Annotated in this window: 44 protein-coding genes; 31 read left to right on the top strand and 13 right to left on the bottom strand. The window is 42.0% G+C overall.

All coding sequences use genetic code 11. The annotated features are described in order from the left end of the window. Window positions 1–59: 59 nt before the first annotated feature. Window positions 60–629 carry a lipoprotein heptaprenylglyceryl N-acetyltransferase LhaT gene (lhaT, locus tag CS060_RS10925; RefSeq protein ID WP_035049591.1) on the top strand — a complete coding sequence of 190 codons (570 nt, stop codon included), beginning with the start codon at window positions 60–62 and terminating at the stop codon, window positions 627–629. Window positions 630–695: 66 nt separating this feature from the next. Next, window positions 696–1469: a sporulation protein YpjB gene (gene ypjB / locus CS060_RS10920; RefSeq protein ID WP_035049589.1), complete on the top strand. Its 774-nt coding sequence runs from the start codon at window positions 696–698 to the stop codon at window positions 1467–1469. Between the two features lie 22 nt (window positions 1470–1491). On the opposite strand, the gene CS060_RS10915 is transcribed toward ypjB, so the two are convergent. Next, entirely contained in the window at window positions 1492–2352 is an 861-nt protein-coding gene (locus CS060_RS10915) for a YitT family protein (RefSeq protein WP_257211134.1), read from the bottom strand. Window positions 2353–2470: 118 nt separating this feature from the next. On the opposite strand from CS060_RS10915, the gene CS060_RS10910 reads away from it, so the two are divergent. From CS060_RS10910 to CS060_RS10820, 19 genes are all read left to right on the top strand, one after another. Then, the gene (locus CS060_RS10910) at window positions 2471–2803 is read left to right on the top strand and encodes a nucleotide pyrophosphohydrolase (protein ID WP_035049587.1); all 333 of its coding nucleotides are present in this window, start codon (window positions 2471–2473) and stop codon (window positions 2801–2803) included. Beyond that, window positions 2800–3594 carry a 4-hydroxy-tetrahydrodipicolinate reductase gene (gene dapB / locus CS060_RS10905; protein WP_035049585.1) on the top strand — a complete coding sequence of 265 codons (795 nt, stop codon included), beginning with the start codon at window positions 2800–2802 and terminating at the stop codon, window positions 3592–3594. The genes CS060_RS10910 and dapB overlap by 4 nt, the downstream gene beginning before the upstream one ends. A 13-nt stretch (window positions 3595–3607) precedes the next feature. After that, a complete protein-coding gene (mgsA, locus tag CS060_RS10900; protein ID WP_032099864.1) occupies window positions 3608–4015 on the top strand; it encodes a methylglyoxal synthase in 408 nt (135 codons plus the stop codon). Continuing rightward, complete coding sequence (gene bshB1 / locus CS060_RS10895) at window positions 4015–4707, top strand: bacillithiol biosynthesis deacetylase BshB1 (protein ID WP_035049583.1); 693 nt, start codon at window positions 4015–4017, stop codon at window positions 4705–4707. The genes mgsA and bshB1 overlap by 1 nt, the downstream gene beginning before the upstream one ends. Continuing rightward, window positions 4704–5834, top strand: coding sequence for an N-acetyl-alpha-D-glucosaminyl L-malate synthase BshA (gene bshA, locus CS060_RS10890; protein WP_035049581.1), 1131 nt, complete (start codon window positions 4704–4706; stop codon window positions 5832–5834). The genes bshB1 and bshA overlap by 4 nt, the downstream gene beginning before the upstream one ends. Beyond that, on the top strand, window positions 5834–7027 hold the full coding sequence (locus tag CS060_RS10885; RefSeq protein ID WP_035049578.1) for a CCA tRNA nucleotidyltransferase: 1194 nt from the start codon (window positions 5834–5836) through the stop codon (window positions 7025–7027). Before bshA ends, CS060_RS10885 begins: the two co-directional genes overlap by 1 nt. Then, on the top strand, window positions 6997–7977 hold the full coding sequence (locus CS060_RS10880; RefSeq protein ID WP_503413717.1) for a biotin--[acetyl-CoA-carboxylase] ligase: 981 nt from the start codon (window positions 6997–6999) through the stop codon (window positions 7975–7977). The genes CS060_RS10885 and CS060_RS10880 overlap by 31 nt, the downstream gene beginning before the upstream one ends. A 224-nt stretch (window positions 7978–8201) precedes the next feature. Continuing rightward, window positions 8202–9032, top strand: a complete 831-nt coding sequence (gene panB, locus CS060_RS10875; RefSeq protein ID WP_035050469.1) for a 3-methyl-2-oxobutanoate hydroxymethyltransferase — start codon at window positions 8202–8204, stop codon at window positions 9030–9032. A gap of 2 nt (window positions 9033–9034) precedes the next feature. After that, window positions 9035–9883, top strand: coding sequence for a pantoate--beta-alanine ligase (gene panC / locus CS060_RS10870; RefSeq protein WP_035050470.1), 849 nt, complete (start codon window positions 9035–9037; stop codon window positions 9881–9883). A 12-nt stretch (window positions 9884–9895) separates the two neighbouring features. Further along, entirely contained in the window at window positions 9896–10279 is a 384-nt protein-coding gene (gene panD / locus CS060_RS10865; RefSeq protein WP_035050471.1) for an aspartate 1-decarboxylase, read from the top strand. Window positions 10280–10333: 54 nt separating this feature from the next. After that, the gene (gene dinG, locus CS060_RS10860; RefSeq protein WP_035050472.1) at window positions 10334–12976 is read left to right on the top strand and encodes an ATP-dependent DNA helicase DinG; all 2643 of its coding nucleotides are present in this window, start codon (window positions 10334–10336) and stop codon (window positions 12974–12976) included. Window positions 12977–13037: 61 nt separating this feature from the next. Then, window positions 13038–13769 (top strand): ComEC/Rec2 family competence protein, encoded by a 732-nt coding sequence (locus CS060_RS10855; RefSeq protein ID WP_257211135.1) that lies wholly within the window; start codon window positions 13038–13040, stop codon window positions 13767–13769. A gap of 183 nt (window positions 13770–13952) precedes the next feature. Next, window positions 13953–14123 carry a YpmA family protein gene (locus CS060_RS10850; protein ID WP_006319505.1) on the top strand — a complete coding sequence of 57 codons (171 nt, stop codon included), beginning with the start codon at window positions 13953–13955 and terminating at the stop codon, window positions 14121–14123. A gap of 6 nt (window positions 14124–14129) precedes the next feature. Then, on the top strand, window positions 14130–14618 hold the full coding sequence (locus CS060_RS10845) for a cell wall elongation regulator TseB-like domain-containing protein (protein WP_035050473.1): 489 nt from the start codon (window positions 14130–14132) through the stop codon (window positions 14616–14618). Beyond that, window positions 14615–15802, top strand: coding sequence for a pyridoxal phosphate-dependent aminotransferase (locus tag CS060_RS10840; protein WP_035050474.1), 1188 nt, complete (start codon window positions 14615–14617; stop codon window positions 15800–15802). The genes CS060_RS10845 and CS060_RS10840 overlap by 4 nt, the downstream gene beginning before the upstream one ends. A gap of 114 nt (window positions 15803–15916) precedes the next feature. Further along, complete coding sequence (asnS, locus tag CS060_RS10835) at window positions 15917–17209, top strand: asparagine--tRNA ligase (RefSeq protein ID WP_035050475.1); 1293 nt, start codon at window positions 15917–15919, stop codon at window positions 17207–17209. A gap of 67 nt (window positions 17210–17276) precedes the next feature. After that, complete coding sequence (locus CS060_RS10830) at window positions 17277–17948, top strand: DnaD domain-containing protein (RefSeq protein ID WP_035050476.1); 672 nt, start codon at window positions 17277–17279, stop codon at window positions 17946–17948. Window positions 17949–17961: 13 nt separating this feature from the next. After that, on the top strand, window positions 17962–18612 hold the full coding sequence (gene nth, locus CS060_RS10825) for an endonuclease III (RefSeq protein WP_035050477.1): 651 nt from the start codon (window positions 17962–17964) through the stop codon (window positions 18610–18612). Then, on the top strand, window positions 18613–19104 hold the full coding sequence (locus CS060_RS10820) for a YpoC family protein (RefSeq protein WP_035050478.1): 492 nt from the start codon (window positions 18613–18615) through the stop codon (window positions 19102–19104). Window positions 19105–19129: 25 nt separating this feature from the next. Here the strand turns inward: CS060_RS10820 and CS060_RS10815 are convergent, their stop codons facing one another. Both CS060_RS10815 and recU read right to left on the bottom strand, forming a co-directional pair. Continuing rightward, a complete protein-coding gene (locus tag CS060_RS10815; protein WP_035050479.1) occupies window positions 19130–21733 on the bottom strand; it encodes a transglycosylase domain-containing protein in 2604 nt (867 codons plus the stop codon). Between the two features lie 15 nt (window positions 21734–21748). Continuing rightward, window positions 21749–22348 (bottom strand): Holliday junction resolvase RecU, encoded by a 600-nt coding sequence (recU, locus tag CS060_RS10810; protein ID WP_099668955.1) that lies wholly within the window; start codon window positions 22346–22348, stop codon window positions 21749–21751. 385 nt (window positions 22349–22733) lie between these two features. On the opposite strand from recU, the gene CS060_RS10805 reads away from it, so the two are divergent. Next, window positions 22734–22937 (top strand): hypothetical protein, encoded by a 204-nt coding sequence (locus CS060_RS10805; RefSeq protein WP_099668954.1) that lies wholly within the window; start codon window positions 22734–22736, stop codon window positions 22935–22937. A 23-nt stretch (window positions 22938–22960) separates the two neighbouring features. Here CS060_RS10805 and CS060_RS14145 read toward each other — a convergent pair whose 3' ends face one another. Both CS060_RS14145 and CS060_RS10800 read right to left on the bottom strand, forming a co-directional pair. Further along, window positions 22961–23128: a hypothetical protein gene (locus tag CS060_RS14145; protein WP_012574772.1), complete on the bottom strand. Its 168-nt coding sequence runs from the start codon at window positions 23126–23128 to the stop codon at window positions 22961–22963. Between the two features lie 61 nt (window positions 23129–23189). Further along, window positions 23190–23402 carry a YppF family protein gene (locus tag CS060_RS10800; RefSeq protein WP_035050480.1) on the bottom strand — a complete coding sequence of 71 codons (213 nt, stop codon included), beginning with the start codon at window positions 23400–23402 and terminating at the stop codon, window positions 23190–23192. A gap of 153 nt (window positions 23403–23555) precedes the next feature. On the opposite strand from CS060_RS10800, the gene CS060_RS10795 reads away from it, so the two are divergent. Next, on the top strand, window positions 23556–23891 hold the full coding sequence (locus tag CS060_RS10795) for a YppG family protein (protein ID WP_035050481.1): 336 nt from the start codon (window positions 23556–23558) through the stop codon (window positions 23889–23891). A gap of 21 nt (window positions 23892–23912) precedes the next feature. On the opposite strand, the gene CS060_RS10790 is transcribed toward CS060_RS10795, so the two are convergent. Then, the gene (locus CS060_RS10790; protein WP_035050482.1) at window positions 23913–24335 is read right to left on the bottom strand and encodes an Hsp20/alpha crystallin family protein; all 423 of its coding nucleotides are present in this window, start codon (window positions 24333–24335) and stop codon (window positions 23913–23915) included. Window positions 24336–24729: 394 nt separating this feature from the next. Here CS060_RS10790 and CS060_RS10785 point away from each other — a divergent pair, with 394 nt between their 5' ends. Further along, the gene (locus CS060_RS10785) at window positions 24730–26373 is read left to right on the top strand and encodes a glycerol-3-phosphate dehydrogenase/oxidase (protein WP_035050483.1); all 1644 of its coding nucleotides are present in this window, start codon (window positions 24730–24732) and stop codon (window positions 26371–26373) included. A gap of 2 nt (window positions 26374–26375) precedes the next feature. On the opposite strand, the gene CS060_RS10780 is transcribed toward CS060_RS10785, so the two are convergent. The 6 genes from CS060_RS10780 to CS060_RS10755 all read right to left on the bottom strand — a co-directional run bounded on the left by CS060_RS10780 (window position 26376) and on the right by CS060_RS10755 (window position 30879). Continuing rightward, window positions 26376–26636, bottom strand: coding sequence for an EcsC family protein (locus tag CS060_RS10780; RefSeq protein ID WP_306559376.1), 261 nt, complete (start codon window positions 26634–26636; stop codon window positions 26376–26378). Window positions 26637–26699: 63 nt separating this feature from the next. Next, complete coding sequence (locus tag CS060_RS10775; RefSeq protein WP_035050484.1) at window positions 26700–27125, bottom strand: Hsp20/alpha crystallin family protein; 426 nt, start codon at window positions 27123–27125, stop codon at window positions 26700–26702. Window positions 27126–27198: 73 nt separating this feature from the next. Next, entirely contained in the window at window positions 27199–27459 is a 261-nt protein-coding gene (yoyC, locus tag CS060_RS10770; protein WP_035050485.1) for a protein YoyC, read from the bottom strand. 13 nt (window positions 27460–27472) lie between these two features. Then, window positions 27473–28438 carry a hypothetical protein gene (locus tag CS060_RS10765; RefSeq protein WP_035050487.1) on the bottom strand — a complete coding sequence of 322 codons (966 nt, stop codon included), beginning with the start codon at window positions 28436–28438 and terminating at the stop codon, window positions 27473–27475. A gap of 45 nt (window positions 28439–28483) precedes the next feature. Continuing rightward, window positions 28484–29575, bottom strand: a complete 1092-nt coding sequence (locus CS060_RS10760; protein WP_099668953.1) for a diguanylate cyclase — start codon at window positions 29573–29575, stop codon at window positions 28484–28486. 71 nt (window positions 29576–29646) lie between these two features. After that, window positions 29647–30879: an aminopeptidase gene (locus CS060_RS10755; protein ID WP_035047356.1), complete on the bottom strand. Its 1233-nt coding sequence runs from the start codon at window positions 30877–30879 to the stop codon at window positions 29647–29649. A gap of 121 nt (window positions 30880–31000) precedes the next feature. Here CS060_RS10755 and CS060_RS10750 point away from each other — a divergent pair, with 121 nt between their 5' ends. Both CS060_RS10750 and CS060_RS10745 read left to right on the top strand, forming a co-directional pair. Then, complete coding sequence (locus CS060_RS10750) at window positions 31001–31432, top strand: hypothetical protein (RefSeq protein ID WP_099668952.1); 432 nt, start codon at window positions 31001–31003, stop codon at window positions 31430–31432. After that, window positions 31429–32550 (top strand): glycerate kinase, encoded by a 1122-nt coding sequence (locus CS060_RS10745; RefSeq protein WP_035047359.1) that lies wholly within the window; start codon window positions 31429–31431, stop codon window positions 32548–32550. The genes CS060_RS10750 and CS060_RS10745 overlap by 4 nt, the downstream gene beginning before the upstream one ends. A gap of 78 nt (window positions 32551–32628) precedes the next feature. On the opposite strand, the gene CS060_RS10740 is transcribed toward CS060_RS10745, so the two are convergent. Then, on the bottom strand, window positions 32629–33915 hold the full coding sequence (locus CS060_RS10740) for a globin-coupled sensor protein (RefSeq protein WP_035047363.1): 1287 nt from the start codon (window positions 33913–33915) through the stop codon (window positions 32629–32631). 204 nt (window positions 33916–34119) lie between these two features. On the opposite strand from CS060_RS10740, the gene CS060_RS10735 reads away from it, so the two are divergent. From CS060_RS10735 to CS060_RS10715, 5 genes are all read left to right on the top strand, one after another. Continuing rightward, window positions 34120–36417, top strand: coding sequence for an EAL domain-containing protein (locus CS060_RS10735; protein ID WP_099668951.1), 2298 nt, complete (start codon window positions 34120–34122; stop codon window positions 36415–36417). A 119-nt stretch (window positions 36418–36536) separates the two neighbouring features. Then, window positions 36537–37397 carry an ABC transporter ATP-binding protein gene (locus tag CS060_RS10730; protein WP_099668950.1) on the top strand — a complete coding sequence of 287 codons (861 nt, stop codon included), beginning with the start codon at window positions 36537–36539 and terminating at the stop codon, window positions 37395–37397. Further along, window positions 37333–38265, top strand: coding sequence for an iron-hydroxamate ABC transporter substrate-binding protein (locus tag CS060_RS10725; protein ID WP_369795761.1), 933 nt, complete (start codon window positions 37333–37335; stop codon window positions 38263–38265). Before CS060_RS10730 ends, CS060_RS10725 begins: the two co-directional genes overlap by 65 nt. Before the next feature lie 60 nt (window positions 38266–38325). Next, window positions 38326–39300 (top strand): FecCD family ABC transporter permease, encoded by a 975-nt coding sequence (locus tag CS060_RS10720; protein ID WP_099668949.1) that lies wholly within the window; start codon window positions 38326–38328, stop codon window positions 39298–39300. After that, a complete protein-coding gene (locus tag CS060_RS10715; RefSeq protein WP_035050702.1) occupies window positions 39297–40307 on the top strand; it encodes a FecCD family ABC transporter permease in 1011 nt (336 codons plus the stop codon). The genes CS060_RS10720 and CS060_RS10715 overlap by 4 nt, the downstream gene beginning before the upstream one ends. Window positions 40308–40393 lie beyond the last annotated feature (86 nt).

Raw genomic sequence — 40393 nt, 5'->3', positions numbered from 1 at the left:
TGTGAGAGGACGGAGGTTAATCACCTCCTCCTACTCGATTACATATGGGAGGTTAATATATGCTACACATACGTACTTTGTTCATGCATCGGTCGTTCCTTATGCTTTTGTTAATCGTGAATGTCATTGGAACGATTTACGGTTACATATGGTACGGACCACAGTTGTCGGAAACGCCAACGATCTTTCTTCCGTTTGTTCCAGATAGTCCAACCGCAAGCTTATTTTTTGTTTTTGTTGTAATTGCCTGGCTTCGTCATACGCATTGGCCGCTTATGGAAGCATTGGCGGTTGTTACGCTCGTGAAGTACGGCATTTGGGCTGTTGTCATGAACATGCTCGTATTTTTTGTGACAGGAGAACTCGGTTGGGCGGGATGGATGCTTGTAATATCCCATGGGGCCATGGCGGTGCAAGCGTTGTTGTATGCTCCTTATTATCGTATGTCCTTCATTCATGTTGTTGTCGCAGCGATTTGGACGTTGCATAACGACGTCATCGATTATGTGTTTGGGATGATGCCACAATATCGGATGTTGGCGCAATATACGCTACAAATCGGCTATTTTACGTTTTGGCTAAGCATCGTTTCGATTGCGGTGGCGTACATTTTTTCACGCCGACGATAAATCGAGGTCTATGTCTCTTTTTGCGGTCATATATTCAATAGTAAGATCGTAAGGAGGGACAAGGAGATGCGCATTCGACTCGTCGTGATGTTTATCATGATTTCTTTATTTCCGTATACTGTATATGCAAACGGACATGAGTGGGACAAACTCGATCAAATTTCTGATGAAGCGCTTCAGCTAACAAAAAATGATCGCTTACAAGAAGCAAAACAGTTATTGGAATATTTTGAGAAACAATTCGCGTTATTTCGTGAAGATATTCATTCGATGGATGTCATATATGTATTAACGGCTACGCATGAAGAAGCATTAAAAGCGGTCACGACATCGAGTGTACCGATGGAACAACGAATTAATCAATTAACGCAATTTCGACTTGCTGTTGATGCTGTTCATACGAAACATCAACCGCTTTGGAAAGAAATGAAATATGCTGTCATGTCAGCGTTTGAAAAGATGAAACAAGCGATGGAACGTGAGGACGAACAGTTATTTCAACAAGCGTTTCATCAATTTTTACAACGGTATCAACTTATTGAGCCGAGCGTGAAAATTAATGCCGATCGTGAACAAGTGAAACGTGTATCTGCTCATATTTCTCTTTTAGAAGCACCTGCTTTTCGCCAATTGCATACAACGGAGCGAATGAAAGAGTTGCGGCAAATGGAAGAAGATTTACAAGCTTTGTTTGCGGATGGAAAAAAGCAAACGTCCCTCCCTTCACTTTGGTGGGTGATGACGTCGATCGGTGGCATGATTATTATGACGTTAACGTATGTAGGGTGGCGAAAATACCGTGGTGAAAAAGAGCGAAAAATGGTAAGGGATAAACAATAAAAGCGTCCGCTGTTGGACGCTTTTATTCATGTAGCGGTTGTTTATTTTCATCAAGCGTAAATCCCTCACCATGTACATCGTGCACATCGCTAATGGCAACAAATGCATATGGGTCAACGGACGTGATAATCGCTTTTAAACGCGATAATTCGTTTTTCGCTACAACGCAATATAAAACATCTCGTTCGCGTTTTGTATAAGAGCCCATTCCTTTTAAAATGGTAACCCCTCGCTCCATTTCTGTCATAATTTTCTCGGAAATTAAATCACTTTTTTCAGAAATAATGGTCGCTCCTTTTGCCGCATATGCTCCTTCTTGTAAAAAGTCAATGACGCGCGCCCCGACAAACACCGCAACGAGCGTATACATGCCTTCACGGTATGGTAAATATGTCAGCAACGAGAGAAAAATGACACATGAGTCAAACAGAAACATCGTTTTTCCCATACTAATGCCTTTATATTTATATACAAGCCGCGCAATAATATCGACACCGCCTGTTGTTCCGCCGTAGCGAAAAATAATACCAAGACCGACCCCGATAAAAACACCAGCAAACAATGCTGCTAACGTCAAGTCGTTATTGAGCGGAATGTGAAACCCGTATCGTTGGAAAATCCAGAGAAATACAGATAAACTAACCGTTCCGAGAATTGTATAAAAAAACGTTGTTCTCCCAAGCAATTTCCATCCGATAAAAAAGAGCGGAATGTTTAGTACTAAGTTTGAAATGGAAGGATCAATGCCAAACAAAAAGTATAAAAGAAGCGTAATCCCTGTAAACCCGCCTTCCGCTAATTTATTTTCCATATTGAAATGGACAAGTCCAAACGCAAAAATAGCCGAACCTAGTAAAATAAATGCTACATTTTTCAGCTTCATCAACTTCACCCCTTGAATATGACTGCGTTTTTTATTATAGAGGAATGTGATCATACCCGTCAAAAACATTTGTCAAACGTCCCACTTTTAGCTAACATGAATGTAAGAGGTGAAAGTCATGGAAAAAACGGTGCGACAACTGCAACAAGAAGTGGACGAATACATTGGGCAGTTTAAAGAAGGGTATTTTAGCCCGCTGGCGATGCTTGCTCGTTTAACGGAAGAATTAGGAGAGCTCGCTCGTGAAGTGAACCATTACTACGGTGAAAAACCAAAAAAGAAAACGGAACAAGAAAAAACGATTCAAGAAGAACTAGGCGATTTATTGTTTGTCCTTATATGTATGGCGAATTCGTTACATATCGATTTACAAGAGGCACATGATGCAGTCATGCATAAATTTCAAACGCGAGACCGCGATCGTTGGACAAGAAAGGAAGAGGAACGATGATTCGAATTGTCATTGCTGGACCACGCGGACGTATGGGACGGGAAGCTGTTTCCCTCGTTCATCATACAGAACATTTTGAACTTGTAGCGGTTGTAGACCGAATGAACGAAGGAAAAACGTTAGCGGAAATTGACGGTTTTCCTGCGATAGAGGCGCCAATTTTTACAGATTTAGAACGGTGCTTACAAACGGTACAAGCGGACGTATTGATCGATTTAACGACCCCAGAAGTCGGAAAACGTCATACAGAAATTGCATTGCATTACGGTGTTCGTCCGGTCGTTGGTACGACAGGATTTACAGAAGATGATTTAACACGTCTAACACAAGTAGCAGAAGAGAAAAAAATTGGTGCGATTATTGCACCTAATTTTGCCATTGGTGCAATTTTAATGATGAAATTTGCACAAATGGCTGCTAAATATTTTCCTCACGTAGAGATCATTGAACTTCATCACGATCAAAAGCTCGATGCTCCGTCTGGCACAGCGTTAAAAACAGCACAGCTCATTCAACAAGTGCGCCCTTCATTTATGCAAGGGCATGAAGCTGAAAAAGAAACGGTGGGGGGAGCACGCGGAGCGTTATATGACGGCATGCGCATTCATAGCATTCGTTTGCCGGGGCTTATAGCACATCAAGAAGTGATTTTTGGTGGTGATGGACAAACATTGACGATTCGTCACGATTCGTTTAACCGTGCATCGTTTATGTCAGGTGTTCGCTTTTCTGTTGAAACGGTGATGAACCTAGAAACACTCGTGTATGGATTAGAACATTTAATTGAATAAGGGGGCGAGAAATTTGAAAATTGCATTAATTGCACACGATAAGAAAAAAGAAGATATGGTACAATTTGTTACAGCTTATCAACATATTTTAGCTGAACACGAACTATATGCAACAGGTACGACAGGATTGCGCATTCAAGAGGCGACAGGTCTTTCCGTTCATCGTTTTCAATCTGGTCCACTTGGAGGCGATCAGCAAATTGGTGCGATGATCGCAAATAACGACATGGATATGGTCATTTTTTTCCGCGATCCGTTGACAGCCCAACCACATGAACCGGATGTTAGTGCTCTTATTCGTCTTTGTGACGTATATGCCATTCCGTTAGCGACGAACATGGGGACAGCTGAAGTACTTATACACGGTTTAGAGCGTGGCGATTTTGCGTGGCGAAATATTGTGAAACGAGGGAAGAAGTAATGCATATGTTAGCATTTGGTGCCCATCCTGATGATGTTGAAATCGGGATGGGCGGAACGATTGCGAAATACGCCCAACAAGGATATGACATCGGTATATGTGATTTGACGCTAGCGGAACTATCATCGAACGGAACGGTACATACTCGGCAACAAGAAGCGAAGCAGGCAGCCGCTATTCTCGGCGTTCATACACGTATACAGCTCAATCTTCCAGATCGCGGATTAACGATCCAAAAAGAGCATATTGATCCGATCGTGACTGTCATTCGTACATATCGACCAAAAATTGTGTTCGCACCATACTGGGAAGATCGCCATCCGGATCATGGGCAATGCGCGAGATTAGTAGAAGAAGCGGTGTTTTCAGCTGCTATTCGCCGATATGGAGAGCTCCCACCTCATCGCGTGCAAGCCGTGTATTTTTATATGATTAACGGATTTCATCGCCCTCATTTTGTTATTGATATTAGTGATACGATTGATAAAAAATTAGCGAGTTTACAAGCATACGAAAGCCAATTTGAGCGAACGAGCGGTTCAGTTGACACGCCGTTAACAAACGGCTATATTGAAACCGTTAAAAGCCGCGAGCGATTGTTCGGAAAAGAAGTCGGTGTTTCGTTTGCGGAAGGATTTATGTCAAAAAAACCAATTATACTTGCACATGATTTGTTAGGGGAAGAAAGATGAAACTGAAAATAGGAATTGTTTGCTATCCGTCAGTCGGCGGCTCTGGGGTCGTTGCGACGGAATTAGGAAAAATGCTTGCTGAACGCGGTCATGACATTCACTTTATTTCATCAAGCATTCCGTTTCGGCTAAACAAAGTATATCCAAATATCTACTACCATGAAGTAACAGTTAATCCGTATTCTGTGTTCCAATATCCACCATACGATTTGGCGTTGGCGAGTAAAATTGCAGAAGTGGCGAAGCGAGAACAGCTTGACATCATTCATGCCCATTATGCTGTTCCGCACGCCCTTTGCGCCTTTTTAGCGAAACAAATGGTTGGTGATCATTTAAAAATTGTGACAACGCTGCATGGTACAGACATTACTGTGCTCGGATACGACCCGTCATTAAGCGACTTAATTAAATTTGGTATCGAACAATCCGATGTCGTCACAGCTGTATCAAATGCGTTAGCGATTCAAACGTACGAACTGCTTGACGTGCAAAAACCGATTCAAACGGTGTACAACTTTGTTGATGAACGTGTATACAGCAAACGGCGAAACGATGAACTTCGTCGTCAATACGGCATTGCACCGTATGAAAAAGTAGTCATTCATGTATCGAACTTTAGAAAAGTGAAGCGGGTATGCGATGTCGTTCGTACGTTTGCGCTCGTTGTAAAACAAGTCCCTGCGAAATTGCTCCTTGTCGGTGATGGACCAGAAATGACCGTTGTTTGTCGCCTCGTCAAAGAATTAAAACTATGTGACCATGTTCGCTTTTTAGGAAAACAAGAAAATTTAGCGGAGTTATATTCCATTAGTGACGTAAAATTGTTATTGTCAGAAAAAGAAAGCTTCGGTCTTGTTTTACTAGAGGCGATGGCATGTCAAGTTCCTTGCGTTGGCACAGCGATCGGCGGCATTCCGGAAGTCATTGAAGATGGGAAAAACGGATTTTTATGTGCGCTCGGTGATGTCAACGATGCAGCCCGTCAAACGCTTCGTTTATTAACGGATGAATCCCTTCGTGAAACGATGGGACAAAAAGCATGTGAAACAGTATGTGAAAAATTTTATTCTGAGAAAATTGTGGCACAATATGAACATATTTATTTTCAACTTAAAGGGGATGAATGATGAACGAACAATTTCGACAGGCGCTTTCTGTCATTGAAACATTAAAACGTCACGGGCATGAAGCGTATTTTGTCGGTGGTGCGGTTCGCGACTATTTACTACAAAGACCGATTGGGGACATCGATATTGCGACATCTGCTCATCCACAAGAAGTAATGTCTATCTTTCCGAAAACTGTTCCTGTCGGTATTGCGCACGGAACGGTGATAGTTATCGAGCGTGGCATTTCATATGAAGTAACAACATTTCGAAAAGAAGGACGTTACGAAGATTATCGAAGACCGAAAGAGGTCACGTTTGTCCGCTCCCTTTATGAAGATTTGCAGCGACGTGATTTTACGATGAACGCCATTGCGATGAATGAGCACGGTGACATCATCGATCCATTTGGAGGAGTCGAAGCGTTAAAACAATGCATCATTGAAACGGTTGGCGATGCTGCTGAGCGCTTTAACGAAGATGCGTTGCGGATGATGCGGGCGCTTCGATTTGTTAGTCAGCTTGGCTTTTCTTTATCTCCAAACACAAAACAAGCAATCATGCAATACGGTCATTTGTTGCAACATATTGCCGTTGAGCGCATCGCTGTTGAATTCGAAAAATTGTTGCTCGGTCCGTTTATGTCTAAAGCGATCGAGCTTCTCATCGAAACGAATTTATTTTTGTACTTGCCTGAGCTTGCGACGAAAAAAGGAGAGCTCGCTCAACTAGGTGCTTCTTCACTTGTGCCAGCTCATCGCACGGAAGCATGGGCTCGATTTGCATTTGTCGTCCGTTTTCATCAAAAAGAACTAAAAAAATGGAAATTACCGAACCACTTAATTCGTGATGTGTTGATTTGTTTAAAAGCGCTCGAGCATATTCGTTCGTTTTCGGATTGGACAATTGATTCATTGTATGAGTACGGGTCATATATTCCACATATCGAGCGCATACGCGCTGCATTTGATCATGATGAACCACATGTACATCTGTTATTGGAACAGTGGGAGGCGTTGCCCATTCACAATCGCAAAGAGCTTGCGATTAATGGAAACGATTTGCTTACTTTATTTGAACGGAAAGCTGGTCCATGGTTAGCTGAAATGATTGAAAACATCGAGCGTGCCGTACTGCATCGTCAAGTGGAAAATAAGAAAGAGAAGTTAAAGGAGTGGGCGGTGTGCAATCAGAGACGAGAAAACAACTATTGAAACTTTTTACGGAAGCAGGCGATTCATTTTTATCCGGACAAAAAATTAGTGAACAGCTCGGTTGCTCACGGACAGCGGTTTGGAAACATATTGAAGAATTAAGGAAAGAAGGATTTGAGGTCGAAGCTGTTCGACGGCTCGGCTATCGTCTAACACAAATGCCTGACAAACTGAACGCGAATGAATTACAACTTGGTTTAAAAACGAAACGTTTTGGTTGGAACGTACATGACCAAGAAAGCATGCCTTCAACGCAACAATTAGCCCATCAACTTGCGCATGAAGGTGCCGAAGAAGGAACAATTGTCATTGCTGAGGAGCAGACGGCAGGAAGAGGACGTTTAAATCGGTCATGGCATTCGCCGAAAGGAACAGGGATTTGGATGAGTTTAATTTTGCGCCCTTCTATTCCACCGCAACAAGCACCCCAGTTGACGCTTTTAGTTGCTGTTGCTGTTGCTGAGGCGATTCAAGAAGTAACAAACATCGTACCGGACATTAAATGGCCAAACGATATATTAGTCAATGGTAAAAAAGTGGCCGGCATTTTAACAGAATTGCAAGCTGATCCCGATCAAGTGCGGGCAGTCATCGTAGGCATCGGTATGAACGTCAATCAAAAACAGTTCCCGAATGATATTGCCCCAATTGCGACGTCTCTTGCAATTGAAACAGGACGAACGTTCCACCGTCCGAAAATTGTTCAAACATTATTACAAAAATTAGAGCAGCTATATGAACAATATTTACAACACGGCTTTCTACCAATTAAACTGTTGTGGGAAGGCTATGCAGTCACGATTGGCCAACAAATTATAGCGCGTACGGTAAATGGGGCGATTCGCGGTGTGGCACTTGGTATTACAGATTCAGGCACGTTAAAAGTGCAAACAGAAGATGGAGCCATTCATTACATTTACTCAGCAGATATTGAAATAAAAAAACAGTAGGAAAATTTCGAAATATTTGTTAAAATGAAAGCGGTTGAAATTGGGCAGTATCTGCATAAGAACTGCACCACGCATACGACATATTGACGATCATTTCTGCCTTGATCCAATCAAACGGACGGGGACAGAGGGATGGAGCAAAACAAAAAGTCCTTCTTTCTCTATTTTGGCAGAAAGAAGGCTTTTTTTATCCATTTCCTCTGCATATTGAGAGGAGGATGTATATGAAAACAAAATTAGATTTTCTCAACATGAAAAAAAATCATGAGCCAATCGTTATGCTGACAGCTTACGATTATCCATCAGCAAAGCTTGCTGAGGCAGCCGGTGTTGATATGATTTTAGTTGGTGATTCGCTCGGAATGGTCGTATTAGGATACGATTCAACAATCCCTGTGACGGTTGCAGATATGATTCATCATACGAAAGCTGTTCGACGGGGTGCGCCAAATACGTTTATCGTCACAGATATGCCTTTTATGTCGTATAGCACGCTTTCTGATGCATTGCAACATGCGAAAGCGATCATGCAACAATCAGGTGCAAATGCTGTCAAAGTCGAAGGAGCAGGTTCTGTATTGCAAGTCATTTCTTCTTTAACAGAAGCAGGCGTCCCTGTTGTTGCCCATCTTGGCTTAACACCACAATCGGTCGGTGTGTTGGGGGGATATAAAGTACAAGGAAAAGATGCCGAAAGTGCTCGACGTCTTATACAAGAAGCAAAAGCGTGTGAACAAGCTGGAGCGATCGCACTCGTGTTAGAATGTGTGCCGAAGCAACTTGGCGAAGCGATTACGAAACAACTAGCCATCCCGACAATTGGTATTGGAGCGGGAGTCGGTACGGATGGACAAGTACTTGTCTATCATGATGTACTCGGATATGGTATAGAACGCGTTCCGAAATTTGTTAAACAATATGCGAACGTTCAGCAAACGATGCAACAAGCGCTAGCCGAATATGTGGCTGACGTAAAAACACGTCAATTTCCAAGCGATGAGCAATCATTTACGATGAACGAACAACAATGGCTGGCGTTATACGGAGGGAAATAATCGTGATTACAATCGAAAAAATTGAACAAATGCAAGCCTGTATAATGGCTGAACGCCAAAAAGGAAAAACGGTCGGTTTCGTGCCAACGATGGGTTACTTGCACGAAGGACACGTCGCGTTATTAAAACGAGCGCGAGAGGAGAATGATCTCGTTGTTTTAAGTATTTTTGTCAATCCCCTTCAATTTGGGCCGAATGAAGATTTTGATCGTTATCCGCGCGATTTTGAACGCGATCATGAAATCGCTAAACAAGCGGGCGTAGACATCGTCTTCTACCCGTCCGTTCGTGAAATGTACCCGCATGAGCCGTCGGTAACAGTAAAGGTGCATGAGCGCGTTGATGTACTTTGTGGCAAATCTCGTCCAGGGCATTTTGACGGGGTCGCAACGGTTGTGACGAAACTATTTCATATTGTCATGCCACATCGCGCATATTTTGGAATGAAAGATGCGCAACAAGTGGCGGTTATCGATGGGCTTATTCGCGATTTTCATTTTCCGATTGAACTTGTCGCTGTTCCGACAGTGCGTGAAGATGATGGGCTTGCCAAAAGTTCACGAAACGTGTATTTAAGTGAGCGTGAGCGACAAGAAGCGCCTGCTTTATATGCTGCTTTACAAAAAGGAAAAGCATGCATCGAAGCTGGAGAACGCGATGTAGAGAAGGTACGACAAGCGATTGTACATCATATCGAACAACATACAATGGGTGTGATTGATTACGTTGACATTTACTCTTATCCAGAGTTAAAGCCACTCGAGACGTTACAAGGAAAGATCATCCTTGCGCTCGCTGTGCGGTTTACAAACGCTCGTTTGATTGATAATATCGTTATGAACGTACAATAAGGGGGAAACATCATGTTTCGCACATTAATGAACGCTAAAATTCATCGCGCTCGTGTGACCGAAGCGAATTTAAATTATGTTGGTAGCATTACGATCGATGAAGATATTTTAGATGCAGTCGGCATGGTTGCAAATGAGAAAGTACAAATTGTAAATAATAACAATGGAGCACGATTTGAAACGTATATTATTCCTGGGGAAAGAGGAAGCGGTGTGTTTTGTTTAAATGGAGCAGCAGCTCGTCTTGTTCAAAAAGATGATGTTATCATCGTCATTTCATACGTGCTCGTACCAGAAGAAAAATTGGCGTCTCACCGCCCGAAAATTGCGATTATGGACGAGCATAACCGCATTAAAGAACTCATCGTACAAGAGCCGGCGGCGACCGTTTTATAACGGGAGCCATGCCGCCTCTTTTTGTTTGTTACACAGATGTGAGGTGAAAAAAAGATGACTGATCGCTTTGTCGTCGTCGATATTGAAACGACAGGAAATGCCCCGAAAAAAGAAGATCGCATCATTCAAATCGGTTTTGTCGTCATCGAGGGCGACAAAGTTAGCGAACGTTTTTCAACATTCATTCAGCCTGAACGGGACATTCCGCCATTTATTCAACAGTTAACAGGCATTGATCATACGATGGTGCACGATGCTCCTCCGTTTCATCATATTGCCCCGATGCTCGTTGAACAATGGGAAGGAGCTTATTTTGTAGCGCATAATGTTCATTTTGATTGGGCATTTTTACAGGAGGAATTTGTTCGTAGCGGCATACAACCGCCAACATGTCGGCTTTTAGATACGGTGGAACTCGCTCGTTTTCTTATGCCAACACAGTCAAGCTATAAGCTTAACCATTTAGCTGAGGCGTTGTCGCTTGCCCATGATCGGCCGCATCAAGCAGATTGCGACGCAGAAGCGACAGCCCAACTGCTTCTTCTTTTACTGCACAAGCTATCCCATTTACCGCTTGTGACATTAAAGCAACTACGCCGACATAGCCAACCGTTAAAAAGTGAGTTGACGGCCCTTTTAGATCAATACATTACGAAAAAGGAGCGCTCTCTTCAACCGAACGAAACAACGGTTGAATATGAAGGAATCGCCTTGAAAAAATGGCTTTCGCCAAAACGGGTTGATTCCCATGAACATATTCCGTCTTTTTCACAATGGCTGGCGACAAATCCATTTGTTTCCCCATTTGAATATCGGGATGGACAAAAACAAATGATGGAAGATGTCAACTATGCGTTACAAACGTGTCAACATGCTCTAATTGAAGCGGGAACAGGTGTTGGAAAAACGATGGCATACTTACTTCCTTCCATATTTTATGCGATAAAACAACAACAACCTGTCGTCATTAGCACACATACGCTTCAGTTGCAAAAACAAATGATTGAAAAAGAACTGCCGCGCGCTGCACAGCTCGTTCCTTTTTCATTTACAACAGCTGTTTTGAAAGGCAAACGAAATTATATTAGCGTTAGAAAATTTGCTCGTACGTTAAAAGATATAGATACAAACTACGATATCGCTTTAACAAAATGTCAGTTGCTCGTCTGGTTAACAGAAACAGAGACAGGAGACGTTGATGAACTAAACTTAACTGCTGGAGGTACGTTATTTTGGGAAGATGTGCATAGCGATGACACGAATGAGGAATACGATTTTTTCGTTCGTGCCAAAGAACAAGCAAAACATGCACATGTCATTATTACAAATCATTCATTTGTTATGCACGATTTAACAGCAGACGAAAAGTTTTTGCCACCATACGAACAACTTATTATTGATGAAGCGCATCATTTAGAAGATGTAGCTGCTCATTTTTTCGGAAGGCACGTTTCATATGAGTACGTTCGTCTATTATGGACACGAATGAACGACATCGCTATGATACACAAAATGGGGGTACTTCGCTCGCTTTTAGGAGATCTTGAATATGAACTAAATCAACTATTTCAATCTCTGCGTCATTATGTGTTCCGCCGCCAAAAAGGAGATGGACGTATTCGTTACCGCTTTGTTCCGTGGAAAGAGTACGGGAAAGAGTGGAATGGGGCAATAGAGCTACTTATGCGTGTCATGAATGATGTGCAACAATTGTCGCACATGATCGACGATGTTCCAAAAGAAGAGATTAAACCTTTTACCACATTTATTGACGTTTTGTATACGTTGCAACATTTATTAATGAGCGACGATGATGATATTGTTCGTTGGCTAGAAGTAGATGCGAAAGCTGCAGTGAACGCGGTCACAGTCACTTCACAGCCACTCGATTTATCCCATTTTTTTGCTGATCAATTATTTTCACGTAAGCGGAGTGTCGTTTTAACTTCAGCAACGTTAACGACAAACAATCGTTTTTCGTTTATAATTGCACGGCTTGGTCTTAATGATTTTTATCCGTTTACACGCACCATTCCGTCTCCATTTTCGTATGAAAAACAAGCGGCGCTTATGGTGCCAACAGACTTACCGACGTTTCCTTCGGTTACTGTTGAACAATATGCCGAGCAAGCGGCACAACAAATTATACGCATTGCCGAACATACAAATGGAAGAATGCTCGTATTATTTACGTCGTATGAACTGTTAAAACAAACGTATGCGTTTGCGAAACAATTCAATGATGATCAGTTTGTATTGCTTGCTCAGGGAGTAAGTGGAAGCAATGCAGCGAAGTTAACGCGTCATTTTCAGCAATTTGAGCAGGGGATCTTATTTGGTGCGAGCAGCTTTTGGGAAGGGGTAGACCTCCCAGGAAATGAAGTAACATGCGTCGTCATTGTTCGGCTGCCATTTGCTCCACCAGATGATCCGGTTATGGAAGCGAAAAGCGATTATATTCGCGCCAAAGGAGGAAATCCGTTTTACGATTTATCGTTGCCACAAGCGATTTTGCGCTTTAAACAAGGATTTGGGCGATTAATTCGTACAAAAGAAGATCGGGGAATGATTTTTGTTTTAGACCAGCGATTGTTAACAGCATCGTACAGCAAATATTTTTTACAATCATTGCCGCCTATCCGTGTATATCATGCGCCGCTCGCCGAACTTCTACAACATGTAAATGACTGGCTATAAAATTCCCTTCATCCGTAAAAGATAAAAGATGTAGATGAAGGGAGTGAACGTTTTGCAATGGATGCTATTGTTTTTTGTGTTAAGCAGTTTCATGCATCCTTCAACGACAGGAGAGGACATTCAAAAAATTGATATGATGCTTGAAGAAGAAGAAATGGCCATTATGTTTTTTCCGCTCAGCAACGGAGAAGCGACGTTATTCAAACATGCAAGCGGAAAAACGGTATTGTTAAATACAGGGGCACCGCATACAGAACGCGAGCTAAAAAGATGGCTTGAGCATTTCCATATTACCGAAATTGATGAACTTTTGTTAACGAGTGATGACCAAGAATATATCGGCAATGTCAAATGGATTGAACAAACGTACGGTCCGAAAATAGTGAATGAATGGGAAGAACAAAAAGTGTATGAACCGTTTCCTCATTTTCGCATACAGCCACTCTATATTGCCGATGGAGATGTAACGATGTCCCTTCAATATGGTCAGCTCCGCCTTTTATATATGGCGCATGCTGACAATGATGTCGAGCGAACATTGATGACAATGCCGCTTCATGATGTAAACATATTAAAAATTGCCCATTTCGGTATAAGTGATTATCCACGCACATCTTTTTTAAAACATGTCGACCCACAAGTAGCAATCATTTTTAAAAAGCATGGCAACTGGCCGAGTGAACGTTTACTTGAGCGATTGTACGCGGCGTGGATCGATTGTTATGAGACAAATCGTTTTGGCGTGATTGTAGTGAAATGTAGTTTGGAGGAATACGATGTCATGACATTTTAAAAAAGGGCCAACGTTCGGCCCGCGGTGTGTACGATAGGAATTTTTTTAATTCAAATTGACCAATGTAGGAAATCGTTGCTACAATGAAGATGTTTATACACCGAAATCGGTGTGTAATTGTATTGTTTCCGTTCGTAATAAACGATATAAGTAACAAAATTTGTGCACATGGAGGATCGGATCGTGGAGAGCAAAATCGAAGTATTAGCAACTGTAAAAGTTGAGTACTCATCAGACTTATACAAAATTGTTGATTGTTTGAACCGAACGTTAAAAGAAAAAGATTTAATGTTCGGACTAGCGCTTGATGAAGAAAATAAAGAAAAGGCTGTGTTTACGATTTATCGAACGTAAGAAGGGATGAATGTGAAAAAAATAGTCATTGCCTTCGTGTGTGTGTTGTTCGCCGCTTTAGCTCTATACATCGACGCATATAGCGATGCGATATCGTCTAAAAACGAAAGCGAACAACGTGCGATGAAACAGGCGGAGAAAAAAGGGATTATCCATATAACTGATGTATATACGTATCGAGGTAGTGACGTATACATCATCGTCATAGGCAAAAATGATAAAGATGAACAAATGATTGCCTGGGTGACGGAAAAAGGAAGAGTGGTTGATGTTCGAAAGGCTTCAGAAGGCATTACAAAACAACAAGCGCAATCTTCCGTTAAACCGTATCATCCGAGAGAAGTTGTTTCAGTGAAATTAGGAATGGAAAAAGGGGTCCCGCTATGGGAAATTACATATATTGACGAACGAGACCGTTATTCGTTTTATTACGTTCGTTTTGAAGACGGGACCTTTTTGAAAAGATATCATTTTGCGAGGGGGAAGGATTCATGAAGTTAGCGAAACGCGTTGCATCATTAACGCCATCATCAACGCTTGCCATTACAGCGAAAGCAAAAGAATTAAAAGCAGCAGGGCACGATGTCATTGGGCTTGGCGCCGGTGAACCGGATTTTAATACGCCCCAACATATTATGGAAGCCGCTGTAAAAGCGATGTATGACGGCCATACAAAATATACGCCATCTGGTGGGTTAGCAACACTCAAGCAAGAGATTATTAAAAAATTTCAGCAAGACCAACAACTTGACTATAAACCGTCAGAAATTATTGTATGTGTCGGGGCGAAGCATGCGCTTTACACGCTATTTCAAGTCATTTTAGATGAAGGCGACGAAGTCATTATTCCAACGCCGTATTGGGTAAGTTATCCAGAACAAGTAAAACTAGCAGGCGGCGTGCCGGTATATGTTGAAGGGCTCGAAGAAAATGAGTTCAAAATTACACCAGAGCAATTAAAACAAGCGATTACAGCTCGCACGAAAGCGGTCATTATTAACTCTCCAAGTAATCCAACGGGCGTCATTTATACGAAAGAAGAGTTACGGGCGCTCGGTGAAGTATGTTTAGCCCACGATGTGCTTATCATTTCAGATGAAATTTATGAAAAACTCGTTTACGGTGGACATGAACATGTTTCTATTGCCCAACTCTCACCGGAATTGAAAAAACAAACGATCATCATTAATGGAGTGTCGAAATCACATTCCATGACAGGATGGCGCATCGGTTATGCAGCGGGGGATTCAGATATTATTCGCGCCATGACAGATTTAGCGAGCCATAGTACGTCAAACCCAACATCGATTGCTCAATACGCTGCGATTGCTGCATATAGCGGATCCCAAGAGCCGGTTGAACAAATGCGACAAGCGTTTGAAGAACGATTAAATATTATTTACGATCGCCTAATTCAAATTCCTGGCTTTTCATGTGTGAAGCCACAAGGTGCGTTTTATTTGTTCCCAAATGCAAAACAAGCGGCAACGATGACCGGATACGAAAATGTCGATGCGTTTGTCGAAGCGTTGCTTGAAGAAGCGAAAGTCGCACTTGTGCCTGGTTCAGGATTTGGTGCGCCAAACAACGTGCGCTTATCATATGCGACATCGCTTGAGTTACTTCATCAGGCGCTCGATCGTATCGAAACATTTATAAATGAAAAAACGCGTGGCTAGTCGATATGACTAGCCTTTTCTTTGAGTGTAAGAACGATCATCTTGCGTTTTTTTGTCGAAATGTATAATATTGATGATGTACATAACAGTTGAACGTCTTTGGAGGGAATTTTTGTGAAAACGACGATTGCAGAAGTACATAAATATGTAGGACAAGAAGTAACGATTGGCGCTTGGCTTGCGAATAAACGGTCAAGCGGAAAAATCGCTTTTTTACAATTGCGCGATGGCACAGGCTTTATTCAAGGAGTTGTGGAAAAAGCGCAGGTGAATGAAGATGTATTTCAATCAGCAAAAAGCATAACGCAAGAAAGTTCGCTTTATGTGACGGGGGTAGTGCGTGAAGATGCCCGTTCACCGTTTGGATACGAGCTATCTGTTACAAACATTGAACTCATTCATATGGCTGTTGATTACCCGATTACACCAAAAGAACATGGTATTGAATTTTTAATGGACCATCGTCATTTATGGTTGCGTTCGAAACGGCAACATGCGATTATGAAAATTCGCAACGAAGTCATTCGGGCAACGTATGAATTTTTCAATGAAAATGGCTTTGTAAAAGTGGATCCACCAATTTTAACAGGAAGTGCGCCAGAAGGGACGACGGAATTATTCCATACGAAATATTTTGATGAAGATGCGTACCTTTCTCAAAGCGGTCAGTTATATATGGAAGCAGCAGCGATGGCACTTGGCAAAGTATTTTCGTTCGGACCAACGTTCCGTGCTGAAAAATCAAAAACGCGCCGCCATCTAATTGAGTTTTGGATGATTGAGCCGGAAATGGCATTTTATCAATTTGAAGACAACTTACAAGTACAAGAACAATACGTATCCCATATTGTGCAATCCGTACTAAAAAATTGTCAGCTCGAGCTCAAAACGCTCGGACGCGATACGTCCAAATTAGAAAATGTAAAGCCACCGTTTGCGCGCATTACGTATGATGAAGCGATTCAGCTTCTTCATGAAAAAGGGTTTAACGACATTCAATGGGGCGATGACTTCGGGGCGCCACATGAAACAGCGATTGCGGAAAGCTTTGACAAACCAGTATTTATTACACATTATCCAACGACATTAAAACCGTTTTATATGCAGCCGGATCCAAACCGTCCAGAAGTTGTTCTTTGTGCCGATTTAATTGCTCCAGAAGGATACGGAGAAATTATTGGTGGCTCAGAGCGCATTCACGACTACGATTTACTAAAACAACGTTTAGAAGAACATCAGTTGTCACTCGATGCATATAAATGGTATTTAGAGCTTCGTCAATACGGCTCTGTACCACATTCAGGTTTTGGACTAGGACTTGAGCGGACAATTGCTTGGATTTGTGGTGTTGAACACGTTCGTGAAACGATTCCGTTTCCGCGTTTACTCAATCGTTTATATCCATAATGATGAAATCCCCCGTGCTCACATGGGGGATTTGTTTTATGATATAATAGGGCGTGAGGTGTTTGACATGGATAATGAAATGATTCGTTTTTTTCGTGAAGGAAGCGTGGCAATTCCAAGATTATTATTAACGAGTTATAAAACGCTTGGGTTAAATGAAACAGAGTTTATGTTACTGTTACACATTCATTCGTTTCTTGAACAAGGAATTTCATTTCCAACTCCAGATGAAATTGCTGCACGCATGACTATTTCATCTGAAATGTGTATGCAACAACTGAGAAAGCTTGTACAAAAAGGATTTTTAGCCATTGAAGAGCGAATGGATAACAACATTCATAGTGAATGCTATTCGCTTGATCCGCTTTGGGAAAAGCTCGTTCGTGCTGTTTTTCAAAGTAAGAAACAAGAAGAAGAGCACGAGGAACAATTGTACACCGTTTTTGAACATGAATTTGGTCGTCCGCTTTCTCCGATGGAATGCGAAACGCTAGCGATGTGGATGGACCAAGATGAACACGATCCAGTTATTATTAAAGCGGCGCTACGCGAGGCAGTATTGTCAGGAAAATTAAATTTCCGTTATATCGATCGTATTTTATTTGAGTGGAAGAAGAACGGAATTAAAACAATTGAACAAGCACAACAACATGCGAAAAAGTTTCGTAAAAACCAAGTGAAGCAAGAACAGCCATATAAACCAACCGTTCCGATTTATAATTGGCTTGAACAGTCGTAGAAAGGATGGTTACATGCTAACGAAGCAACAAATTCGCTATTGCTTAGATGAGATTGCAAACATGTTTCCAAACGCGCATTGTGAGCTCGTTCATCGCAATCCGTTTGAACTATTAATTGCTGTTGTTTTATCGGCACAATGTACCGATGCGCTCGTCAATAAAGTGACGAAGCAACTATTTGAAAAATATAAAACACCAGAAGATTACGTGTCTGTTCCGTTAGAAGAGCTTCAACAAGACATACGTTCGATCGGACTATATCGCAATAAAGCAAAAAACATTCAGCAACTATGTCGTATACTACTAGAGCAATATAATGGGGAAGTGCCACAAAGTCGTGACGAATTAATGAAGCTTCCAGGTGTCGGACGGAAAACAGCGAACGTTGTCATATCTGTTGCATTTGGTGTTCCTGCTATTGCTGTTGATACACATGTCGAACGAGTGAGCAAACGGCTCGGCATTTGTCGTTGGAAAGATTCCGTGTTAGAAGTAGAAGAAACACTAATGAAAAAAATTCCGAAAGAAGAATGGTCGGTGACCCATCATCGCCTTATTTTTTTTGGGCGTTATCATTGTAAAGCACAATCGCCGAAGTGTGGCGTTTGCCCATTGCTTCATCTTTGTCGAGAAGGAAAAAAACGGATGAAAGGAAAGATGTAAATGATCGTTCCCAGCACGTTTCAACATCCGCTCTTTTTTTCGATATCTTCTATTGATGATCATACGTTTCAACCGTTCCCAATGATGATGAAGCGTGTGCCGTTTTATTATGATATAACGCAAAAAGAGAAGCCGTGGGAACAAAAAGAGCAGTCACTTCCTGCCATATTTAAACTTTGGGAAGAAGAAAAGCGTGAACTCGCCCCATTGTTTGCAGCGCGTCAAGCGAACAAAGCAAAAGAGGGAATGGTTCGGGGAATGAGCTACTTTTTATGTGCGCTACATTGGCTCAATGAACGAGCAGTAAGCAACGTATACCAATGGGAAAAGGAAGTTCAGTCGCTCCCGCTCCATCCACTAAATGTCGTTGATCGGCTTTCTTTTATTTTCGCTCGTCCTACCCTTCACCATTCTTTTGTTCAATTAGATGAACTATTTACCGAGCTCATGAAGCTATTTTATAAACAAATCGCTCAACAAAAAAGAGACTGAGGATGCACTCAGTCTCTTTTCTTACTTATTGATTATTCGTTGTTCCACCGCTATTTCCATTTCGTTGTTGATTGTTCGTTCCCGACGAATTTGTTGATGAATTGTTATTCGGATTTGTTGGATTTGTCGGGTTTGTTGGTGTTCCCGGATCGCTTGGATTTGTTGGCGTCTCTGGATTGTTTGGGTTTGGCTCGGTCGGATTTGTTGGCGTCTCCGGGGTTTCTTCGTTTCCCGACTGTCCTGGTGACTCATTTTCGTTTGGTTGTTTCGGTTCTTCTTTTGGAATTTGCACAAGCGCTGTCGCTGGCGCGCTTTGCGTGCCATCTGCTGCGACGACATATATTTCAAACAAGTATACCGAGCCTTCTTTTGCATCAACGGTTAGTTGGGAGTCTTTTGTTGTTGCAATAACGGTCGGCTTACGACCATCTACCGTTTGACGCACTTCAAACGACACATCTTTTTCAGGATCGATCGTATACGACCATGACAACGAAATCGTTTGTGTCGCTGGATCGTATTGTGCTCGTAAGTCTTTTACTGGTTCAATCACTTCTGGTTCATCTTCAGCCACTTCCGTTGGCTCTTCATAACCGCGCACGAAATATTCGTACGTAATTTCACTTTTTGGCGTATGTTCATTCGCTAGTTTTGGCGGATTCGTTCCTTTTTTTACTGCGAGTTGAACAACGCTTTTCGGCTGTTTAAAATCGCCGCCGCTACCATCATCTACGTGAGAAATAATGCGTTTAAACAACTGTTTCGCATATTGTTGTTCAGGCTTAGATAAATAGGCTTCGCTACTTTTTTTACTAAAACCAGTCCAAATCGCGGCGGTATAGTTTGGTGTATAGCCAACAAACCAGCTATCAGGCACAGCGCCTCTTGCAAGACCGTATTTGCGGCGATCTTTTTCGTCATAGTTTGTCGTTCCCGTTTTCCCGGCAATATGAAGTCCCGGCACATTCGCTGCTGTCCCTGTCCCAGATTGAACGACCGTTTTTAACATGTCGGTAATCATAAATGCTGTATAGTCTTTCATGGCCACTTTTGGCTCTGGGCGAAGATCCATTTCCGTTCCATCTGGAAACACAACTTTTTTCACCGCATGCGGTTCAATGTAAATCCCACCGTTTCCGAACGCGCTATATGCACCGGCCATTTGGAGTGGAGAGACGCCCTTGCCGACGCCACCAACCGCATAGGCTTCATGCATTTCTTCAAAGCCCATACCAAGCTTATTTGCAAACTGTTTCGCTCGCTCTAAACCGACTTCTTGAAGCGCTTTTAGTGCTGGAATGTTTCGAGAACGGGCAAGCGCTGTTCGCATTGACATTTGTCCTTCGTATTTGCCGTCCCAGTTTTTAATTGGCGTTCCATCAGAGTATTGATACGGCTCATCTTTCAATTGATGGTACGTTGACCATTTTAAATACTCAATAGCTGGGCCGTAATCGACGATCGGTTTAATTGTTGAACCAGGCTGTTTTCGTGTATCGGTTGCATAGTTAAACCCGAACATGACACCTTCTTCTTTTTTCCGGCCGCCGCCAAGCGCCCGAATTTCGCCTGTTTTTGTATCTACGAGAGCAATGCCGGCTTGAAAATCGGCCTTGTTTGTACGAATGACCTCATCGGAATTGAGCAATTCCTCAACATACGACTGGGCGTTTGGATCTAACGTTGTATAAATGTGCAGTCCGGCAGTAAACACATCCAATCCCGTTTTTTCTGTCACTTCATCGATGACTTGATCAATAAATGAATCGTATGGAATATCGCCTTGTTGTTTGTTTTCTGTTAATAGCGATTGTACAGGTACTTTTTTTGCTTCTTCTGCTTCTTCTTTCGAAATAAACCCATGCTTAGCCATCAGCGATAATACTGTATTGCGACGTTTTTCCGCCGCTTCAGGATGCGTAAACGGGTTGTAATTGTTTGGACTTTGTGGAATGCCAGCAAGCAACGCCGCTTCTGGTAACGTCAATTGCGATAAATCGCTTTTGCCGAAGTATGTTTCTGCAGCTTTTGCAACACCGTATGCGCGATTTGAGTAATAAATTTTGTTTAAATACATTTCTAAAATTTCGTGTTTTGAGTATTTTTGCTCGAGCCGAATGGCAAGCCATAACTCTTGCACTTTTCGTTTTAACGTTTTTTCAGGTGTTAAAAAGGAGAGTTTGACAACTTGTTGCGTAATTGTACTTCCGCCTTCAGCACCAAATCCTTCGCGAATGTTCGCTAACACTGCACCGAAAAAGCGCACAATATCAAACCCATGATGTTCGTAAAAGCGAGCATCTTCTGTCGCAAGCACCGCTTCTTCAAGTACTTTTGGAATATCGTTATACGATACGTAAATACGTTTTTGTTGACCAAGTTCTACTACTTTTTGTCCGTTGACGTCGTAAACGATTGAAGCTAAAGGATCTCGCAACAACGTTTCATCAAGCGGTGGTGCGTCTTTAATCATCCATGCAAACGCGGCAACACCTGAAAACATTCCTATTGTCATTATGAGCAACATAATGAGCACAATTTTTTTCATGATTGAACGCCCTCGCTTACGCGGACGTTGTTTTTTTTGTTCCGCTTGTTTTCGTTCTGTTCGTGAACGATAATTCGCCATATCGTTCCTCCTATTCTAAAAATATAGTTTGTCCACAATTTGAATATAATCGATTCGCGGGTGATAGCCAAGTGGAATGAGATGACCGTGTCGTTCGATTTCCACTTTTGTTATCGATTTGCGACCACCTTGTTGTTTTCGTTCCCAATATTCAAGGAGGTGATGTGCGTCCAACAAATATGTTTCATCAAATGTCGTGAAACGCAAAATCACGAAGCAAATTGCTCCGTGCGCTAACACTTGTTTCATATGTTCAATTTGATGTTCATGAAAGTTTTGAAGCGGAAAAGATGTACGATTTCGTGTTTCTTTCGCTTCAAAATCAATATATTTCCCACGATATATGCCATTGTAGTCCGTCGTGGACGGTTGTTTAAAGTACGCTTCTTTAATGACAGCAGCGCTTCGTTTCGGATAATCGACGCGTACAATTTGGACCGGTGTTGGCTTTTTATGAATGACGGCAATACTTTGAGCCAAGTAGTAGGCGTTTGTTTCATTTAAATCCGCCTCTAGCGTCATTCCGCGATTCCCATACGTATCAGCAGCAGAGGTGCGCAACGGCTGTTCATTTTCTTTTTTTTTATATGCTCGTCCATTCGGATATTTAAACATATCATCCCCCCTCGAATGTTCAACATTATATCATATGTTTCGTCTGTTCGTCATTTTCATGAAAATTAGAAAAAAGCGAGCATATTCGCTCGCTTCTTTTCCTTATGTAGAAGGACGGTCCGGGCCTTCTAGCTTTTTGTCGCCGAAGCCTGTCGTTTCTTCTTGCTTCGGTTTTTGCTTTTTCTTTTGCTTTTTTTTCGCCATCGCCATGCCTCCTTTCGCTTTTTTATTTTGACCGCTCATGTCAAAAACATGCGTATGAATGTGTCGAATTTTGTACGTATACCACTTTGTTTGCCGAATTTCTTCTAGTTTTGTCAATCGAGAAGGGAGGAGAAAATGGATGGCGAATGTGTATGACAAAGGTCGAAAGGGGAGTTGGAGGATGGAACATATTCAAATGCAACTACAACAGTTGTTTGATGACATTGAACAGTTGGAAAATAAATTAAAAGCGCGTACGGCAGAACAAATGGCTATGCATTACGATATGCAACAAGACAGTTTACAAGACATCGAACGCCAACTCGACAACATGGAACGACAAATTGAAAAAAAAGAAACGTATACGTTCGCTCCGGCAATATAAAAAGGTGGCAAATTGTGCCACCTTTATTCTTTCACACGCTCAATTGTCACTGGACGATGTTCTTCATTTCCTACGGTGTCAATGGCGTAATCAACCACTTCACGTTGCTTCGATGGTGCCGATTCGCCATGTTTTGGCTTCTCGCTTTCATGTCCTTTTTTCTTATGGTGAAAATGAACACCTCGACCCATTTTCAGATGCCTCCTTTTGTCATGCTAACGTCTCACTTAGCATGGCACAAGAGGTGAAAAATCATTCAGCACTTCCTGAATATTGCTCGATACGCTCATCATCAGGTTTGTAAGCACCGAGCGCTTCTAAATCGCGCACGAGATGGCGATACACGCCAAGCGGCAACTCGTTGCGCAAATACAGTTGACGCGCAAAATCAAGTAATTCATTTGCATCAATCGGCTCATATTGTTTCGTTGCAATAAACTTGTTTTTTAATTCAATCATTGTCATAATTATTCCCTCCCCCTTTTGCACTTATCATAACATAAAAAAAGACGACATGTTAAATTCAAAAAATTGAGAATTCCGACATCGATTGACACGATTAGTCATGAACCATTCCGCTCAAAACGAATACGATGTAATGAAAGGAGATGAAAAAATATGTATCAATCATGGCCTATGATGCAAATGCCACATATTCCACCTGTTCATTATCACCCATACTATTCTCAACCGATTTCGTTTTCGGCTCAGCCAGTCGTTCCGCCAGTTGCAACATCGATGTCTCCATTCGCTCCGCCAGCGGCTTCTCCTTTTGTACCGCCGATGTCTCCATTCGTTCCTGCCCCGAAACCGCCAAGTTTGCTTGAGCAATTTAAAACAAAAGATGGAACGTATGACATCACAAAAATGATGAATACGATGGGGCAAGCGGTGCAAGTGATGAACCAAATGACCGGGCTTGTAAAAGGATTAACGCAAACGTTTAAATTGTAACGTTTGCGTTTTTTCGTGCATTTATTCGATGGGGATAAATGTTTTTCTCTGTGGGAGACGAATAATTAGTTTGCCATCTTGAAATGATGCTTGAATGTCTGATTCACTTACAGGATAAGGGAGGAAAATCGATTTTGTCGCTCGTTCATACGTGCGCTGGCGCTGAACGATTTTCTTTTCATCATCGATTGTTTCCGTTTGCTCATCGTAAATAACCGACAACAATAGACGTGTATTGTCTATAAACTGTAGATGGACGCTATCGCGTGTCGCATTCGGAAGATGGGCGATAATGACGTACTCTTCCTTTGTTTCACGTACATCGATCGGGATATAGACCGGTGAAAATGTACGATGCACATATTCATCAAGCGTGTGCAACAGTTTTTTCAATGACCGATCATCAAAAAATGAATCAAGTATATGAGACAAATCTTTTTTCATCAATACCACTCCTTATGACATACGTTTGTTCGTAATATATGCAGGAAAAAATAATTTGTTCGCGAAACTTTTTATATTGTGATTCGTAAATATGTAAAAGAGATGAGAAAGGAAGAGAGCGTGTGCAAAGAAAACGAGAGAAAAACAAGCGGTCAAACGTCGAACATATCGTAAACAAATATAAAGAAAAAGGAATCAACATTAGCTTATGTAAACCACGTTCAACCATCAAATGGCTTTTTGTGCAAAACAGTTGCCTTTTCCCACACGTATGATACAATGAAAATAAAGTTCATATATGTCAAGAGACGAAGAGAGACCATACATGCATAATAAGCGAAAACTTATTGTGCTTGTTTTGGTCTCTTTTTTATTTTCATAGGGGGGAATGATCATGTTTTCAGCGAAACAACGGGTGCAAGTCATCGAGGAGATGAGTAAAACAACGTATGATGTGCTTATCATTGGTGGAGGAATTACTGGCTGTGGGATTGCGCTCGATGCAACGACACGCGGTATGAAAACAGCGCTTATTGAGATGCAAGATTTTGCGGCTGGAACGTCAAGCCGTTCGACGAAACTTGTTCACGGTGGATTACGTTATTTAAAGCAGTTCGAAGTGAAAATGGTCGCAGAAGTAGGGAAAGAGCGGACGATTGTGTATGAAAACGGTCCGCATGTGACGACACCAGAATGGATGTTATTGCCGATTCATCGCGGTGGTACGTTTGGGAAATGGAGTACATCTATCGGCTTATGGGTGTATGATCATTTAGCTGGCGTCAAAAAAGAAGAGCGAAGAACGATGTTATCAGCAGATGAAACGTTACAAAAAGAACCATTAATTAAACAAGATGGACTGCTCGGTGGCGGGTATTACGTTGAATATCGAACAGATGATGCACGTTTGACGATTGAAGTGATAAAAAAGGCGGTGGAATGCGGGGCACATGCGGTAAACTACGTACAAGCGCAATCGTTTTTGTACGATGAAAACGGTCATATCATTGGCGTCGTATGTCGCGATCGAATGACAGAAAAAACGTTTACGATATACGCCAGAAAAATTGTGAACGCAGCAGGGCCATGGGTCGATGTGCTGCGTGAAAAAGATGGCTCACATGTCGGAAAAAAATTACGTTTAACAAAAGGTGTGCACATCGTCATTGACCAAGCACATTTTCCGCTTAAGCAAGCGGTGTATTTCGATACGCCTGACGGTCGGATGGTGTTTGCGATTCCGCGTGAAGGAAAAACGTATGTTGGAACAACGGATACATTTTACGAAGGAGATCGCGCTCATCCGAAAATGACGCGTGAAGATCGCGACTACTTATTACGTGCCATTCATTACATGTTTCCGTCCGTTCATTTGACGGAACAACAAATTGAATCAAGTTGGGCTGGATTGCGTCCACTCATTTATGAAGAAGGGAAAGACCCATCTGAAATTTCCCGCAAAGACGAAGTTTGGCAGTCTCCATCTGGTCTCATTACGATTGCGGGAGGAAAGTTAACTGGCTATCGCAAAATGGCGGAAACGGTTGTTGACCTTATTGCTAAACAGCTAGGCGGGGCGTATCCGCCTTGCCAAACGAAACATTTGCCTATTTCCGGGGGTGACGTTGGCGGGGCAGGCAAATGGCATGCGTTTATGTCAAAAAAAGTAGCTGAAGGGCTTGCTTACGGATTTACAGAAGACGAAGCGAAACGGCTCGTGCAACGATATGGTACGAATGTCGATCATTTATTTGCTCTTACAAACATATATGATCGAAACAAAACGTCCCTTCCGCTCGATTGGTATGTGATGTGCATCTATGCACTTGAACACGAAATGACCATGACACCGCTTGACTTTTTCATTCGTCGCACAGGGGCACTCTTTTTCGACATTGCTGCGGTTCGCCAGCTAAACGAATCAGTTGTTACGTTGATGCAATTATACTTCAATTGGACAGAGGAAGAGAGACAGCAATATGAAAAACAAGTAGATATTGCGCTTCGTGATGCGGTCATTCCGTGTGACGAAGCGTAACGTTAGGCGGGAGATCCCGCCTTTCCATAAAACGTTGATAAAACGGCTTCTTTATTTACTAAATATTGTCCACCTGTTTGAATATATTGGCCAAGCTCATCAAGCAACTGTGCCATTTTTTTATGTATCCACGCAGGGGTGAGTCGATCAAGTAAAACAAAAGGTAAACGGCTTATTTTTTCCCAAAACCAAATGCGCTTTTGCTCTTTTTCCCATTTTTCAATTTCATGTAGTTGCTCGATTAAAAACGATTTGTCATCCATTTCTTTCACCTCGTGTGTATATACGTGTTAGAAAAAAGAAAGACACCGGCAATTGTGCCGGTGTTAATGAAATTGTACATCAATTCGTTTTTTCCCATCTGATTGTACTTTTGGAATGCGAATTTCAAGCACACCGTTTTTATATGATGCTTGTACGTTTTCATGTGCAGCATGGGACGGAAGTGGGATCGTGCGATAAAATCGTCCGTAAAACCGCTCTTGTCGATGCATATGTTCATCTTTCACATCATGTTGTCGCCGCACTTGACCGCTAATCGATAATGTTTGATCGTCGATATGAATGTCAACATCTTCTTTTCGTTCTAGTCCCGGAATGTCGCAAGTGACAATCATTTCTTTGTCATTTTCATGCACGTCGACGCGAGGCATACGAAACACATCATCTACGTGCGAAAAAAGCGAAGGAAAGCTAGAAAACATACGTTCTACATCTCGTCGCATCACATCTAATGAACGAAACGGATCCATCGAAAAACCTCCTCGTATTATGTTCGCTACGTATTTTGTGCAAATGACGAGATGTTATACAAAAAAACTTGCCTTAGCGGGAAGGCAAGTTTTCAAGCTGTTGTACGTATAAACGGACGAGTTCGTATTGTTGTTTCGCATCGAGCGATGATGACGCAATGCGCTTGATCGCTAATGAAAATTTTTCGTAAGGCGATTTTCTCAAACGAGGATGTGTCATTTCATCTAATAAATCGCGCTGAATCGCATCGAGCAACACATCATCCGCCTCATTTCCCTTAGCAGGCAACGAACGATTTGACCATAATGATCGATATGCTTCTAATAGCTCCAAAACAAGCCCTCCCTTAATCAATCCGTTCAATCGTTTCTGCCATTTGTAAAAACGGATTTAGTTCATTTTCTTGTTGTACAAAAATCGTCAGCCGCATCGGCGTTCCATTTTTTACGACAAACACGTATACTTCGCCATCTTCAATGGCGCTTTTATATACATCGGCACCGTTTAAACGCGTTCCTTTTGTCCACGTCATTTTTTCGACTGTTCCGTCTTTGCTGCTTGCCTTTACGTACTGTTCTGCTTGTTCGGCAATGAGCGACCAGTCTGCCCCTTCATCAATGAGTTCAACAGTCATCGACGCTTTTTCTTCATCGAGAAAAATCATATCTTTCCCTGGCTCGACTGCTTCCGCCATATAGCCGTTTAAAATATTTGCTTGAAACGGCTGGTTGCTACTTTTATATGTGAAAAAGGATGGTTGCGGTTGTTCGCTCGTTTCCGTTTCCGTCCGTTCAATTGTTTTGGCCATCGTCATAAACGTATTCAGCCAGTTATCTTCTTTTTTCGTAAATACCGTTAAAAACATCGGTTCATCTCCCGTTACCCCAACGATATAAACGACATCGTTATCGACAGGCGCTTCATATACGATCGCATCTTCAAACGGTATTGTGCCTTCAAACGGTGTAGCTTGTTCCGAGACAGCTATAGCTCGTTCTTTGGCGTATGTTTCCATTTGGTCTTTCGCTTCTTTCGGCAACAGCTCAATGCGCATCCATTGGTCTTGTTCGCTTTCATGCATCACGACATCTTTTCCCGGCTCCTCAGCTTCCAAACTGAATTTTGGTAATAACGAAATCGTAAACGATTGATTTGTGCTTTCGACAGGTGTTAAATTTGGCGGTGTTTGTTCTTTTGCTTCTTGTTTATGTTCGACAGGCTGTTTCGCTGGCGCTGTCGTCTGTTCGTTACATGCGGAAAGCAATGTAGCGACAGCCGTCACACAAATGAGTAGCTTTGATCGTTGTTTCATTTGTTTCGCTCCTTTAATTGTTTTTACTTTTATTGTCGTATAGTTTTACGTTTCATGCAAGTATTCCTTTTTATATACAATGGTGCGATTTCGTCCTTGTTGCTTCGCTTCATATAAAGCGATATCCGCTTGCTTAAATAGCTCTGCTTCATTTGTTGCAAGCGTCGGGAAAACAGAAATGCCGATGGAAACCGTAATATGCACCGTCTGTTGTTGCACGAAAAACGGATGACGTTCAATCGTTTTTCGAATATGTTCGGCAAATGTCACTGCTTCGTGTTCACAACTAACAAGTAAGATCGAAAATTCTTCCCCGCCATTGCGGAAGGCAAAGCCGTTTTTCGGAACAAGTGAGCGAATTAGCTCACCAAGATGACGTAAAATGACATCTCCACCATCATGTCCATACAAGTCATTTACTGATTTAAAACGATCAATATCAAATAAAATAAGAGCTAAACAGTTGTTTCGTTGCTTGACTTTTGTCATTTTTTCATTTAAGACGGTATGAAACTGACGAACGTTATAAAGTCCGGTTAAAAAATCGGTCGTTGCCCACTGTTTATAATGTTGCAACATGTCTTTCGATTGGCGAATATCTTTACAAATATTAGCGGCTATATACGTAGCAAAGAAGGAGATAGGCCAAAAAACACATAGTGTTTCGATGTACATGTGGCGATCTGGAATATTAATAAATAAAGCAAATGAAATGAAACACATGCTGTAAACGTTCATCCAAAACGTTGTTACGGTGATGTGTCGCTTCATCCAACGACTTATTAGCCCACAACCAATTGCAATTGCAAGAGAAATAAAAAAAGAAACGATCGACGCAAACGTATTGCCGAATAAAAATCGTCCTGTCCCCATAATGATGCCTGCTGCTAATGCACTCGGCATACCCCCGTAGTAGCTGACGACAATGAGCGGAACGTGGCGCAAATCAGCGATGACTCCATGTCCGAGTGGAATTGAAAAAAACATGAGTACAACGCTCAGCAAACCGCAAAAAGCCCCTGCAAATAGGCGCATATGGAAAGGGGATTGTTTATGAATATTTGAAGGGAAAAATTTGCTAATTAAATAAAAACCAGCAATAAGTATCCCGCTGTTCGCAATAAATTGTTTAATCATCATCCGTTCCTCCTCTCTTTGCCAATATATGCGAACAAAAAAAAATGTTGCGGACAAACGCCGCAACATTTTTAAATTGAAATGACCCATTCCCCGTTTCGCATAATCGGTTCGCGCACACCATCTTTTGTGACCCCGTCCACATTCAATTCGTGAGAACCGATCATAAAATCTTCATGCACTAAGCTATCGTTCGCACCGCGTTCAAGCAACTGTTCGGTACGCATATTTGTTCCGTTCTCAATATTTGTCGGATATGCTTTACCGAGCGCTAAATGCGAGGCAGCATTTTCATCAAATAACGTATTATAAAACACGAGATTTGATTGTGAAATTGGTGAGCGATGTGGTACGAGCGCTACTTCTCCTAATCGACGTGCACCGTCATCCGTATCAAGCAAATGTTTCAATGTATCATAACCAACTTCTGCTGTAAAATCAATAACTTTTCCATCTTTAAATGTAAGCGTAAAGCCGTCAATAATATTCCCACCGTAGTTGAGCGGTTTTGTATTGCGCACAACGCCGTTTGTCCCATCTTTATGCGGCATTGTAAATACTTCTTCTGTCGGCATATTTGGATTAAATATGATGCCGTCTGTACTTTTTGCTGCACCACCAGCCCAAATATGTCCATCTGGCAACGCAACGGTTAAATTTGTTCCTGGTCCGTCATAAATGAGTTGTTTATATTGTTTGTTATTTAAATAATCAACGATGCGAGCCAATTTTTCGTTGTGCGCTTTCCATGCGGCAATCGGGTCGTCTTGGTCAACGCGAGTCACTTGGAAAATGACATCCCATAATTTTGCGATCGCTTCGTCCTCATTCATATCTGGAAACACTTTTTTCGCCCATGCTGGCGTCGGCACAGCAATTAAAGACCAACAGTTATGATCGGACATTAAACGACTACGGTAATGTTGCAACGCCATGCTTGCCGCTTTTGTTGCCGCAGCTACACGTGCCGGATCAATATCTTTCAATAAATCTGGATTTGGTGCATAAATACTTAAAAACGCCCCACCTTTTTCAGCAACTTCCTCGCGTCCTTTCGCAAGCCATGTCGGATATTCATGAAGCGCTTCTTCTGGCGCGTGTTTAAATTTTATGTACGTAATTTCCTCATCGCTCCACTCGACATGCACATGTTTTGCCCCAGCTTCATACGCTTTTTTAGCAATTTCGCGCACAAGTGGAGCGGACGGCAGCGGAGCGTTAATAAACAATGTTTGCCCAGGTTGAATGTTGACGCCAACGCGTACAGCGAGTTCGGCATATTTTTGTAACTGTTTTTCTAACATAATAACTCCTCCTTGTTGTAAAGCATACTATCATTTTAGCAAAAGGAATGATATTGTGAAAACATTTTCACTTGTATTATTATTTATTATTAAGGAACATCATTAGAAAGGGAATGACCTTATGGAATGTGGTGACCAACAATTATTTTATGTTGAAGGTATGTTTATTTGCGCTCATGAACAAACGGTTGATGTACAAGTCAAAGGAGAGACGCTTACATTTATGACGACAGAACCACTCATCGGCTTTTGTGCTGGAGATGATGTTGGCGTCGCTTTTTGTGAAATGGGTGAAGAAAAAAAGCTCATTTCGATTGAACGACCAGACGGTTCGCCGCTTTCGTATGTGAACGGGGAATGGTTTGCGGAAATTGTATTTATTGATTCGATTGATGAGACAACATTTTTATTTGATTTATATCGTTCTCCTTATCGTGATTATGAACGAATGATGACAGACGAACCGCTTTCGCGCGAATGTGGAACGATCATGACCGTTGTGTTTGTTCGACAAGATGGGAAAAATAGATTAAAGAAAGTTGTGAGCGGATGAATATTGTCATTGCACCCGATTCATTTAAAGGAAGTTTATTAGCGAGCGAAGTATGCACAATTATAAGAGAAGCGTTTCGCTTTGAATATCCAGAAGCGACAGTGATCACAGTTCCGATGGCGGATGGGGGAGAAGGGACGATGGAAGCGATCGTGTCCGCCATGAACGGCTCCGTTCGATATGTCACAGTTCGCGGACCGCTTTTTGAAACGCGGCAAGCGGCATATGGTGTTGTTCACGATACAGCTGTCATTGAAGTGGCGCAAGTGATCGGCTTGCCACTCGTTCCGAATGAAAAGCGAAATCCGCTTCACACGACCACGTATGGTGTGGGGGAAGTGATCGTGGCAGCACTTGATGCGGGGTATCGCCGTTTCGTCATTGGACTTGGCGGAAGTAGCACAAACGACGGTGGTTTCGGGATGTTATGTGCGCTCGGGGCGACGTTTACGAATGCGAAAGGGGAGCGCTTGCCCCCGATGCCGTCTTCTTTGCCGCATATTGCCCACGTCGATATGACATCAGTTGACCAACGAGTATACGAAAGCGAGTTTCTTGTTGCATGTGATGTCGATAATCCGCTTTATGGCGAGCGCGGGGCGTCGTACGTATTCGGACCGCAAAAAGGGGCGGATCGTGAAACGGTTCGCACATTAGATAAATGGCTACATACGTATGCGCAAACAATCGAACAGCAAATCCGTCGTTCATATGCACATGCGCCGGGAGCGGGAGCGGCAGGCGGTTTAGGATTTGCATTCTTATTGCTTGGCGGGACATTCATTTCTGGGGCAAAACTTGTCGGGGAAATGGTGCAACTGCCAGAAAAAATAAAACGCGCGCACATCGTTATTACGGGCGAAGGACAAAGTGACGAGCAAACGTTATATGGAAAAGTTTCGTTTTATGTTGGACAATTAGCGAAACAACATCACGTGCCTGCGTTTTTATTGTCCGGCAGTCTCGGTGATGGGTTTGAAAAGCTTTATGATTATTTTGTTAGCTGTGATGCGATTGCAACAAAACCGATGACGGTAGAACAAAGTATGCAATTTGCACATTCTCTTTTATATACGAAAGCACGCAATCTTGCTCGTACGCTCAAGCGGTTTTCCTAGTCGAAAACCGCTTGATTTTTGTTTAATTTATTTTTATTAAACATTGTTCTAAATAAACAGCATATCACTCTCTTTTTCTTATTCTGTCTGTTCCACTAATTCAGTCGATAAGGAAGATAAATGTTTCATCACTCGATGAATTTCTTCGATTGAGCGTAAAATATAGTCAATTTGTTGTTGGCTCTCATGGAATAAATGAATATGATGATCGAGCTCCATTTTTGACGCCACCATTGTCCCTTTCGTTCCCTCCATTTGGTCGGCGGCTTCCTTCGCAATCATGCTCATATCGTTCATTTTTTGCACAAGTATTTCAACTTGGCGATAGTTCTTCTCCACTCCTTCAATAATGTGTGCACTCATTTGTTTTGTGTACTCAGCCAGTTTACGTACTTCATCCGCCACGACAGCAAACCCTTTTCCTGCTTCTCCTGCTCGCGCTGCCTCGATCGCAGCATTTAGAGCAAGCAAGTTTGTTTGGTCAGCAATTGTTTGGATTTGGGAAGACGTGCTACGAATGACATCTGATGAGTTAGATAACTGTTGCAAAATAGTAAGCACGTCGCTAACTTTGTTGACCACTTCATCAAATGTTACCCGTGTTTGCTCGACTTGTTTTTCTGTTGTATTCATAAGACCAGACAAGTTTTTACTGCTTCTTTCCGTCATCTCTGTTTGTGCGCGTACGTTTTTCGCTTTTTCTTCTGTTTCACTTAGCGCAGCTTCTGTTTGTTCAATGGAAGCGGCAAGTTGCTGTCCGATGTCACGCAGTTGTAATTGAATAGAAGTTTGTTTGTTATTCAGCTGCTCCAACTCTTTCATTCGATCATCCATATAGGCGCTCATAATGAGCTGTGAGTCAAAATTAATGAGATGAAAGAGAGCAGTGACTGCATGAGTCCATTTATCGATTCGTCCTTCTTGTTCCGCATATGGTAATAGGCGTGGAAGAAGAGCAGTTACGATCGCTTCATATGTTGCGATCATCCATTCGATCGGCAAGCCACGTTGATGATGATTACTACCGAGCTGTTTGCGAAAAGAGACATACTCTTCATTAATTGTTGCTGAAAAAAGGGAATCAACATATTGAACAAACACTTGTTTTAAACGTTCGCGCGTCGTTTTTGCATGTGCCACTGACTGCAATAATGAAAACGAATATAAATGATTGAGCACGTCTTCAACTGCTTCATTAACATGTTCCATGACGAGCGGTTTCATTTCACGCAATAGTTGTAAATGTCCTTCCGTCACCCCCATGTAAGACAGTCGTGCTTTCACTTCATTTGTTGTATGTACAATCGCCTCTCTACTGTCTAAGTGAAATGGTGGAAGCTGTTTCTTATGTTTAGTAAAAAGCATGGAACATCACTCCTTGTTATTTTTGTAATACAATTATATTCCTTTCATTATCAATTGACGAACAATAATGCTCTGTAGATATATTAAACATTGTTCTAAATAAACAACATAAAGAAAGAAATAACACATTTTTAACTGACTGGCTAGTTGTCCTATTCGTTTCTTTTTCTTGTGCATATGATGTGGGAAAAAGGAGGGATGCGGGTGCAGGTCATCGTTTTTTTATATATCATTGCTTATTACATGGCTTTGTTTAGCATGTCTAGGCAAACAGAAGTGGCTGTTAGCTCATTCTTTTCATTAGGTGGCATACTTCTTTCAATTATTTTGTTATGGAAAGCTTCCATTCGTGTGAAAACAAATGAACGTGCATTTTGGAAATGGATGACTGCTGGTGCAATTTTTTATTTTATCGCTGAAATGATTTATCGCATATATGAATGGTCGTTTCAAACAGAACCGCCGTTCCCTAGTTGGGCAGACGTATTTTATATGTTGTATTCTCTTGCCTACATTGCAGCGCTATTATATATCGTGATGCAACAGCGAAAAACTATTGTCATATGGCAGTCATTATGGGATGCGCTCATTGTGACATGTGTCATCATGGCATATAGCTGGATATATATCGTTCAACCGATCACCTATTTAGAAGAAGAAGCGCTATACATTGCCGTTTTAGTCGCTTATCCGCTTCTTGATCTCGTCATGTTGTTTTTACTTTTGTTTCTCTTTTTTGCAACAAACGTTCGTCGCATTTGGTTATGGAATATTCTCGGTGTCGGATGTTTTATATTTACAGATACCATTTATTTCATACAAATGATGCAATTTCATTATGAATCGAATTCATGGTTAGATCCATTATGGATTTTAAGTGTACTTATGATCGGGCTGTCAGCCGATCGCGCCAAAGATGGGGATTTATCGTTTCAAAAAAGAGAACACTTTTCCTTGATCAGAGTAATTTTTCCGTACGTATGTTTTCTTATTTTAGTATGGGCTCCTTTCATTTCCCCAGGTGATCGCATCGTCATTGCATGTCTTATTTTTGCGGTCGGATTTATTTTCATTCGCCAATTGATGACGCTACAAGAAAATCGACAGCTTTTACAACAACTGCAAACATTAAACGACGACTTAGATCAGCAAGTAGCGAAACGAACGAGCGAGTTAACACGTTTAAACGAGCAGCTCACTTATGTAGCCAATCATGATTTTTTAACAGGGCTTTTCAATCGTCGCGCCTTTGTTATAGAACTTGAACGGGTGTTAATGGGCGCAAAACAGCAACAACAATGTTTCGCTGTCATTTTTATCGACATTGACCGTTTTAAACATATTAATGACTATTTTGGACATCACATGGGGGATGAATTAATTGCACACATTGCGAAGGTATTAAAAGAAAAAGCCCGCCCGACCGACATTGTCGCTCGACAAGGCGGTGATGAATTTACAATTATTTTTACACCGCTACAAGACGTAAATGAACTTCGGCGTTTTGTCAATGACGTCGTCTCCATTAGCCACCAACCGATTACTATTCAACGTTTAGATATACGCGTATCACTTAGTGTAGGAGTGGCGGTGTATCCATATGACGGGGAAACGAGCGATACGTTAATGAAACATGCTGATATGGCAATGTATCGGGCAAAAGAACAAGGAAAAAATCAGTATCAGTTTTTTAACGGGGAAATGGATCGCATCGTGCTACAAAAAACGATGATTGAAAATGCGCTTCACGAGGCGATTGAAAAAAAGCAATTCACATTGTTTTATCAGCCACAATTCGACGTACAAATGGGGGAGTTAATCGGAATGGAAGCGCTCATTCGCTGGATTCATCCAGAGCTCGGTACAATTTCACCAGGGGTATTTATCCCGATTGCCGAAGAAACCGGACAAATTATTTCGATTGGAGAATGGGTCATGGAAGAAGCATGTCGGCAAGTGAAAATATGGAATGAACAAACTGGACGATCATTTCGGATAAGTGTGAATATTTCCCCAAAACAATTTTTAAAAGATAACTTTGTTGAACATATTTGTGCTGTCTTGCAGCAAACACAATTGCCACCTAATCAGCTTGATTTAGAAATTACAGAAGGGGTTGCTGTATTTAATGAGCAATATACCATTCAAAAATTACAACAATTAAAACAACTCGGTGTTTGTATTTCGATTGATGATTTCGGAACAGGCTACTCGTCGCTTAGTTACTTACGCAAATTTCCGATTGACCGATTAAAAATTGCGAAACCGTTTATTGATGGAATCGCAGAGGAAAAAGAAGACGTCGCTGTTGTTAAAGCAATTATCGTGCTAGCGAAAAACTTAAAATTACGCGTCATTGCAGAAGGAGTAGAAACGTTGCAACAAATGAACATCCTTCGCTCGTTACAATGCGATGAAATTCAAGGATACGTGCTCGGAAAGCCTGTACCTGCGCACACCTTTACAAAAACATACATCAAAAACCAACTTCTAACGGATTGAAGTTGGTTTTTTTTATAAAAATAATTGACAATGATAATCAATTCATATATTTTAAAATATGTATTGATATTAATTATCAATATCGATTAGTTAACTTGACGTTCGAGGGGGGAACATATATGTCGCGGTTGTATACAGAGCAGCTTTCTGTTGGATATGGCGAACGCGTCATTGTTGATCGGTTAACTGTACATATTCCAGATGAAAAAATCACGACGATTATCGGGTCGAACGGGTGCGGGAAATCAACGTTGTTAAAAGCGATGACACGCATCATTCGCCATCAAGAAGGAGCTGTCATTTTAGATGGCAAACAAATTTCGCAAGAGCATACGAAACTGTTAGCACAAAAAATGGCCATTTTACCGCAAACACCAGAAAGTCCAGGCGGTTTAACGGTTGGCGAACTCGTTTCATACGGACGGTTTCCATACCAAAAAGGATTCGGTCGGCTAACGAAGCGAGACTATGAAGTGATCGATTGGGCGCTTGAAGTGACTGGAACGATCGAATTTAAACACCGTCCAGTTGATTCGCTATCAGGCGGTCAAAGACAACGCGTCTGGATTGCGATGGCGCTTGCGCAAGAGACCGATATCATTTTTTTAGATGAGCCGACAACGTATTTAGATATGGCGCATCAATTAGAAGTGCTCGAACTGTTGCAGCGTTTAAACCGCGAACAAAAGCGCACGATCGTCATGGTGTTGCATGATTTAAATCAAGCAGCTCGCTTTGCTGATTATATGATTGCGATGAAAGATGGAAAAATTGTTCAGGCGGGAACGTGCGAGCAAGTGATGACGCCTGACGTATTACGAAACGTGTTTCATATCGACGCAGAAATCGGTCGCGACCCTCGAACGAACAAACCGATGTGTATTACATACCATTTAATAAAAGGAGATGCCGAACATGTTGAAAAAGCGAATGATGTCCATTCTTCTTTTGTTCGTCCTCATCTTGAGTGCGTGCGGTAACGAAGCAACAGAAAACGAACAAGAAAAGGCAACAAAAGAAGCAAACGAACCAAAAACGATGACGTATCAATCTGAAACAGGTCCAATCGAAGTGCCTACACATCCGAAGCGCGTCGTTGTTTTATCTTCCTTTTTAGCAGGTAGTGTGATGGCGTTAGACGTACCGATTGTTGGTGTTGATTCTTGGGCGAAAATGAACCCTCGTTATGAGCCATATTTAAAAGATGCAAAAGAAGTAACAGATGAAAGCTTAGAACAAATTATCGAGCTTGAGCCAGATTTAATTATTGCTGCATCAACAAATAAAAACTTAGATAAATTAAAAGAAATTGCCCCAACAGTCACATATACGTACGGAAAAGTAGACTATTTAACACAACATTTAGAAATCGGAAAGCTGTTGAACAAAGAAGAAGAAGCGAAACAATGGATCGATGATTTTAAAAAGCGTGCACAACAAGCCGGTGAAGAAATCCGTGCAAAAATTGGTGAAGATGCAACTGTTTCGGTCATTGAAAACTTCGATAAACAATTGTATGTATTCGGAAACAACTGGGGTCGTGGGACAGAAATTTTATATCAAGAAATGAAATTAAACATGCCAAAAGCAGTAGAAGAACATGCATTGAAGGATGGATATTACGCGATTTCCCTTGAAGTGCTTCCGCAATTTGCTGGGGACTATGTCATTTTCAGTAAAAACGCAGATGGTGATCTTTCATTTACAGAAACAGAAACGTACAAAAACATTCCAGCTGTAAAAAACAATCGCATCTTTGAAGCAAATGCAAAAGAATTTTACTTTAACGACCCAATTACATTAGAATATCAGCTTGAATTTTTCAAAAAGCACTTTTTAGGACAGTAGTATAACGAAAGAGGAGTTCGTCGTGAATTCCTCTTTCTTTACGTTAGAAGAAAAGAGAGGATGTATATGCTGAAAAAATTTTTATTCGCTTTTATCGTATGTCTCGTAACATTCGTTTGCGCCATTGTGATTGGAGCGGCCGAAACGACAGTAAAAGACGTATGGATAGCTGTCACGGCACCAGAGACAAACAAAATAGCGACGATGATTCACGAAGTTCGCCTGCCGCGTGAAACGGCTGCGGCTGTTGTTGGAGCCGCTCTCGCTGTAGCCGGGGCTGTGATGCAAGGGATGACTCGCAACCCTCTCGCCGATCCTGGACTCATTGGACTAACGGCAGGAGCGAACGCTGCTTTAGCGATGATGTTTGCCTTTTTTCCTTCCGCAAACTATATCCAAACGGTTTTTGCTTGTTTTGGCGGGGCTGCGCTTGGGGGGGTGCTCGTTTTTAGCATTGGCGCAAAACAATTTTCACCGTTTCGCATCGTCTTAGCCGGTGCGGCTATTTCTACTTTTTTATACGCCGTCGCAGAAGGGATCGGACTTATATATAAAGTATCAAAAGATGTATCGATGTGGACAGCTGGCGGGATGATGGGAACAACATGGCATGAGTTACAAATCGTTACGCCATTTATTTGCTTAGCGATGCTTATTGCTTTTTGGCAAAGCCGTCAATTAACGATTTTAAGCATGAGTGAAGAAGTAGCGGTCGGGCTCGGTCAACAACTGACTCGTGTGAAAACGATTCTCTTTTTCGTTGTCATTGTACTTGCTGGTGCGTCTGTCGCTCTTGTTGGCCATTTAGCGTTCGTCGGTTTGATGATTCCACATCTTGTTCGTTCGTTCGTCGGAACAGATTATCGTTTCATTTTACCGATGAGTGCAATCGGTGGGGCGACATTTATGTTGTTTGCAGATACAGTGGCACGAACGATTCACGCACCGTATGAAACGCCCGTTGTAGCAGTTGTGGCGGTCATGGGGCTTCCGTTTTTTCTTTTCATCGTTCGTAAAGGAGGAAAAGGGTTGTGATCGTACCTCTACGAAAAAAACAGCGCATCATTTTGCTCGTATTATTTACGCTCATTTGCATGACAGCGATCATCAGCATGGGGACAGGCTATTCTTCTTTATCTTTTGACCGATTGATCCCAGTGCTTTTAGGTGAAGGGACGTTTAAAGAACAATTCGTTCTTTTCTCCATTCGTTTGCCGCGCATCGCGATCACGTTGCTTGCGGGAATGGCTTTAGCGTTGTCTGGTGCCATTTTACAAGTTGTCATGCGCAATGACTTAGCTGATCCAGGTGTCATCGGTATAAATGCTGGCGCTGGTGTGGGAGTCGCTTTGTTCTTTTTATTTATCCCGATTCAAGCGGAATCATTTGCTTACCTTATTCCGCTCGTCGCTTTTTTCAGTGCGCTACTGACAGCCGTCCTCATTTATATGTTGTCATACAATAAGCAAACAGGACTTCAACCGATTCGTCTCGTGTTAATTGGCATCGGTTTTGCCACTGCGTTTTCAGGTTTGATGATCGTTCTCATTTCAGGAGCTGATCGAACGAAAGTCGACTTTATTGCAAAATGGCTAGCTGGCGGTATTTGGGGGCTCGATTGGGCGTTTGTTCTCGCATTGTTGCCGTGGCTTATTATTCTCGTTCCGTTCGTTTTATATAAAGCTCATCGTCTCAATGCATTGCAGTTAAGCGATCCGGTAGCTGTCGGCATCGGTGTATCGCTCGATCGGGAACGACTTGTTTTGTTGCTTACAGCAGTCGCGCTTGCGGCATCGGCGGTTTCCGTTATAGGGAGCATTGCATTCGTCGGTTTAATGGCGCCACACATGGCTCGTGCGCTTGTTGGACCGCGCAACGAGTTGAGTTTACCAGTTGCAATGCTAATGGGAGGAGCGCTGTTGTTGTTTGCTGATACAGTTGGACGAAATCTTATTGAGCCAGACGGTCTTCCTGCCGGTGTGCTCGTATCGCTTATCGGTGCGCCTTATTTCGTATATTTGTTATGGAGAAATAAAAAATAACAGACAGAGCGCTCGTCTCTGTCTGTTATTTTGGTGTGCTCGGCATGGGTGCAATCTATAGGGTGAAAGTCCCGAACTGCGAAGGC

It is taken from the genome of Anoxybacillus flavithermus (genome assembly GCF_002742685.1).
Lineage (GTDB): Bacteria > Bacillota > Bacilli > Bacillales > Anoxybacillaceae > Anoxybacillus > Anoxybacillus flavithermus_E.
This window is presented reverse-complemented; position numbering and strand designations above follow the sequence as displayed.

Excerpts from the sequence above, each read along its gene's own strand:
- CS060_RS10855 (WP_257211135.1), top strand. The coding sequence starts at position 13,038 with ATGCTATTGTTTTTTGTGTTAAGCAGTTTCATGCATCCTTCAACGACA.
- ypjB (WP_035049589.1), top strand. The coding sequence starts at position 696 with ATGCGCATTCGACTCGTCGTGATGTTTATCATGATTTCTTTATTTCCG.
- lhaT (WP_035049591.1), top strand. The coding sequence starts at position 60 with ATGCTACACATACGTACTTTGTTCATGCATCGGTCGTTCCTTATGCTT.
- CS060_RS10725 (WP_369795761.1), top strand. The coding sequence starts at position 37,333 with ATGTTGAAAAAGCGAATGATGTCCATTCTTCTTTTGTTCGTCCTCATC.
- recU (WP_099668955.1), bottom strand. The coding sequence starts at position 22,348 with ATGTTTAAATATCCGAATGGACGAGCATATAAAAAAAAAGAAAATGAA.
- CS060_RS10820 (WP_035050478.1), top strand. The coding sequence starts at position 18,613 with ATGATCGTTCCCAGCACGTTTCAACATCCGCTCTTTTTTTCGATATCT.
- CS060_RS10780 (WP_306559376.1), bottom strand. The coding sequence starts at position 26,636 with ATGGATGACAAATCGTTTTTAATCGAGCAACTACATGAAATTGAAAAA.
- CS060_RS10845 (WP_035050473.1), top strand. The coding sequence starts at position 14,130 with ATGAATGTGAAAAAAATAGTCATTGCCTTCGTGTGTGTGTTGTTCGCC.
- CS060_RS10720 (WP_099668949.1), top strand. The coding sequence starts at position 38,326 with ATGTATATGCTGAAAAAATTTTTATTCGCTTTTATCGTATGTCTCGTA.
- CS060_RS10750 (WP_099668952.1), top strand. The coding sequence starts at position 31,001 with ATGGAATGTGGTGACCAACAATTATTTTATGTTGAAGGTATGTTTATT.
- CS060_RS10815 (WP_035050479.1), bottom strand. The coding sequence starts at position 21,733 with ATGGCGAATTATCGTTCACGAACAGAACGAAAACAAGCGGAACAAAAA.
- panB (WP_035050469.1), top strand. The coding sequence starts at position 8,202 with ATGAAAACAAAATTAGATTTTCTCAACATGAAAAAAAATCATGAGCCA.
- CS060_RS14145 (WP_012574772.1), bottom strand. The coding sequence starts at position 23,128 with ATGGGTCGAGGTGTTCATTTTCACCATAAGAAAAAAGGACATGAAAGC.
- panD (WP_035050471.1), top strand. The coding sequence starts at position 9,896 with ATGTTTCGCACATTAATGAACGCTAAAATTCATCGCGCTCGTGTGACC.
- CS060_RS10730 (WP_099668950.1), top strand. The coding sequence starts at position 36,537 with ATGTCGCGGTTGTATACAGAGCAGCTTTCTGTTGGATATGGCGAACGC.
- CS060_RS10760 (WP_099668953.1), bottom strand. The coding sequence starts at position 29,575 with ATGATTAAACAATTTATTGCGAACAGCGGGATACTTATTGCTGGTTTT.
- CS060_RS10910 (WP_035049587.1), top strand. The coding sequence starts at position 2,471 with ATGGAAAAAACGGTGCGACAACTGCAACAAGAAGTGGACGAATACATT.
- bshB1 (WP_035049583.1), top strand. The coding sequence starts at position 4,015 with ATGCATATGTTAGCATTTGGTGCCCATCCTGATGATGTTGAAATCGGG.
- CS060_RS10915 (WP_257211134.1), bottom strand. The coding sequence starts at position 2,352 with ATGAAGCTGAAAAATGTAGCATTTATTTTACTAGGTTCGGCTATTTTT.
- CS060_RS10765 (WP_035050487.1), bottom strand. The coding sequence starts at position 28,438 with ATGAAACAACGATCAAAGCTACTCATTTGTGTGACGGCTGTCGCTACA.
- CS060_RS10755 (WP_035047356.1), bottom strand. The coding sequence starts at position 30,879 with ATGTTAGAAAAACAGTTACAAAAATATGCCGAACTCGCTGTACGCGTT.
- CS060_RS10790 (WP_035050482.1), bottom strand. The coding sequence starts at position 24,335 with ATGAAAAAAGATTTGTCTCATATACTTGATTCATTTTTTGATGATCGG.
- CS060_RS10830 (WP_035050476.1), top strand. The coding sequence starts at position 17,277 with ATGGATAATGAAATGATTCGTTTTTTTCGTGAAGGAAGCGTGGCAATT.
- nth (WP_035050477.1), top strand. The coding sequence starts at position 17,962 with ATGCTAACGAAGCAACAAATTCGCTATTGCTTAGATGAGATTGCAAAC.
- CS060_RS10805 (WP_099668954.1), top strand. The coding sequence starts at position 22,734 with ATGGAACATATTCAAATGCAACTACAACAGTTGTTTGATGACATTGAA.
- CS060_RS10885 (WP_035049578.1), top strand. The coding sequence starts at position 5,834 with ATGAACGAACAATTTCGACAGGCGCTTTCTGTCATTGAAACATTAAAA.
- CS060_RS10840 (WP_035050474.1), top strand. The coding sequence starts at position 14,615 with ATGAAGTTAGCGAAACGCGTTGCATCATTAACGCCATCATCAACGCTT.
- CS060_RS10745 (WP_035047359.1), top strand. The coding sequence starts at position 31,429 with ATGAATATTGTCATTGCACCCGATTCATTTAAAGGAAGTTTATTAGCG.
- dapB (WP_035049585.1), top strand. The coding sequence starts at position 2,800 with ATGATTCGAATTGTCATTGCTGGACCACGCGGACGTATGGGACGGGAA.
- CS060_RS10740 (WP_035047363.1), bottom strand. The coding sequence starts at position 33,915 with ATGCTTTTTACTAAACATAAGAAACAGCTTCCACCATTTCACTTAGAC.
- CS060_RS10800 (WP_035050480.1), bottom strand. The coding sequence starts at position 23,402 with ATGACAATGATTGAATTAAAAAACAAGTTTATTGCAACGAAACAATAT.
- CS060_RS10785 (WP_035050483.1), top strand. The coding sequence starts at position 24,730 with ATGTTTTCAGCGAAACAACGGGTGCAAGTCATCGAGGAGATGAGTAAA.
- dinG (WP_035050472.1), top strand. The coding sequence starts at position 10,334 with ATGACTGATCGCTTTGTCGTCGTCGATATTGAAACGACAGGAAATGCC.
- CS060_RS10775 (WP_035050484.1), bottom strand. The coding sequence starts at position 27,125 with ATGGATCCGTTTCGTTCATTAGATGTGATGCGACGAGATGTAGAACGT.
- bshA (WP_035049581.1), top strand. The coding sequence starts at position 4,704 with ATGAAACTGAAAATAGGAATTGTTTGCTATCCGTCAGTCGGCGGCTCT.
- CS060_RS10795 (WP_035050481.1), top strand. The coding sequence starts at position 23,556 with ATGTATCAATCATGGCCTATGATGCAAATGCCACATATTCCACCTGTT.